45 protein-coding genes, 1 pseudogene and 1 other annotated feature (1 of these 47 running past the window's edge) are annotated in these 57,671 nt (G+C 47.0%); of the genes and pseudogenes, 3 read left to right on the top strand and 43 right to left on the bottom strand.

Annotation, left to right across the window (positions count from 1 at the left end):
• From whiA to J2Z34_RS10835, 23 genes and pseudogenes are all read right to left on the bottom strand, one after another.
• On the bottom strand, window positions 1–153 hold the 5' end (the start) of the coding sequence (whiA, locus tag J2Z34_RS10945) for a DNA-binding protein WhiA (protein WP_209459903.1). It extends 798 nt beyond the left edge of the window; only the first 153 of its 951 coding nucleotides appear in the window; its start codon is at window positions 151–153; its stop codon lies off the left edge, out of view.
• Between the two features lie 125 nt (window positions 154–278).
• Window positions 279–1,679 (bottom strand): gluconeogenesis factor YvcK family protein, encoded by a 1,401-nt coding sequence (locus tag J2Z34_RS10940; RefSeq protein ID WP_209459902.1) that lies wholly within the window; start codon window positions 1,677–1,679, stop codon window positions 279–281.
• A 94-nt stretch (window positions 1,680–1,773) separates the two neighbouring features.
• Window positions 1,774–2,286, bottom strand: a complete 513-nt coding sequence (locus J2Z34_RS10935; protein ID WP_209459901.1) for a tryptophan transporter — start codon at window positions 2,284–2,286, stop codon at window positions 1,774–1,776.
• Between the two features lie 101 nt (window positions 2,287–2,387).
• Window positions 2,388–2,632: a binding site (T-box leader), on the bottom strand.
• 98 nt (window positions 2,633–2,730) lie between these two features.
• Entirely contained in the window at window positions 2,731–3,924 is a 1,194-nt protein-coding gene (locus J2Z34_RS10930; protein WP_209459900.1) for a pyridoxal phosphate-dependent aminotransferase, read from the bottom strand.
• Window positions 3,925–4,072: 148 nt separating this feature from the next.
• A pseudogene (locus J2Z34_RS17960) lies at window positions 4,073–4,225 on the bottom strand (helix-turn-helix domain-containing protein); the annotation flags it as partial.
• 121 nt (window positions 4,226–4,346) lie between these two features.
• On the bottom strand, window positions 4,347–4,775 hold the full coding sequence (locus J2Z34_RS10920) for a GNAT family N-acetyltransferase (RefSeq protein ID WP_209459899.1): 429 nt from the start codon (window positions 4,773–4,775) through the stop codon (window positions 4,347–4,349).
• Between the two features lie 95 nt (window positions 4,776–4,870).
• A complete protein-coding gene (gene murB, locus J2Z34_RS10915) occupies window positions 4,871–5,800 on the bottom strand; it encodes a UDP-N-acetylmuramate dehydrogenase (protein WP_209459898.1) in 930 nt (309 codons plus the stop codon).
• A gap of 112 nt (window positions 5,801–5,912) precedes the next feature.
• Window positions 5,913–6,830, bottom strand: coding sequence for an SH3 domain-containing protein (locus tag J2Z34_RS10910; RefSeq protein ID WP_209459897.1), 918 nt, complete (start codon window positions 6,828–6,830; stop codon window positions 5,913–5,915).
• A gap of 97 nt (window positions 6,831–6,927) precedes the next feature.
• The gene (gene uvrC / locus J2Z34_RS10905) at window positions 6,928–8,829 is read right to left on the bottom strand and encodes an excinuclease ABC subunit UvrC (protein WP_209459896.1); all 1,902 of its coding nucleotides are present in this window, start codon (window positions 8,827–8,829) and stop codon (window positions 6,928–6,930) included.
• Window positions 8,830–8,845: 16 nt separating this feature from the next.
• Window positions 8,846–10,324, bottom strand: a complete 1,479-nt coding sequence (locus J2Z34_RS10900; RefSeq protein ID WP_209459895.1) for a peptidoglycan D,D-transpeptidase FtsI family protein — start codon at window positions 10,322–10,324, stop codon at window positions 8,846–8,848.
• A 1-nt stretch (window position 10,325) separates the two neighbouring features.
• A complete protein-coding gene (locus J2Z34_RS10895; RefSeq protein WP_245250625.1) occupies window positions 10,326–11,516 on the bottom strand; it encodes an FtsW/RodA/SpoVE family cell cycle protein in 1,191 nt (396 codons plus the stop codon).
• Between the two features lie 14 nt (window positions 11,517–11,530).
• Window positions 11,531–11,959 carry an FHA domain-containing protein gene (locus J2Z34_RS10890; RefSeq protein WP_209459894.1) on the bottom strand — a complete coding sequence of 143 codons (429 nt, stop codon included), beginning with the start codon at window positions 11,957–11,959 and terminating at the stop codon, window positions 11,531–11,533.
• A gap of 205 nt (window positions 11,960–12,164) precedes the next feature.
• Entirely contained in the window at window positions 12,165–14,990 is a 2,826-nt protein-coding gene (uvrA, locus tag J2Z34_RS10885; RefSeq protein WP_209459893.1) for an excinuclease ABC subunit UvrA, read from the bottom strand.
• 19 nt (window positions 14,991–15,009) lie between these two features.
• The gene (gene uvrB, locus J2Z34_RS10880) at window positions 15,010–17,004 is read right to left on the bottom strand and encodes an excinuclease ABC subunit UvrB (protein WP_209459926.1); all 1,995 of its coding nucleotides are present in this window, start codon (window positions 17,002–17,004) and stop codon (window positions 15,010–15,012) included.
• A gap of 157 nt (window positions 17,005–17,161) precedes the next feature.
• Window positions 17,162–18,400: a S41 family peptidase gene (locus J2Z34_RS10875; protein ID WP_245250624.1), complete on the bottom strand. Its 1,239-nt coding sequence runs from the start codon at window positions 18,398–18,400 to the stop codon at window positions 17,162–17,164.
• 18 nt (window positions 18,401–18,418) lie between these two features.
• Window positions 18,419–19,303, bottom strand: coding sequence for a permease-like cell division protein FtsX (gene ftsX, locus J2Z34_RS10870; protein WP_245250623.1), 885 nt, complete (start codon window positions 19,301–19,303; stop codon window positions 18,419–18,421).
• The gene (gene ftsE / locus J2Z34_RS10865) at window positions 19,290–19,982 is read right to left on the bottom strand and encodes a cell division ATP-binding protein FtsE (RefSeq protein ID WP_209459892.1); all 693 of its coding nucleotides are present in this window, start codon (window positions 19,980–19,982) and stop codon (window positions 19,290–19,292) included. The genes ftsX and ftsE overlap by 14 nt, the downstream gene beginning before the upstream one ends.
• A gap of 302 nt (window positions 19,983–20,284) precedes the next feature.
• Window positions 20,285–21,133: a YitT family protein gene (locus tag J2Z34_RS10860; protein WP_209459891.1), complete on the bottom strand. Its 849-nt coding sequence runs from the start codon at window positions 21,131–21,133 to the stop codon at window positions 20,285–20,287.
• Entirely contained in the window at window positions 21,130–22,002 is an 873-nt protein-coding gene (locus tag J2Z34_RS10855; RefSeq protein ID WP_209459890.1) for a YitT family protein, read from the bottom strand. Before J2Z34_RS10855 ends, J2Z34_RS10860 begins: the two co-directional genes overlap by 4 nt.
• Window positions 21,999–23,183 carry an alanine racemase gene (gene alr / locus J2Z34_RS10850; RefSeq protein WP_209459889.1) on the bottom strand — a complete coding sequence of 395 codons (1,185 nt, stop codon included), beginning with the start codon at window positions 23,181–23,183 and terminating at the stop codon, window positions 21,999–22,001. Before alr ends, J2Z34_RS10855 begins: the two co-directional genes overlap by 4 nt.
• 77 nt (window positions 23,184–23,260) lie before the next feature.
• Window positions 23,261–24,772, bottom strand: coding sequence for an NAD(P)H-hydrate dehydratase (locus J2Z34_RS10845; RefSeq protein WP_209459888.1), 1,512 nt, complete (start codon window positions 24,770–24,772; stop codon window positions 23,261–23,263).
• 1 nt (window position 24,773) lies between these two features.
• Window positions 24,774–25,136, bottom strand: coding sequence for a holo-ACP synthase (gene acpS, locus J2Z34_RS10840; RefSeq protein WP_209459887.1), 363 nt, complete (start codon window positions 25,134–25,136; stop codon window positions 24,774–24,776).
• Window positions 25,137–25,152: 16 nt separating this feature from the next.
• Window positions 25,153–25,734 carry a GNAT family N-acetyltransferase gene (locus J2Z34_RS10835; RefSeq protein WP_209459886.1) on the bottom strand — a complete coding sequence of 194 codons (582 nt, stop codon included), beginning with the start codon at window positions 25,732–25,734 and terminating at the stop codon, window positions 25,153–25,155.
• Between the two features lie 228 nt (window positions 25,735–25,962).
• Between J2Z34_RS10835 and J2Z34_RS10830 the strand changes: the two genes are divergently transcribed.
• On the top strand, window positions 25,963–27,198 hold the full coding sequence (locus tag J2Z34_RS10830) for an FprA family A-type flavoprotein (protein ID WP_245250621.1): 1,236 nt from the start codon (window positions 25,963–25,965) through the stop codon (window positions 27,196–27,198).
• A gap of 21 nt (window positions 27,199–27,219) precedes the next feature.
• Window positions 27,220–28,629, top strand: coding sequence for an FAD-dependent oxidoreductase (locus J2Z34_RS10825; protein ID WP_209459884.1), 1,410 nt, complete (start codon window positions 27,220–27,222; stop codon window positions 28,627–28,629).
• Between the two features lie 47 nt (window positions 28,630–28,676).
• Here the strand turns inward: J2Z34_RS10825 and J2Z34_RS10820 are convergent, their stop codons facing one another.
• The 16 genes from J2Z34_RS10820 to rfbB form a co-directional block, all read right to left on the bottom strand.
• A complete protein-coding gene (locus J2Z34_RS10820; protein WP_209459883.1) occupies window positions 28,677–29,597 on the bottom strand; it encodes a YihY/virulence factor BrkB family protein in 921 nt (306 codons plus the stop codon).
• 125 nt (window positions 29,598–29,722) lie between these two features.
• Window positions 29,723–29,929 (bottom strand): DUF2922 domain-containing protein, encoded by a 207-nt coding sequence (locus J2Z34_RS10815; RefSeq protein WP_209459882.1) that lies wholly within the window; start codon window positions 29,927–29,929, stop codon window positions 29,723–29,725.
• A 13-nt stretch (window positions 29,930–29,942) separates the two neighbouring features.
• Complete coding sequence (locus J2Z34_RS10810) at window positions 29,943–30,164, bottom strand: DUF1659 domain-containing protein (RefSeq protein ID WP_209459881.1); 222 nt, start codon at window positions 30,162–30,164, stop codon at window positions 29,943–29,945.
• A gap of 96 nt (window positions 30,165–30,260) precedes the next feature.
• Window positions 30,261–31,388, bottom strand: coding sequence for a glycosyltransferase (locus tag J2Z34_RS10805; protein WP_209459880.1), 1,128 nt, complete (start codon window positions 31,386–31,388; stop codon window positions 30,261–30,263).
• Window positions 31,389–31,419: 31 nt separating this feature from the next.
• Window positions 31,420–32,289 (bottom strand): glucose-1-phosphate thymidylyltransferase RfbA, encoded by an 870-nt coding sequence (gene rfbA, locus J2Z34_RS10800; RefSeq protein ID WP_209459879.1) that lies wholly within the window; start codon window positions 32,287–32,289, stop codon window positions 31,420–31,422.
• Window positions 32,290–32,323: 34 nt separating this feature from the next.
• On the bottom strand, window positions 32,324–33,208 hold the full coding sequence (gene rfbD, locus J2Z34_RS10795; RefSeq protein WP_209459878.1) for a dTDP-4-dehydrorhamnose reductase: 885 nt from the start codon (window positions 33,206–33,208) through the stop codon (window positions 32,324–32,326).
• 35 nt (window positions 33,209–33,243) lie between these two features.
• On the bottom strand, window positions 33,244–34,974 hold the full coding sequence (locus tag J2Z34_RS10790; protein ID WP_209459877.1) for a glycosyltransferase family 2 protein: 1,731 nt from the start codon (window positions 34,972–34,974) through the stop codon (window positions 33,244–33,246).
• Entirely contained in the window at window positions 34,971–37,424 is a 2,454-nt protein-coding gene (locus J2Z34_RS10785) for a glycosyltransferase family 2 protein (protein ID WP_209459876.1), read from the bottom strand. Before J2Z34_RS10785 ends, J2Z34_RS10790 begins: the two co-directional genes overlap by 4 nt.
• Complete coding sequence (locus J2Z34_RS10780) at window positions 37,411–39,210, bottom strand: glycosyltransferase family 2 protein (protein ID WP_209459875.1); 1,800 nt, start codon at window positions 39,208–39,210, stop codon at window positions 37,411–37,413. Before J2Z34_RS10780 ends, J2Z34_RS10785 begins: the two co-directional genes overlap by 14 nt.
• Window positions 39,211–39,241: 31 nt before the next feature.
• The gene (locus tag J2Z34_RS10775) at window positions 39,242–40,642 is read right to left on the bottom strand and encodes an undecaprenyl-phosphate glucose phosphotransferase (RefSeq protein ID WP_342453157.1); all 1,401 of its coding nucleotides are present in this window, start codon (window positions 40,640–40,642) and stop codon (window positions 39,242–39,244) included.
• Window positions 40,643–40,649: 7 nt separating this feature from the next.
• A complete protein-coding gene (locus J2Z34_RS10770) occupies window positions 40,650–41,504 on the bottom strand; it encodes a glycosyltransferase family 2 protein (RefSeq protein ID WP_209459874.1) in 855 nt (284 codons plus the stop codon).
• Between the two features lie 13 nt (window positions 41,505–41,517).
• A complete protein-coding gene (locus J2Z34_RS10765) occupies window positions 41,518–42,483 on the bottom strand; it encodes a glycosyltransferase family 2 protein (RefSeq protein WP_209459873.1) in 966 nt (321 codons plus the stop codon).
• Window positions 42,480–43,748, bottom strand: a complete 1,269-nt coding sequence (locus J2Z34_RS10760; protein ID WP_209459872.1) for an ABC transporter ATP-binding protein — start codon at window positions 43,746–43,748, stop codon at window positions 42,480–42,482. The genes J2Z34_RS10765 and J2Z34_RS10760 overlap by 4 nt, the downstream gene beginning before the upstream one ends.
• Window positions 43,749–43,760: 12 nt before the next feature.
• The gene (locus tag J2Z34_RS10755; protein WP_209459871.1) at window positions 43,761–44,537 is read right to left on the bottom strand and encodes an ABC transporter permease; all 777 of its coding nucleotides are present in this window, start codon (window positions 44,535–44,537) and stop codon (window positions 43,761–43,763) included.
• Between the two features lie 111 nt (window positions 44,538–44,648).
• Window positions 44,649–45,206: a dTDP-4-dehydrorhamnose 3,5-epimerase gene (gene rfbC / locus J2Z34_RS10750; protein ID WP_209459870.1), complete on the bottom strand. Its 558-nt coding sequence runs from the start codon at window positions 45,204–45,206 to the stop codon at window positions 44,649–44,651.
• A gap of 3 nt (window positions 45,207–45,209) precedes the next feature.
• Window positions 45,210–46,265 (bottom strand): dTDP-glucose 4,6-dehydratase, encoded by a 1,056-nt coding sequence (rfbB, locus tag J2Z34_RS10745; RefSeq protein ID WP_209459869.1) that lies wholly within the window; start codon window positions 46,263–46,265, stop codon window positions 45,210–45,212.
• 210 nt (window positions 46,266–46,475) lie between these two features.
• On the opposite strand from rfbB, the gene J2Z34_RS10740 reads away from it, so the two are divergent.
• Window positions 46,476–47,483: an LCP family protein gene (locus J2Z34_RS10740; protein WP_209459868.1), complete on the top strand. Its 1,008-nt coding sequence runs from the start codon at window positions 46,476–46,478 to the stop codon at window positions 47,481–47,483.
• An 87-nt stretch (window positions 47,484–47,570) separates the two neighbouring features.
• On the opposite strand, the gene J2Z34_RS10735 is transcribed toward J2Z34_RS10740, so the two are convergent.
• The 4 genes from J2Z34_RS10735 to J2Z34_RS10720 form a co-directional block, all read right to left on the bottom strand.
• Window positions 47,571–50,051, bottom strand: a complete 2,481-nt coding sequence (locus tag J2Z34_RS10735; protein WP_209459867.1) for an SH3 domain-containing protein — start codon at window positions 50,049–50,051, stop codon at window positions 47,571–47,573.
• 34 nt (window positions 50,052–50,085) lie between these two features.
• Window positions 50,086–51,573, bottom strand: a complete 1,488-nt coding sequence (locus tag J2Z34_RS10730; protein ID WP_209459866.1) for an SH3 domain-containing protein — start codon at window positions 51,571–51,573, stop codon at window positions 50,086–50,088.
• A 43-nt stretch (window positions 51,574–51,616) separates the two neighbouring features.
• Window positions 51,617–54,529, bottom strand: coding sequence for an SH3 domain-containing protein (locus J2Z34_RS10725; protein WP_209459865.1), 2,913 nt, complete (start codon window positions 54,527–54,529; stop codon window positions 51,617–51,619).
• A gap of 165 nt (window positions 54,530–54,694) precedes the next feature.
• Window positions 54,695–57,124 carry an ATP-dependent DNA helicase gene (locus J2Z34_RS10720; protein ID WP_209459864.1) on the bottom strand — a complete coding sequence of 810 codons (2,430 nt, stop codon included), beginning with the start codon at window positions 57,122–57,124 and terminating at the stop codon, window positions 54,695–54,697.
• Between the last annotated feature and the right edge of the window lie 547 nt (window positions 57,125–57,671).

Genomic DNA, 57,671 nt, shown 5'->3' with positions numbered 1-57,671 from the left:
ATTTTCAGTTGTTATCTTGAATGACAGCTTGGACGAAGAGAACATTATGGTCCCTGATACCCTCATAATCGCGGATATCAGGGCGCTTGCCTCTTCCTTCGTCACTTCAGCATCCCTTGTTATTTCACTTTTTACCTTTGCAGAAAAGGACATATCTATTCACTCCATTTGCTTGAGGCAGAACCGGCATATATCCTCTATTATATCATAGACAACTCTTCCGGGAGAATCCAAAATGAAGAGTCAGGCAAATCTATCCCGACTCTTCATGTTTCTTCTTAATTGATACGCTCGACTGGTTGATCGCCCTTGCGGTCGACTGGTTGATCAACCTGATGAACACCATGCATTCTTTCCCTATGCTTCAGCTTGTCAGAAAGCAGCACGTACTCGAGTATCCTCTTCTTGTCGTAGATGAGCGATTTTCTGAGTATGGTATCCATTAGAACCCTGGAAAGCTTCTCGGCATCATGCCTTACCGAATCCTCCCTTGCGAGGAGGAAGTCACCAAGAACCAACTCAAAGCTGTATTTGGACAGGTTCTCCCTGTCGACCAGGACCTCGGTCTGTCCCATGCTTCCATACTTTTCTTTCAGGTTCATGTTATCAATGAGTGTGGTATTTGCAATGACATAATCAAGGCCTCCGAAATCCGCATGGGCCATTATTGACCTTACATGGTCCGAAACCCTGAAATCATCTGTCTCCCCAGGCTGTGTCATGACATTCGAAATGTATATCTTGAGCCCCTTCGATTCCTTTATGGCTTCAACAATTCCATTGACCAGCAGATTTGGTATTATCGAGGTGAACAATGATCCTGGTCCAAGGACAACAGCATCGGCATTCCTTATCGCTTCAGCTGCATCAGGAAGGCACTTAGCATCTGAGGGTTCGATATAGAGCCTTTTTATAGGGCTCGCTTCTTTCTTTCCAACTATCGGTATATGGGACTCTCCAATGACTATCTGACCGCTTTCGAGCTCAGCATTGATCCTCAGGTCCTCCAAAGTGACCGGCAGTACCTTTCCGGTTATAGCCAGTACGTTTGCCATCTTCGCCACAGCGTCCTCAAAATTGTCCGAAACACCATCCATTGCAGCAAGAAACAGATTTCCGAAGCTCTGGCCCTTAAGTGAGCCATCCTGGAACCTGTACTGCATCAGCTCCTCCATGAGGGTATCAGTGTTGGCAAGTGCAACCAGGCAGTTCCTTATGTCCCCGGGTGGCAGAATGCCAAGGTCTTCCCTAAGCTGCCCTGATCCTCCACCATCATCAGCTACTGTTACCACTGCCGTGATGTTGTTGGTGTAGTGCTTAAGACCCCTCAGCAGGGTAGAAAGCCCGGTCCCTCCACCGATGACAACTACCTTGGGTCCCTGGACAAGCAGCTTTCTCTCATGGACCAGGCTGCCGATCTCCCTTGAATCAAGGTTCACATTTACCAATCCCTTTTCCACAAGTCCCACGAAATTCGTGACACCTTCGTTCATGGCAAGGTAGATGGTGAACAGCCCGACCGCAATAAGGTAAACATAGAACAGCTTGTAGTAACCATTATAATATCTGTGGAAAATCATCTCGAACACTCCGAACACGATGAACATCATGCCAGAAAATCCAAGAGCCACCCATCTCTTTATTCCAATTCCCAGATTGAACCAGTTCCTGAATCTCAAGCAATCACCACCTGGTCTTTAGCGTTATCGGGTCTTTGCCCCGTCTACTCGATTATACCATAGTGTAACAGATGCTTCACCTGGAACGGACTCTCTATGCGGATACCCTTGCAGAGATCCTTGCCTTAGACATTACCCTGTCTATTACAGCTACCATTACTGTATTGCTGACAGCTGCAGGGAGAACAACTCCTACGAATAATGCAGCGAATGGTGCAGGAAGCTGGAAGAATACCTGTGCGCTCCCAAGGAATACAGTTCCGCTGATTATTGTTCCGATAGAAGCTATTACTATGGTCCTAAGCGAAGGATTCGCATTCCTCAGCATTGTGTAAAGCAGATAGACTGCAGGTGCAGTGACCATCTTGTCTATTATGTTCGGTATCTGTCCCATAGGGAACGTCGTAGTCATTGCTGTCAGTAATCCTGCCGCTGCGCCTATTGCTATTGTTCCCTTAAAGTCATCCACGAAGAATATCGCAAGGAACATCATGGCAAGGAACGGATCAGGCTTCATGCTTCCAAGAGGAAGTCCGGGGATTACCAGGTGGAGGATATAACCCATTGCAAGGAACAGTGCTGCAGTTACCATTTTCTTTGTATTCATTTTATTCTCTCCTATCTTTTCGTTAACAGAGTGCGTTGCATCATGTGTCCTTCAGAGCATCCCTTCCACCTCCTTTACAAAATAAAAAGAGCTCCATCCTTGAATAGGACGAAGCTCATGCTGCGCGGTACCACCTAAATTGAATCCCGAAAGGATTCCACTCATCACGGATACATACATATCCTGTCCCTTTTATCGGCGGGCTCCCGTCAGTTACTACTCTCAAAATGATTTCGGACTGCTTCTTCCTGGTCCATTCCCCTGGTCATCCATCGCCTGCATCTCACCACCGCAGACTCTCTTAAAACGACCCTTCCAGAGTACTCTTCCAGATTAACGAATTTTTATTCACAATTTTCTTTATTATATGCTCCAAAAAAACAAAAATCAAGAACTAATTTTTTCGTTTTTTTGGAGAAGCCATTAACATGCCTTCAGCCCTTTTTATTTCTGATTACCCAATTCATCTATAAGAGCCTTGAATCCAGGAAGCGCATTCTTTATCGTATCGTATGCAACGCAGTATGCGATTCTGAAATACCCCGGGCATGAGAAGTATGAGCCAGGTACAACAAGAATGTTCTTCTCCTTTGCCATTTCGCAAAATCTTGAGTCATCAGCTATAGGAGACTTCACGAACATGTAGAACGCCCCTTCAGGCTTTATGCACTCATATCCATATGACTTCAGGCTGTTGTAGAAAAGCTCCCTGTTTCGGTTATATACCTCAACATCAACCTCAAGATCGACGCACCTTGCTGCAACCCTCTGGAACAGAGATGGTGCATTGACGAAGCCAAGTATCCTTGTAGCTATTCCTGCTCCTGCGAATACATCCTCATAATCTGCGACTTCGTTTGGTATGACGAGATATCCAATCCTTTCGCCCGGAAGCGAAAGTGACTTACTGAAGGAATATACGATGATGGTGTTCTCAAAATACCTGGTCGGATAAGGAACCTCAACATCCTCATAGGCCAGTTCCCTGTAAGGTTCATCAGAAACCAGATATATGTCGGTTCCAAACTCCTTCTGCTTTTCCCTTAATATCTCTGAAAGCTCCATGATTGTCTTCTCGGAATATACTACACCCGTTGGATTGTTCGGAGAGTTTATGATCACAGCCTTTGTCCTTGCTGTTATCTTTTCCCTGAATTCAACCAGATTAGGCTGGAAATCCACAGTATTGGGAGATACAACCACAAGCTTTCCTCCGAAATTTGCAACATAGCCTCTGTATTCACCAAAGAAAGGAGCAAAGGTTATTACCTCGTCGTCAGGATTCAGAAGTGTCTTGAATACGACATTGGCTCCGCCACCGGCTCCAACTGTCATTATTATGTTCCTGCTGGAAAAATCAGTACCGAATTTCCTGTTGATAGACTTCGCAATGTCTTCCCTGACATCCTCATATCCTGAATTCATCATATAGCCATGTACATTCATCGGTTTCTCAGAGGACACTATATCAATGATTGCCTGCTTAATCTCTTCAGGCGGCTCCACATTAGGATTTCCCAGGCTGAAATCAAATACGTTCTCAGCACCGTATATCTTTGCCCTTTTCTTTCCTTCCTCAAACATAGCCCTTATGATCGACCCGTTCTTTATAGAATTCTGCATATCTCTAGCTATCATGACTTACACCATCCTTCAAAACTTCTCTAAAAATTATACCATTAATCATTGCTCCTGTTCAGATTTTAATTCATAATCGCACCTGGATTTATAAAATTGCAGACCAAATCATATATGACACTGATAAATTAGCAACTCAAATGATTTTTCACTTGAACAAAAACTCAACTGTCTTGCCTAATGCTTCAGCAATTTTCTCTACCATATCGACCGACACATTCTGGTTTCCGCTTTCAATCCTTGATACAACGGAAGTTGTAGTATTCAGCTTTGCATAGAGTTCTACCTGTGTTACTTTCTTATCACTTCTTAGAAGATTCTATGCAATCCTGAATCAGAATTCTATATCTGGAGAATCTAATATTTCATTGCAAAATAAACATAAAGCAACATCAAAATAATTACCATGTTATTGGGAACCTCTACTCATTGTCTTCTTTGAGGCTTCTGTTTCTGTATACCAAGTCTTCTCTCTCAAGATAGCCCATTCTCTCCCAGAATCTGTTGCCCGAGATATTCGCCCTGAACACAACAAGTGCTGACTTGTTTATTCCTTCTTTTATCAGCGCATTCTCCGCCGCTTCAACCAGTGCCCTGCCTATACCTTCTCCCCTGTGTTCATCTTCAACAGCCAGATGGTATATGTATCCTCTTCTTCCATCGTGTCCGCACAGGATTGTGCCAGTAAGCTTCTCATGGTCTTCAGAAACGAAACAAGTATCAGGATTCTTTGTAAGGAATCTTCCTATTCCCTCCCTTGAATCATCAAGGCTCCTAAGCCCCATCCCGTTTGTTCCACTCCATAGCCTGAAGGCATCGTCGTAGTCAGCCTCTTCCATTTTCCTTATCATACCAGCAATCACCACCTAAGTGTCTTTCAAATATTCTACCTCTAAACTGTATTTATGCAATCAAAAACCGCCATGAAAATCATGGCGGCTGGATTCTACGAAATATCCCTCAGCTCTTCTCCGACTATAAGTATCTCGGTATTGAGCTCAACTCCGAACTTGGAGTCCACTGTCTTCTTTATGTGGTTTATGAGGTCTATGACATCCTTGGCAGATGCATGGTCCTTATTGATGACAAAGCCTGAATGCTTCTCGGAGACCTGAGCTCCACCTATCTGATAGCCCTTGAGTCCGGCATCCTGGATAAGCTTGCCTGCATAATAGCCAGGCGGTCTCTTGAAGGTGCTTCCTGCTGAAGGGTACTCCAGAGGCTGCCTTTCGTTCCTTCTCTCAGTGAGGTCGTCAATCTTTGCCTTTATGGCTTCCCTGTCTCCGGTCACAAGCTTCAGAACTGCTTCAAGGACAACATATCCGTTCTCCTTCACTGCAGATGTCCTGTATCCCATCTCCAGGTCGCCGTTCTTAAGGGTCACAACCTCAAGATCCCTGGTAAGGACCCTTGCGCTTTCAAGGACAAACGACATTTCTCCGTCGTATGCTCCGGCATTCATGAACACCGCACCGCCAAGGGTTCCTGGTATTCCGCATGCGAATTCGAAGCCGCCAAGAGATGCATCAAGTGCCGCATCAGAAATATCCTTTAGGAGAGCACCGCATTCTGCAGTTAACCTTTCGCCGTCACAGGATATCTTTTTTATGGCTTCTGTCTTGAGTACGCAGCCTCTGATGCCCCCATCCTTTACGAGAAGGTTGGATCCGTTGCCAATCAGAAAAAGAGGTACCTCCTCTTCCTTCATCAGCTTAATAACGCTGATAAGCTTCTCAATGGTATTCGGGATCGCAATGATGTCCGCAGTCCCGCCTATCTCGAAGTAAGTGTGATTCCTCATAGGCTCATCGACCAATATTTCATTCTTATCTAGGATTTCTTCCAGCTTTTTCAAAGCCAAAGGATAATTGTTCATTTGTCAGCTCCTGATTAAAATACTACAACTTAGAATTATACACAAACAATGGTAAATAATAAACAAATATTTCTAAAACCTGTGGATAATTAAGATTTTAGCCCAGAACTTGTCAGTCTGCAATAGTCAGACCTTCAAACAAATCGTATGTATAATACGAAGTGCCTCTGACCTTGTAGTCCTCATCCACTGCAATCCACCCTGTTTCTCCGCTCTTTGTGACGACTGAGCACCACTCCTTGTCATCAGTATCCTTCAACAGGACCTCGTCTCCCTTTTTCAAGGCGATACCAGGCTCCGCTCCGCCACGCTCCTTGTAGAGAGTGAGGTCGCCCAGAAGAACCACATCGGTGTTCATGGTGTAGAGGTCTTTCCCGACCTTCTCAAAGGACAGGTCACCTTTTAGCAGATACTCCTCCTCATGGAACCAGGTCTGGATGAAGTATGTCTTCACAAGTGTCCTGATCTTTCCTGAACCATCTATTTTCAGCTCGCCTTCGCCCCACTCAGTCATTCCGTAGAAGCCCTGTATTTCACCCATGAATTTCAGGTCTTTGCCATCATAATGATAGAATGCGGTATTAAGGTCGCTGCTTGGTCCGTATGAGCTGACTGCAATCTCCATAAACTCATCAGAATCATCTATATCGACGATTGAAAAATCAGGTTCGAAATCCTCGTAATGTGCTTCGATGGACGAGTCCCCCACTCTGATCGTAAAGCTTGTATAAACCGATGGGCTGCCTGTCTTCACCGGATCAAGGACTACCTTCTCATCAAATCCGTCTCCATCTATATCAGCCATCTTGAAGAGGCTTCCTTCCTTCATCAAAGTATCACCGTCAAGGTTCTTTGTCTCAACAGTGGTTTCGGTCACTGAAGGCCTGGTTTCCGTAGGACTTGTCGTTGACTCTGTCTGCGTTGGCTTTATACTGCCTGTCGGATTTACTTCAGGAGTCTTGGCACAGGCACCTGAAATAATTAAAGAAGCAATCATTGCAGAAATCAATGGGATCTGTTTAGTCTTCATCCTATTCGCCTCCATCTTTACCTTATCATAGCACTTTGGATTGACTGATTATTGACAAAATAATTAAGGATTGACACTATTCCATACAACCCGCCTTTTAAATCTCATCCGTCTCTCTGCCGGATTCTTCTTTTCCGTTCCTGCCGTGGAAGTACATATGGATGCTCTCTGCAGCGGCCCTGTCTATTGAAGGGGTCTTCATCAGCTCCTCGATGGATGCCCTCCTGATGTTCTCAATGGATCCGAAGGCCATCATCAGGTTCTTCCTCCTCTTCTCCCCTATCTTGGGGATATCGTCAAGGATGGAATGGAGAGTCCTCTTGTCCCTCAATGTCCTGTGATAGGTTATTGCGAACCTGTGCACCTCGTCCTGTATCCTTGTCAGCATCATGAGTGACTCACGCATGCTGAGCATAGAATATTCGCAGTCGTTATATATTACTCCCCTTGTCCTGTGCCTGTGGTCCTTGACCAGTCCGATTACCGGAAGCTCAATGTCCAATGACTTCAGCACATCAAGTGCAATGTTTACCTGACCCTTACCGCCATCCATGACTACAAGGTCCGGAAAAACCGAAAACTTTCCTCCTGCATACTCGAGCTTCTGCTCCTGGATCTCCCTCACCTCATCAAGGCCTCTCCTGAAGCGCCTTACAAGGATCTCCCGCATGGAATCGTAGTCGTTGGCTCCCTTCACCGTCTTTATCCTGAATCTTCTGTAGTCGCTGCTCTTGGGCTTTCCACCTTCGAACACCACCATGGTTCCTACAGAGTCGACTCCCTGGATGTTTGATATGTCAAAGGCTTCGATCCTCATGGGAACGTCGTCCAATTCTAGCAGGGATGACAGCTGCATAAGGGCAAGGCTGTTCTCCTCCTTCTCCCTCATAAGCTTGTCCCTGAACTGCTCAAAGCTCATCTTCGCATTGCTTGCAGAAAGATTCAGCATCTTCAGCTTCTCTCCCCTCGAAGGGACAATCAGGCTTACCTTGCTTCCACGCCTTAAGTTAAGCCATTGGGACACGATTTCATCGCCCGGGTCTGCCTTAAGGTATATCTTCTTCGGAACGAAGGCGGTACCTCCATAATAGCTCTTTATGAAGCCGGCCAGGATCTCCGAATCATCCACATGGACAGTATCCTCTATCATGTGGTGCTCACGGCCAGTTAGCTTTCCGTCCCTAACGCTGAATACCTGCACTGATACATCGTCACCTTCCCTGTAGATGCCTATATAGTCCTCGTCCTCATCGCTCTTCGAGAATACCTTCTGTTTCTCGATTGTCTTCTCTATAGAGTATATCTTGTCCCGTATGAATGCGGCTCGTTCAAATTCAAGTGCTTCAGCGGCCTTCTCCATTTCTTCCTTCAGTGACCTTTTGATCTTGACATCCCTGCCTTCAAGGAGGTTCATGATGTCCTCCACCATGAGTGAGTACTCTTCCTTCGTGATATAGCCCGCACAGGGCGCCTTGCAGAGTCCGAGATGATAGTTGAGGCAGGGCTTCGTCCTTTCGCCTTCAACAGTTATGACCCTCTTGCAGGTCCTTATGGGGTATATCTTCTTAATGGCCTCCAGCGTCTCATGGACGGCACCTGCATCAGTGTAGGGACCATAGTATTTGTTTCCGTCCTTTGCATACGTCCTTGTTATATAGACCCTTGGAAAGTCCTCGTTTATCGTTATCTTGATGAAGGGATAGTGCTTGTCGTCCTTCAGTCTGACGTTGTACCTCGGGCTGTGCTTCTTGATGAAGTTCATCTCCAGGATCAGAGCTTCCATCTCATTATCCGTGATTATGAACTCGAACTCTTTTATCTTGGATACCATGATCCTTGTCTTGTCATTCTGGTTTTTGGAGTTGATGAAATAAGACCTCACCCTTTTTTTAAGGTTTTTGGCCTTTCCAACATATATTATCTCCCCAAGATAGTTCTTCATGATGTATACTCCCGGATTATCGGGGAGTATGCTCAGCTGATATTCAAGGTCGAACAATCAAGATACCTCCAGTTTATTTTCCAAGGTAAGCGCTTATGACATCCTCTGCCACTTCCGCAGCAGCACCTGCACCTGAGCCTCCACCCCTTACTATTACTGCAATAGCAATCTTCGGGTCCTCGTAAGGTGCAAAGCCTATGAACCAGGAGTGCACTCCAGTAACAATCTCCTCGTATACCAGCTCTGAGTATTGCGCAGAGCCTGTCTTCCCTGCTGCTGAGAGCTTTTCAAGGTTCTTGAGGTTAGCTGAGGACGACTGGTCCACCACTTCCTTCATGAATGCGGCTATGGTGTCTGAATCTTCTTTGGATATCGGCGTCTTTAGGGCCTTTGCATCGAATGCACCCCTGATGCTGCCGTCGTGAGAGGTTACTGCTGATACAAGCCTTGGCTGCATCATTACCCCGTCGTTTGCTATGGCTGAAGTAATCATAGCCATAAGAAGCGGCGACGCGAGAACCTCACCCTGGCCAATTCCCGTCTGTGCTATTTCTCCCCCCTGGCTCTTGGAAAGCTCAGGGAACTTTGATGCTTCAAGATTGATGTCGTGGAAGGAAAACCTCTCGTTGAATCCGAATGACTCCGCAGTCTTCCTGAGTGCAGCGTTCCCTATCTCCATGGCTACAGTTCCGAAAACAACGTTGGAAGATACAACCAGAGCTTCCTCAAGTCCTATTGTTCCATATGCCCTGTTGTTCAGGTTCGGAAGAACCGTCCCGTCTGCAAATTCTATCTTTCCCTTGTCCTCGAAGGTCCTGCCCAGGGCATTCCCCATATTCTGAAGCGCTGATGCTAATGTCACCACCTTGAAGGAGGAGCCTGGAGGGTAAAGTCCGACATTTGCAAAATTAACCATAACCCCGTCGGTGTCGTTCCTGTATGATTCGTAGTCAGTGTCAATCTTCGACGGATTGTAGGTAGGGGTCGATACCATTGCGAGTATCTCCCCAGTGGACGGGTCCATTGCTACAACCACCCCGTATTGGGAGCCCAGGCTGTCGAATGCCGCACGCTGGAGCTTGCTGTCCAGGGTAGTCACCACATTGTCCCCGTACTTCTCCTCTCCAACATAAGAATCCGGATTCTTGAGCATCCCAAGGAAATCCTTGGCTGAAAGCGTCAGGTCGAAGCTGTAGTTCGTGAGGTGCTCCTGCATCCTCTTCTCAAGCTCAGCGACACCATATTGAGCGCTTGCGTAGCCGAGAGGATGGCTGAATGGTGTTCCTCCGGAATAGACCCTTTTCTGTGTTCCATCCTCCTGCCTTTCGCTGAAGGACAGGACATTCCCATCCCTGTCATATATGTTGCCCCTGAGGACCTTGTTGGTCTTTGCCAGATATCTTACATTTCCCTGCTTTGCCTCGATCTCCTCAGCCATGAATACCTGGAAGTATATCATGTATGACATCACTCCAAGGAACAGCGCAAGAAGTGTATATGAGAGAAGCCTTATGTTCCTGTTGAGGACCCTTATCCTCGTATCATCTCCCATTTCAAACCTCCTCGGATATCTTCTGGACGATGCCCAGACAGAAGAATACAGTCAGCATGGACGTTCCGCCATAGCTTACAAGCGGCAGGGTTATCCCTGTAAGCGGGATCATATTGTACACGCCTCCGATGATTACGATCACCTGCATGGCGATCATCACGGAAAAGCCTACTGCAAGAAGAGTCGTGAACGGTGAAGTCGCCGAAAGGGCAGCCCTTATGCTCCTGAAGAACAGGATGAAATAAAGGACCATTATCCCAAGGGCGAACACTACCCCAAGCTCCTCGACAATAACCGCGAATATATAGTCGGATTTGTTTACAGGTATGTATCCAGGGAATCCCTGGTAAAGTCCTGATCCAAAAAGACCTCCTGATGATATTGCGTAAAGTCCCTGCACGATCTGGTAGCTCTCATTGGCGGCATAGGACCATGGGTCCCTCCATATCATCACCCTTTTCTGGATGTGCGAAAAGATCGCCCAGCTTGCCACAGCCCCCAGTGCACCCGCACCCAGAGCGCCAAACAGATACTTGAGCCTTGAGGTTGCCACATAGAGCATGGAAATCGCGATGAACGAAAAGATCATGGCTGATCCCAGGTCCTTCTGCAGTATCATGAAGCCAAGAGACACCACGACTACCACACCCGGCTCAACAAGAGACTTCAGGTCAGTGTAGTTCTTCAGGCTTGAAGCCAGATAGAAGACAAAGAATATCTTACCGAATTCAGAGGGCTGGAAAGAAACGAATCCCAGGTCAACCCAGTTTTTCGCCCCGTACAGCTCCTTTCCGATGAATGTCGCCATGGCCATGAACACAAGAGTGAGCACCATATACACATATTTCAGGCTTGCGAACCTCTTCAGGTCCGGCAGGATGATAACAAGGGCCATATAGGCGCTTATCCCGATTATGAACCACAGGACCTGCCTGATTGCGGTTGACGGGTCCAGCCTGTAGATTACTGCAATACCGATAACCGGCAATATCGATGCTATTGACACAATGAACTTGTCGCCATGTGAAAAGAACTTATTGACCACTATATGGGCATAGCCTATTAGCACGCACATAACACCGCCCATTATAAGGGCTCCCACATCAAACGGGTCTCCCAGAAAGGCGATGTTGGCGAAAAGCGCCATCGTAAGGGCAAATGTCGGAAGCAGCAGCTTCACTTTTGTATTCAAACTGATACCTCCCTTCAAAGGCTTGTCTTCAGTGAGAGTCCGCCGATGCTTATGACATCGCCGTCCTTGAGATAGGTCTTCATCTTGAGCTTTTCCCCATTGAGAAGCGTCCCGTTGGTCGAACCCATGTCCTCCACGACGTATCTCCCCTCATTCCTGAAGAATCTCATGTGGTGGCTGGAAACATACGGATCGCTGAGAACAACTGTGTTGTCATTCTTCCGGCCGAAGGTCACTTCCCCTCTGAGAGGTATCTCCGCCCCTTTCCTCAGGTTCCTGTTCTCGCCGCTATCCACGACTACGAGCACTGAATACTCTTCTTCTCCGGTCGTCCTCTTCTTCATGTCCTTTCCCATCAGAATAAGGGCCTTGAATATGATGTAGTATATTATTGCAATGAATATAAGAGTGAAGATCCTGCTGAGCAGAGCTTCGAAGTCCATGAGGCACCCCCTTGATATGTATTTTCTATATAGAATGATATTTCAAAATAATTAAGCAGTGATGAAGATTGCGGATGAATTCCTTAATATTCAATTAACTTGATTATACCAGTAACCAGGCACTACCCGCACCATGAAGTAAATGTTGAAATATTACAATCTATTGCAATGCCCGGTCTTCCTTGGAAGTACCGGGCATCCTTTGTCAAAGTTTAAGATAAGGTCTGAGATATTTACCAGTGTAGGAGCCATCAAATGCGGCAATCTCCTCCGGAGTACCCTGGAACACAATTGTCCCTCCATTGTCTCCGCCTTCAGGTCCCAGGTCGATTATGTGGTCCGCGCACTTGATCACGTCAAGGTTATGCTCTATGACTATGACGGTATTGCCGACATCCACCAGCCTCTGGAGAATCTCGTTAAGTCTCTTGACATCATCTGTATGCAGTCCGGTAGTCGGCTCATCCAGTATGTAAAGCGTCCTTCCGGTGCTCTTCCTCGAAAGCTCGTAGGCCAGCTTTATCCTCTGCGCTTCTCCTCCTGAGAGCTGCGTAGACGGCTGCCCCAGCTTCACGTAGCCCATTCCCACATCCATGAGGGTCTGGACCTTGCTGTGTATCCTTGGCAGGTTCTCGAAGAACCTGTAGGCCTCCTCCACCGTCATATCAAGTATATCAGCTATGCTCTTCCCCTTGTATTTGACTTCAAGGGTCTCCCTGTTGTACCTCTTGCTCTTGCAGATCTCGCAGGGTACGTAGACATCCGACAGGAACTGCATCTCGATCTTGATTATCCCGTCGCCCGAGCAGGCTTCGCATCTTCCGCCCTTGACGTTGAATGAGAACCTTCCGGGCTTGTAGCCCCTGGCCTTCGATTCTGAGGTCTGGGAGAAAAGGTCCCTTATAAGGTCGAACATGCCCGTATAGGTTGCAGGATTGGACCTTGGTGTCCTTCCTATGGGACTCTGGTCTATGTCGATGATCTTGTCTATGTTCTCGTAGCCCTCGATTGACCTGTACTTTCCTGGTACTGCCCTTGCCCTCGTTACGATCTTGTATAGTGCCTTGAACAGTATTTCGTTGACCAGGGTGGACTTACCAGAGCCTGATACTCCAGTGACTGCTATGAATTTCCCCAGCGGGAAATCCACATCGATATCCTTCAGGTTGTTTTCTGAAGCTCCTATTACCCTTATGAATGTTCCATCTCCACTGCGCCTGACCTCCGGAACGTCGATCTTCAGTTCACCAGTGAGATATTTGGCGGTAATGCTCCTTTTGGACTTCATGATCTGGTTAAGGGTTCCCTTGGCAACAACCTCGCCACCATGCTCTCCTGCAAGTGGGCCGATATCCACTATGTAGTCGGCATTCCTTATGGTATCCTCGTCATGCTCGACCACTATCAGGGAATTCCCGATGTCCCTCAGTCTCTTGAGTGCATCAATAAGCTTGTCGTTGTCCCTCTGGTGGAGACCGATGCTCGGCTCGTCCAGTATATATAGGACTCCTGTCAGACTTGCGCCGATCTGGGTAGCAAGCCTTATCCTCTGCGATTCTCCACCAGAAAGGGTTCCGGCGCTCCTTGCAAGGTCCAGGTAGTCCAGGCCAACATTGACTAGAAAGCTGAGCCTCGACCTGATTTCACTCATTATCTGCTGTCCGATTATCGCTTCCTTTTCAGAAAGCTTCAGGCTGTCAAGGAACTTAAGCTCATCCACAACGCTGAGCCTCGTGAAGTCATATATGTTCTTCCCTCCTACCGTTACAGCCAGAACCTCCTTCTTGAGCCTTGCCCCTAGACAGGTCGGACATGGATTGCTGGACATGTATTGTTCTACTTCGCCCTTCATGTAGTCGGAGGATGTCTCCATATACCTTCTCTTGAGATTATTGACTTCACCCTCATAAATATGGGAGTATTCGCCTTTTGCATACTGCTTGTTGTACAGCACCTTCAGCTTCTCGCCCCTGGTTCCATATAGGATAATGTCCACAATGTCATCCGGGAGGTCCTTAATGGGAGTATCAAGGCTGAATTTGTATTTCTTTGTCAGGGCCTGCAGTATCCCGTAGGTCCAGGAGTCTTCCTTAAGCCTTGTGCTGCCCCAGGAAGCTATTGCACCGTCCATGATGCTCTTTGTCCTGTCAGGGATTACCAGGTCAGGATCGATCTCAAGCAGTGTCCCCAGGCCGTCGCAGTGTCCGCACTTTCCGAAGGGTGCATTGAAGGAGAACATCCTTGGCTCAAGCTCCTCAATTCCGATATTATGTTCAGGGCAAGCGAACTTTTCTGAGAAGATCATCTCCTCACCGCCTATGACCTCCACAACCACGGTCCCTTCTGCAAGCTTAAGCGCCTGCTCGATGGACTCGCTGAGCCTTGACCTGATGTCCTCCCTTATTACGAGCCTGTCGACGATTGCAGATATGTCATGCTTGTAGGTCTTCTTAAGGTCCACGTCCTCTTCGGACAGGTCGATGGTTGCACCGTCGATCTTAGCTCTGACGAAGCCTGCTTTCTTGATGGTCTCGATGACCTTCTCATGCTCGCCCTTCCTGCCCCGGACAAGAGGCGCAAGGACCTGTATCCTGGTCTTCTCAGGAAGCTCCATGACCTTGTCAACCATCTGGTCAAGTGACTGGGATGCAATCTCACGGCCGCACTCCGGGCAGTGTGGTACTCCAATCCTCGCATAAAGCAGCCTCAGATAGTCGTATACCTCTGTTACGGTACCCACGGTCGACCTTGGATTCTTCGATGTTGTCTTCTGGTCTATCGAAATTGCCGGAGACAATCCGTCAATGGATTCCACATCAGGCTTGTTCATCTGTCCCAGAAAAAGCCTTGCATAGGATGACAGGGATTCGACATACCTTCTCTGTCCCTCTGCGTAAAGAGTGTCGAATGCCAGGGATGATTTACCTGAACCTGAAAGCCCGGTGAATACAACCAGCTTGTCCCTTGGGATCTCAAGTGAAATGTTCTTGAGGTTATTTACTTTTGCACCTTTTATGGTGATATTCTTCATAATTTTAATTCTCCTGCAATCAGTTCTTGTTCCTTATAAGCTCCTTCTTGAGCTTGCCTATCTCATCTCTGATGTAAGCTGCCTTCTCGAACTCGAGCTCCTTTGAGGCCTTGTACATGTCCAGCTCCAGCTTCTTTATGGTCTTCTCGAGATTTTCCTTATTGAACTTCACGGCATCCTCAAGTGACTTGAATTCCTCTATCTCGTCAGCCATCCTGGTTATCTCGATGACGTCCCTTATGTCCTTCACAACAGTCGTAGGTGTTATTCCGTTCTTCTCATTGAACTCCATCTGGATCTTTCGCCTTCTGTAGGTCTCCCCGATCGCCCTGTCCATTGATCCGGTCCTCACATCGGCATACATTATGACCCTGGATTCGGAGTTCCTCGCAGCCCTTCCTATGGTCTGTATGAGGCTTGTCTCAGACCTCAGGAATCCTTCCTTGTCGGCGTCAAGTATTGCGACAAGCGCAACCTCAGGCAGGTCAAGACCCTCCCTCAAAAGGTTTATACCTACCAGCACATCAGTCTCACCAAGCCTCAGGTCCCTGATTATCCTCATCCTCTCCATCGTTTCAACATCGGAGTGCATGTAGGTTATCTTTACTCCCAGGTTCTTGAAGTATTTAGTCAGGTCTTCTGCCATCCTTTTGGTTAGGGTTGTAACCAGAACCCTGAAGCCATTTTTCACAGTCTCACGGATCTCTGCATACAAATCATCTATCTGGCCCTTTGTTGGCTTGATTATGATTTCAGGGTCTATCAGCCCCGTAGGCCTTATGATCTGTTCAGCAACAACAGTGGAGTGCTCCTTCTCATACTTTGACGGCGTTGCCGACACAAAGACAACCTGACCTATCCTCTCCTCGAATTCCTCGAATCGTAGCGGTCTGTTGTCATAGGCTGAAGGAAGCCTGAATCCGTAGTCCACGAGGGACCGTTTCCTCGACCTGTCTCCGGCGTACATGGCACGCAGCTGAGGAAGAGTAACGTGGCTTTCGTCGATGAACATGAGAAAATCCTTCGGGAAGTAGTCAATAAGGGTCTTCGGCGGTGTTCCCGGATCCCTTCCGTCAAGGATCCTCGAATAGTTTTCGATTCCAGAACAATACCCCATTTCCCTTATCATCTCAAGGTCAAAGTTGGTCCTCTGCCTGAGCCTCTGGGCCTCAAGCAGCTTATCCTCCCTGGTAAGTTCCTCAAGCCGTTCCTCCAGCTCCGCCTCAATCCTGGCGATAGCCTTTTCAACCTTGGCATAGGATGTGGCGAAATGGGATGCCGGGAAAATTATGGTATGGGAAAGGTCAGCCATGATTTCGCCTGTCAGGACGTCGAATTCCCTGATCCTCTCGATCTCGTCACCGAAAAACTCAACCCTTATGCCCTTTGCAGTCTCAGATGCCGGGACCACATCCAGTATATCCCCTCTTACCCTGAAGGTACCTCTGGAAAAGTCGATGTCATTCCGCTCATACTGTATCTCAATGAGCTTCCTCACAATGTCGTCCCTGTCCCGGTTCATACCGGGGCGAAGTGATATTGACAGGTCCCTGTATTCCTCAGGATTTCCGAGTCCGTATATGCAGGACACGGATGCCACAATAATGACATCCCTTCTCTCGAAGAGCGCCGATGTCGCTGAATGCCTGAGTTTGTCTATCTCGTCATTTATGGATGAATCCTTCTCAATGAAGGTATCTGTCTGCGGCACGTATGCCTCCGGCTGGTAGTAGTCGTAGTAGGAGACGAAATACTCGACTGCACTGTCCGGGAAGAATTCCCGAAACTCCGAGCAAAGCTGAGCTGCAAGGGTCTTGTTATGTGCAAGCACAAGAGCCGGCCTCTGGGTCCTCTCGATGACGTTCGCCATTGTGAAGGTCTTTCCCGAGCCGGTTACTCCAAGAAGTGTCTGGGCCATATTGCCGCTGTTAATTGATTCCACCAGGGCATTTATGGCATCAGGCTGGTCGCCTGTAGGCTTGTACTTCGATTTTATCCTGAAGGTCCCTTCCATCATCTTATGTCTCCTTTCCTTATATCCTCACCCTTGATTATACTCCAATCGGAAGGTCCATGTAAACATATGTTCACATATTGACACATGCTTCGAGTAATTGGCAGAAAATGGCAAACCAGGGGATGGCTAAGCCATCCCCTGATGAATTCCTTATTCAGTTGCCAAGCTTTCCCTTCAGGATCTCCAGTGCTTTCTGCAGCTGAGTATCCTTCAGCCTGTCGTACTCGCCTTCAGAGAAGCCTTCAGGAAGGTCCACCACCACATCCGGCATTATTCCCGTTCCGTGTATGTTGGTACCCTTTGGAGAATAGTATGATGACACGGTGACCTTGAGGCCTTCAGCCTCGCCCACGTTGTATACCATCTGGACTATTCCCTTTCCGAAGCTGTTATGTCCTACAAAGGTTGCTGCGCTGTAATCCTTAAGGGCTCCTGCTACTACCTCTGAAGCTGATGCCGATCCCTCATCTATCAGGACAACCAGCGGAACTCCCAGGTAGTCTCCGCCATAGGATTTATAGGTCTTCTTCTGGCCGAACTTGTCTAATGTGTAGACCACATCCTCATCCTTCTTGATGAAATTAGATGCTATCTTTATTGACTCATCAAGGTATCCTCCGGGATTTCCTCTCAGGTCAACGATGAAGCCCTTCGCACCCTGAGCCTTGAGGCTGTCAAGTGCGCCCTTGAATTCAGCTGATGTGTTTTCAGAGAACTGAAGGAGTGTCACAAGTCCTACGCCGCTTTCAAGCATCTCTGCCTCTACGTTCACGAGCTTGATGTGGTCCCTGACCACGGAAAGGTCCATCTGTGTGCCTTCCCTTTCTATAGTGAGGTTCACAGCCTGACCTGCTTCACCTCTTATTATCGAAACTGCCTGGTCCATCTGTGATCCCTTGTATTCGACGCCCTCAACCTTTACAATGACATCTCCTGACCGGATTCCTGCTTCGTATGCCGGTGTGCCGTCGAAGGTGGTTATGACGACTATCTTGTCATCTTTCGCGCCGACCATGATTCCGATTCCCACATAGTTGCCAGTACCCTCCTCGTTGAATGCGGAGTACTCCTCAGCATTGAAGAAGACAGTATAAGGGTCTCCAAGCGAATCCACCATGCCCTTTATTGCGCCTTCGATGAGCAAAGCATCATCTATATCCTTGTAATAGGTCTGGTAAAGCGTCTCCCTGACCTCGAAAAGCTTATCGAAATCCTGTATATCAGTGATACCCGGGAACTGCGCCTCGAGTCCTGAAGTCTCTTCTTCCTTGAGAGGTCCCATAAGAGTTCCTGCCAGGAATGATATTCCGGCTATAACTATAGCAGCGAAAAGCAGAGCAAGGAACTTTACGCCCCTTCCGCCCTGACCTCTGTCATCTTGATTGTAGTACATGCCAGCCACCCCTTTGTTTTATACGTCCAGGAACCTTCTAAGGGAAATATAGCTTCCCGCGGCTCCAATTCCCATCCCTGCAAGGATGAACTGCCAGCTCATGTTGCTGAGGACATAGCCCGGAGCAGTGAGACCTGCATAGAAGAATGCCTTGGTTATTTGAGTGTAGGCTCCCTTGTATGAGAAATATAGTACAGCTACTGCAAATATCGCACCAACGGTCCCCATGATTATGCCTTCGATGATGAATGGCCACCTTATGAACCAGTCAGTGGCACCAACAAACTTCATTATCCCGATTTCACGCCTTCTGCTGAATACCGTCAGCTTGATGGTGTTTCCTATAAGGAACAGCGATACGATTATAAGTATGCCGAAGATCACCACTCCAACAGTCCTGATGGTCCTTGCGACAGCAATGATCATCTCGACAGTATCCCTCTCGTTTCCTACCTGCTGGACTCCCGGAAGATCCTTGACAGCATCCTCAACAGGTCCTGCCGCCTCCGGAGTATCCAGGCTTACCACGAAGGAATTTGGCAGAGGATTGTTAGCCTCTGAGTAGCCCGCAAGAATCGCATTGTTCTCGCCGAGTGATTCCTTGAATTTAGTGAAGGCCTCTTCCTTTGTCTCGTACTTGATTTCCTTTATTCCAGTGACTGACCCGATTGCAGTCTGTATAGCCTGCTTCTCTTCTTCAGTTGCCTCATCCAGAAGGTACGCCTTGATCTCAACCTTGGATTCCACTGTTGCGACGCTCGAGTTTATCGTCATTGCGACGAGTATGAAGACACCGAATATGAACAGGGTTGCTGCAACAGTCGCCATACTGGCTGCAGATATTGTCCTGTTCCTTTTAAGGCTCTTCAGCGCATCTCCAAGGAACATCTTAATTTTCGTCATGAATATTGTACCTTCCTTTTTGCTCGTCTCTGTTTATCCTGCCTTTCTCAAGAGAAATAACTCTCTTCTTGCTCACGTCGACTATCTCCCTGGCATGGGTTGCCATGATGACCGTTGTTCCTGCCTTGTTAATGTCCATCAGCAGCGACATGATTTCCTTCGCTGTATCAGGGTCAAGGTTTCCTGTCGGCTCGTCTGCTATGAGTATGGAAGGATTGTTTGCTATTGCCCTTGCAAGGGATACCCTCTGCTGCTCTCCACCTGAAAGCTCAGTCGGGAAGTTCCTTGCCTTGTCTGAAAGTCCTACAAGAGCAAGCACCATGGGAACCCTTCGCCTGATCTCCTTCGGAGTGGCATCGGTGACTCTCATCGCGAAGGCCACATTCTCGAATACATTCAAAGTGCTTATGAGCCTGAAGTCCTGGAACACCATGCCTATCTTTCTTCTGTAGTATGGAATGTCCTTCTTTGTTATGGCCGCAAGGTCTTTGTTTCCAACCTTGACAATTCCAGTAGTCGGTTCGACCTCCTTAAGCAGCATCTTGATGAAGGTTGACTTGCCTGCACCCGAAGCTCCTACAAGGAAGACAAATTCTCCGGATTCTATCTTTACGCTGATGTCGTCCAAAGCAGTGACCTTATTGTCATACTTCTTCGTAACGTTTTTGAATTCAATCATATCTGCAACTCCTATGAATAAATCTGTGTAGCATGCAGTTACCGGCTTTAGCAGCCCATTGAATGGCTTTGTGAGCCATTAATATGGCTTTATGAGCCATAATATGGCTTTGTGAGCCATTAATATGGCTTTGTGAGCCATAAAAGGGAACCGGCAATGCTGTTTTTGTTCCGACATTTTCTCTTTGACGCTACAAGTTTAAGCTTCATTGCTTTAGTTTACCTTAAGCGAAAAACCCCTAAACCTCCACGATTTCTAAGTATGGCATAAGCTTATGAAGATAATATAAAGAAAATGCATGGTTATCTAAGGTCCTTGAACCCCTCTCCCAGTACTTCGTGGACGTCGTTGACCGATATGAATGCACGGGGATCCATTTCCTTTATGTATTCCCTTAGCTTGATGTATTCCCTCCAGTTAAGGACGACATACAGGACCGAGGTCCCTTCTCCGGTATATCCGCCGTAGCCGGTAAGCACAGTGCAGGACCTGTCGAGTTCCTTTATTATGAACCTTATTATTTCCTCCTCATGTCTGCTGATCACCATCAGCTCCTTGGAGGTATTGAGACCATCGATCAGCCTGTCAATTAATGTACCGTTTATGATGATGCAGAGCATGGCGTAAAGTCCTATCCTTATTCCGAAGGTCATGATACCGCCCAGTCCTACAATGAAGTCTACGATAAGGAGTGACTTGCCTATGTCAAGATGGAAGTACCTGTTAAGAATCTTCGCAAGTATGTCCGTTCCTCCTGTTGAGGCTCCGCTGTTGAACACCATGGCCATGCCTATGGCAACAATTATCGTACCGACAGCGGCGTTTATGAACAGGTCGTCTGTAAGAGCCTGAGGCCTTAAACCTGCTTCCATGGCCCACATGGTCAGAGAGAGGCCAAAGGACGCGTATAGAGTCTTGGCACCAAATCCTCCTCCGATTGTCAGAAATGCAGTGGCAAAGAGGATAAGGTTAAGCACAAGGATTATAGCCCCTACAGGAAAGGCAGGTATGAAGCTGTTGAGTATAATTGCTATTCCCGTAACTCCTCCTGCAGCTATCTTCGCCGGTATGTAGAAATACTCAAGGCTGAATGCGACAAGGAATATACCTATGGTTATCAGAATGAAATCCCTAAGCTTGAAATCCTTCACGCCGTTCCCTCCCCGCTATTTCCCATTACCTTAGGCGATGAGAAGCCCTTTCCAAGGACCTCTGCAGCCGTTCCTACAGTTACAAATGCATCCGGGACCTGGTCTCTCAGGAATTGCTTGAGGACCACGAACTCCCTTGTCGACAGAACACAGTAGATCATGTGGCTCTCAGCACCAGTGTAGGCACCTTCACCAGAGAATATTGTGGCACCCCTGTCGAGCTTCCCCACGATGAATCCCCTGACCTTCTCCTTGTCCCTTGTTATTACGAAAACCTGCTTTGCTGAGTTGAACCCATCTACAATCCTGTTGATCACAACTCCGTTCAGTATTGCTCCGAGTATTCCATATAGTCCTCTCTCAAGTCCGAAGTTAAGCGCAATCATCACCACTACCGTCAGGTCAATGAGGACAAGTGCGCTCCCAGGAGTCATCCCGGTGAACTTTGATATTATCTTAGCTATAATGTCAGTGCCTCCGGTGGATGCATCCTGGTTGAAAACTATCCCGATCCCGGTTCCAAGGAGAAGTATTCCCATTGCTGTCGAGAGCATCAGGTCGCCCGTAGGCTGGCCAATGGAAAGAAATGTCTCTATGACCCACATGGCTGCTGATACAAGTGTGCTGGCATAAAGGGTCTTCATTCCGAAGCCTCCGCCAAGGACAAGGAATCCAAGTCCGAAGAAAACCGCATTCAGTGCCATGACCAGAACGCTTACAGAAATGCCCGGGACAATCAGATTTAGCACCAGAGCCATTCCGGACACGCCGCCCGGTGCTATTCCATTGGGCAGGAAGAAGACCTGCACCGAAAAGGCCACAAGTATTGATCCAATGGTTATCAGGAGATACTCTTTCGTCCTCTTCACAGCGCTCCCTTTGGCAGGCATTCAAGATGCTCGGTCCTGAATGCTTCCCTTCCGTCTTTCAGATACACTCTCGGAACTCTCTTCGCAACAGCACAGATTATCTCATATGAGATCGTACCGGCTTTTGGGGCGATTTCATCAGCCCAGACCGATTCTTTGCCCTGGGATCCCATAATGACCGCTTCGTCGCCTTCCCTTACATGTTCGCATTCAGTCGCATCCACCATTATATGGTCCATGCAGACCCTTCCAAGCACTTTGCACCTCTTGCCTCCTATCAGTACCTCTCCCTTGTTGGAGAGACTCCTGAAATAGCCGTCAGCGTATCCAATAGGGATCGTAGCGACCTTCGTGTCTTTTTCAGCAGTGAATGTGCTTCCATAGCCTATGGATGTTCCGGCAGGGACTGTCTTCAGCAGAACAACCATGGATTTTAGACTCATGACAGGTCTCACGTCTATGACTGTCCTGTCCACCTCGTCGGAAGGGTAATAGCCATACTGCATTATACCCGGCCTCACACAGTTGAACCTTGCCTCCGGAATATCTATGACTCCGGCGCTGTTTGACATTGCTGTGTACTTGAAGGCAACTCCCATGTCATCCATTGACTTCATGAAAGATTTGAACCTGTCAAGCTGCATATTGGCATAGGTCTTGTCACCTGAATCAGATGAAGCGAAATGGGACTGGAGACTGTACATTTCGATATTCTCAAGCTTCGCAATCCTTGCGACCTCATCAGCGCTTTCAGGGCTTACGGGGAATCCAAGCCTTCCCATTCCTGTATCGGAAATTATATTGAGCCTGGCCTTCATACCAAGCCTTCCTGCTATCTTGTCCATCTCCACCGCATAGCTTAAGCTATAGCAGGCAAGGGCAAAGCCCTCTCTGATCGAGACCTCAGCAAAATCGAGCGGAGTGAAGCTAAGTATCGTAATAGGAGCGGTTATCCCGCAGGCCCTTAGCTGCATGGCTTCAGTCACAACTGCCACAGCTATCTCGTCAGCTCCTGCCTCCAGCATGCAGCGTGCTATTTCAGGAGCACCATGGCCGTATCCATCCGCCTTGATCACGGTTACGATCCTGACGTCACCCACCAGTTTCCTTATATTCCTCATGTTCTCCATGAGTATGTCCAGGTCTATTTCAGCCCACAAAGGCCTTATCATGTCATACATAAAATCACCAATTCCTCAATTATATCCTTCAGTTCCACGTTACATATTACCACAAACCCATCGCCTAGTGGAAATCATCATCGTTTCGAATCCTGAAGCCTCTTCATGCAGCCGGGAATCGCCTCTATAATCTCCGAAGCCTTCACAATGTAATTTTCCCCTGCAAGCTCGTCACCTATGTAGCCATGGAGATAGGTGCCGAGGATGGCTGCCTCAAGTGGCTCAAGGCCCTGTCCGCAAAGGGACCCTATTATTCCGGCAAGTGCGTCGCCCATGCCTCCCTGGGCCATCGCTGATGAACCTGTAGGATTAACATATGCCGTTTTCCCGTCGGTAATCACCGTATTGTAGCCCTTAAGGACCACAATGCACTTGTGCTCTTGCGCGAAGCTCCTTGCGGTGTCAATCCGATTCTTCTGTATCACCTCAGAGCTCAGGCCGCATAGTCTGGACATTTCACCCACATGCGGAGTCAGTATGACATTGAAGTCCAGATGAGTTAGAATCTCCGTCCTGTCCTTCAATACGTTCAGTCCGTCAGCATCCAAAAGAAGTGTTTTCGAGCGGCCTCCATTCTCCTGCATGGACTTTATAACTCTCAGAAGCATATCGAAGGTCACATCGCCTGCTCCAAGTCCTGGGCCGAACACCACAACATCTGCCCTTCCGGTTCCATCCTCCAGGTCATCCGGATGAATGCTCATGGCTTCCTTGAGCCTCAAAACGAGGCTTTGGAATACCTCTTCCCTGGAACAAAGGGTTACCAGTCCCGACCCTGTGGATATTGCAGCTTCAGTGCAAATCAGCGCAGCCCCGGTAAAACCGGAAGACCCGGCTACAACAAGGACCTTTCCATAATTGCTCTTGAAACCTGTCTTATCCCTTAAAGGCACCAGTGAACGTGCTAAGGCATGGTCTGTCAGGAATTCGCCTTTTTCAGCCTTGGCCTCGACAGGGCCTGGAATACCGATGTTCTCCACGATCACCCTGCCAAGCTTCGACATGGCATCATAGTTCAGAAATCCCCTCTTCATGCACTGGAAGGTCACTGTCATGTCGGCATCAATCACTTGTCCCATGGTTTCACCATTATCCGCATTCATTCCAGACGGAACATCGACTGAAAGCACATACTTTGAATTTATGTTGATCTCCTGAATGACTTGCCTGAGGAAGTCCCTTAACGGCTTGGCTACACCAGTCCCAACCAGAGAATCTATTACAACATCTGCATCCTTCAAAGCTTCCCTGAACGACCACATGGTTTCAGAGGAAAGCGGGATCATGGGTACGCCAAGCCTCTTGAGTATCCTGAAGTTGGTCCTGGTCTCAGTCTTATAGTCACTTCCTTCACTGATGTAGAAGACATCGACCTCCTTGTCCATGCAATACAGGTGTCTGGCTATGGCGAAGCCATCACCTCCGTTGTTTCCCCTTCCGCAGACAACCACGAAATAGCCTTTTGTAAGGTCCAGGTTCCTTATGCATGCAAGTGCGGCGTTTTCCATCAGAACCGGTGCCGGTATCCCGATTTCCTCAACCGCTATCCTGTCAATTTCCCTCATCATTTCGACCCCAGCGATCCTCATTTCAATCACCTTCTATAATTACTACTGACATTGCATCTTTCCTGCTGTGTGAAATCGTCACATTTATCCTCACAGGTTTCCCGAATACCCTGTCCAGGACCTGCTTAAGCCTTTCTTCATTGATGAATGGCTTTCCAGAAATATCCCTCAAGACCTCAATGTCCTTCAAAGGAACTCCTGCCTTGCCTGACCCAAGGGCCTTAAGGAAAGCCTCCTTTGCGGCAAACCTTCCTGCAAGGGTACTGCTTGTATTTGCAAGCTCGATCTCAGAGTCCGTGAATATCCTGTTAAGCTTTCTTTCTGTAGTGAATACACCAGCTATCCTGTCAATTTCAACTATGTCGCAGCCCATTCCAAGTATCATTTGAACACCTCACTGATTACAATATTATCCCTGCTCTCTCCAGAAGGTCTTTCTGAAGTTCTTCGAAGTCCCCTCTTGTAATCCTGTATGCAAGAAGGTCGACTTCCCTACCGTCCAGCCGGTCAAGTGTCTTCCTTACAGTCTCTACGTATCTGAAACCCGTCTTCAGAACCACAGACCTCGACCTTTCGTTGAAGCTGTAATGGCCGCACCATAGCTCATCGACCGCCATATCCTTAAAAGCGTGGACAATTAGCCTCGCGCAGGCCTCAGGTACCAATCCCTTTCCCCACAGCTTCTTTGTAAGCACATAGCCAATCTCCCTCGATCTCCCAGATGGCACCACTTCTGACGGCGACCTTTCATGGAGCCCTATGCTGCCGATGACCCTTCCATCCTCACGAAGGACCATAGCATATATCTCATCCCTGCTCTCCCTGAACATTTCGATTACCCTGCAGCTTTCCTCTATGTCTTTGTGAGGTGCCCAGCCTGCATTCGGACCGATCTCGGGATCCCTTGCGTATTCAAACATGTCCACTGCATCAGAGGGCTTCCATTCCCTGAGTATAAGTCGATTAGTATATAGTTCCTGCATAGCTTTCCCCCTGATGTCCTTTCCTTCCATTATAACCCATGGAGGCTTGCTTTGGGCACCACATGAGCTGCAAAGGACTCTTGTTTGTAAAAGTTCTGAAAACAACTGCTCATTTCAAGTCTCCCTGCATAAAAAGTTCACTTTGTTGATGTATAATAATTGTGTGAAATTTGATTAAGAATAGCCTGATTGGCTCAATAAGAAAGGGATGAAACAATGCTTAGATCCTTGGAAGTAAAAAAGGGAATTCACTGGGTAGGTGCCCTCGACCCGAACCTTCGCATATTCGACATAATAATGTATACACCATACGGCACAAGCTACAACTCCTTCCTGGTGCAGGGAACAGAAAAGACAGCAGTATTCGAGACCGTCAAGCTTCAGTTTATTGACGAATATCTTGAGAGGCTGAGGGAGCTCGGAACCGACCCTGCCAAAATAGACTACATAATAGTAAGCCATACTGAGCCTGACCATTCAGGGTCAGTTTCCAAGATGCTTGAGCTGTCCCCGAACGCAGAGGTTCTCGGATCTCAGGCAGCAATAGGATTCCTCAAGGAAATGGTCAACAAGCCGTTCAGGCACAGGATAGTGAAGGAGAACGAGACTCTGGAGCTTGGCGGGAAGACCCTTAAGTTCATAATGGCGCCTTTCCTGCACTGGCCGGATTCCATGTATACCTACATTGAGGAGGACAAATCGCTCGTAACCTGTGATTCTTTCGGACTGCACTACTGCTTCGAGCCAATGTTCGATGATCTTATAACTCCTGAAGAGGAGCCAAAATACCAGGAGTCACTCAAGTATTATTTCGAAACCATATTTGGACCTTACAAGCAGCATATACTTAAGGCCTATGAAAAGATCAAGGGACTTGATATAGATACAGTGCTTACAGGACACGGCCCCATACTCAGGAGAGACCCCTGGGCTGTGATAAACCAGTATGTAAAATGGGCGACTCCACAGGACAGGACAGGCAGAAAAAAGAAGGTAACGATCAGCTACGTTTCCGCCTACGGATATACTAAAGAAATCGGAGACAAGGTAGTTGAAGGGCTCAGGTCATCAGGAGACTTCGATGTCGCCTCCTATGACATCATCCACCATGACATGAAGGACATCCTTGCAGACATCGGGGATTCCGATGGCTTGCTTTTCGGTTCACCCACAATAGTAGGAGAGCTTTTGGAGCCCGTAAGGATCCTTTTGGCACACCTTAACCCAACCGTCCACGGCGGCAAGATAGCCGGAGCCTTTGGCTCATTCGGGTGGAGCGGAGAAGCAGTGCCAAGGATTGAATCAAGGCTCAAGGAACTGAGGATGAAGATTCACGGACCTGGACTCTGCATGAAGTTCAAGGCAAGTGAAAAAGAGCTTGAGGATGCCTTTGTCTGGGGAAGAGAGTTTGGAGAGAAGCTGCTGGGCAAGATTCCTGTTAACCAGGAACATGTCAAGGCCTGAAGGCTGATAGGAGAATTGGATATGGAAAAGAAGAAGCTATACAAGTGTGCGGTTTGCGGACATGTGGTAGAAGGCTCGATACCTGACAAATGCGAGGTTTGCGGAGCAGATGGCGATGCCTTCGTAGAGATTGTTGAAATGGAAGCTCCTGGCCCCATAGGCGGTCTTGACAGGTTCCTGATACTGGGAAACGGTTCGGCAGGCTTCAACGCAGCGAAGGAAATCAGAAAGCTCCTGCCTGAAGCGTCCATCACCATGGTCTCTAAGGAGACCATGAAGTCCTATATCAGGACCAACATCGGAGAATATCTGGACGGTTCGGAGCCGCCAGAGAAGTTCTTCCTTGCGAAGGATACCTGGTATGAGGAAAACAAGATTGAGCTATTGCTTGGGAAGACAGCAGTCAGGCTCCTTCCTGAGGACAAGAAGGTTGTATTTGACGACGGGACTGAAAAATCCTATGACAAGCTTATCCTTGCCAATGGAAGCCACAATTTCATACCACCGGTACAGGTGGAATTCGACCATACTGAGAAAACGCCAGGATTCGTCCTGAATGATTCAAACCTCAAGGATGTGGGCGGTATCCATACTCTCAGGGAGTTTGCTGATACAAAGGAGCTTTCAGGTGAAATCGCACCAGGTAAAAAGGCAGTTGTTATCGGCGGTGGCCTGCTTGGCCTTGAGGCAGCATGGGAGCTGAAGCTGCTTGGAGTTGATGTTACAGTCGTCGAGTTCGTCAAGAGGCTCCTTCCGAGACAGCTTGACAACGAAGGCGCTGCAATATTCAGCGGTATAGCGAACAGGTCAGGGCTGAACCTCATACTCGGAGATTCAGCGCAATACATAAAGATAAAGAAGGATCCAGCCCTCACGAACAAGCTGGGAGCAAAAGTAGCCGGAGTCTCACTTAAGAGCGGCGGCTTCGTTGAAGCTGATTTCGTCCTCTTCTCTGTTGGAATCAGGTCAAATCTTGAGCTTGCGAAGGAAGCGGGGCTTGCTGTTGAAAGAGGAGTTATAGTCAACAGGAAGATGGAGACATCCGTGCCTGACATATGGGCATGCGGAGATGTCTGCCAGCTTGACGGTTTCGTTTATGGAACCTGGCCTGCAGCCCTTGGCATGGGCAAAACCGCAGGACAGAATGCTGCCGGCATCAGAGAGGACTTCAAGAAGTTCACTAACTCAACGATCTTCAATTCACTCAACGCAAAGGTCTTTTCAGCCGGCTCCGTCGATTTTGACGATCCCCTCCTTGACCAGGTAGGGACCAGGAACGACATCGAGGGAACCTACAGGAAGGTTTTCTTCAGGGATGGAAAGCTTGTAGCCGGTATACTAATCGGCGACACGACAAAGCAGATCAAGGTCCTGAAGGCCATCGAGAATGGTCTGGACTACGCTGGTGCAAAGGAAGCAGGACTGGTATAAAAAACAATGGAGACTGAGGATTTTCCTCAAGTCTCCATTGTTTTTCCCTACTCTTTCTCGACAATAGATTCGCTTTCAGCTGCCTTTCCGTTCCGTCTTGCAGCTACCCTGTCCTTCACATTCTGTACAACGTGTATGTAAGGGTCCCGTATCCCCCTGACCTCAATAAGAAGGGCGTTGATCTGTGCTGAAAACAGCATGATCATGGATACTACCAGCAGCCATAGCATTAAGGCCACCACTGCTCCAAGGGTTCCATAGAACCTTGAATAGTTGGCGAGGTTATTCACATAATACTGGAATGCAAGTGTAGAGAGAATGAACATCAGTGTAGCGAAAAGTGCACCCGGAAATGCATATCTGAACTTCACCTTCTTAGTTGGCACGAACATATAGAACATCGTGAACATCAGGAACATGAAGACCACCGGCGTGATGATCCTCGCTGTCTGGATGAATTCCTTCTGTGGCAGGGCAGGAAAATAATGCAGGATCACCAAAAGTATCTGCTCACCAAATACTATCCCGATAAGAGAAAGCATTATTGATACCGCAAACAGCACCACCCAGAATATGGAGAGCGCATATAGGTGCAATATGTTTCTTTTCTCCTTGATCCTCATTGCCTTGTTGATGCCCTTCATGAAGGCTCTTATACCTCCTGATGAAGTATATATCGCAAGGAATATTGAAAGGCTCATAAGCCCGCCTCTCTGGTTATCAAGGACGTCAGTGACAATCCCGGCAGTCAGGTCATAGACCTCCATCGGGAGAGCCTCCTGCATCCTCTGGAGGATTATTGCAGAATCGATTTTCATGTATCCCAGCAGGGTGAAAAGGAATATTAGGAAAGGGAATATTGCCAAAAGAAGGCTGTACGTAAGCTGATAGGCGAAAGCGAAGCTATCGTCCCAGTCTGCCTTCTTCAGCAGCGTCTTCATGAATTTCAAGATACCCTTCTTTTCCATATGCATCCCTCGACTTTCTTAACACCATACTATCACAAACTATTAGTTATATTGTTAAACAAATGGAACCAAGCTATTAATATTGAAAAAGCCAAAGGCCCATCCTGAAAGGATGAGCCAAGGGTTTAAACCGCCATGGTTTCCTGTCTTGTTATTACAGCCGAATCGATTGATTCGAGCTCCTGGTCCCCTTCAAAGAGGACATTCTTTGTGATAAGGAGATTCATCAGCTCCTGTATCTCAAGTTCAGTAACATCTGTCCTAACCTTTGGAATCCTAAAGGTAGAATTCCTGCCGGCCTTGTTCACGAATACCATTGAAAGACTATTCATTTTCCGTTACCTCCTATACTGCTGCCAGTGCACTGACATCTTCAAGCTTGTAGCTGTAGGTCGCCTGTTCTCCAAGCGCTGAGATCTTTGCCGCTATCTCGTGGATATCCTCCGGGAGAGCCGCAGTCTTGAAGTTTCTGAACCTCCTTGCCTCATAGGTAGTCTTTCCGTTGACCACCTCTTTGATGTAGGTGATGAGTAGGGCCGTTGTTTCCTTGTTTACCGATACTGCCATGTTTATCAGCTCCTTTCACATGCTAAATATGCACATTTCAGGAGAATGGCAAAAAATTTGTTTAAAAATCGAAAAAAAGGGCACACATGGCCCTTTTCATCTTTCATAAACCTTCAGCGTTTCATCAAGCATACGCTTAAGGGAATATCTTTCACTTATTGTCTCATATGAATATCTGGAAGCGATCCTTGCTGATACGGTATTTTCAGTCATCCATTCCATTGCCTCACACAAGGCTTCCGAACTTCCTGGCTCGACAATCCTGCAGGATTTTAAATCTCCTTCGCCTAGCATCCTCTTTACGTCTCCGACATCAGTGGCAACTATTGGCAGCATGTGTTTCATCGCTTCAAGAATTACGAAAGGAAATCCCTCCTTGACCGAAGGGAGTACAAGACAGTCGAAGGCATCCATCAGCTTTTCCGCATTTTCCACGTATCCGGTGAATATGACACCTTCTCCCGATAAGGACCTTATCTCATCAAGGAGCAGTCCCTGTCCGACCAGGACAAGCTTAAGGTTTTCTGCCCTGCTGCTGTTCCTAAGCTTCTCAAATGCCTGAACAAGATATCTGTGACCCTTTGTCTCATAGAAATTGGCTATGGTTCCAAATGCGAATTCCCCATCTCCTATCCCCAGCTGGTTCCGCAGGTAGGCCCGTTCCTCTTGTCCTTCAATTTTCGCTTCCTGTTCGAAATCAATTCCATTTGGAATACAGGCAGTCTGATTGTCAGACTTAATACCTAGTGATTCTGCAGTTTCAAGGTCACGATATGAAACAACAATAAGGTCCGTGGCAATGGATGCAGCAAATTTCTCTATAAATCTGTAGAATGCTTTTGCAAGGCCAGCCATAGGTTCATTGAACACAAATCCATGTGCTGTATAAATGTTCTTGGGTACCTTAGCGTTTTTTGCAGCAAGCCTTGCCAGAATCCCTGCCTTGGAGCTATGGCTGTGAACAATAGAATAACCGCTTTCTTTGAACTCCCTGGCCAGGTATCTGAATGTCTTCAGGTCATCCTTCAGGGAGATCTCTCTTTTGAGAGAAGGTACTTCCACGACCCTGATTTTTGATTTTCGAAGCTCCTCAACAAGGAGTCCGCCTGGACCGCAGTACACGGTAATATCAAACTTGTCAGAAAGGCCCTTCGAAAGCAGAAGTATATTTTTCTGTGCTCCACCCATTTCAGATTGGGTTACCACATAGGCAATCTTTTTCAAGTGCCTTCACCTCTTTTTTGGTGTACCAGTGTTATCTTGGCTCGTTTGCAACATGTACAAGATACTGGCCATACTCTGTCTTGAGCAAAGGCTGAGCAAGTTCCAGGAGTCTCTCCCTGGTTATGAACTTCTTCCTGAATGCAATCTCTTCAATGCATGCAACATATAGTCCCTGTCTGGTCTGTACCGCCTCTACGAAGTTGGCTGCATCAAGCAGTCCCCTGTGTGTTCCAGTGTCGAGCCATGCCATTCCACGGCCAAACAGTTCAACCTTGAGCTTTCCTCTTCTCAGATATTCGTTGTTGACTGCGGTTATCTCAAGCTCGCCTCTCTTTGATGGCTTTATGGTCTTAGCTATCTCTACAACATCATTTCCGTAGAAATACAGTCCCGGTACCGCATAGTTTGATTTCGGCTCTTCAGGCTTTTCCTCGATGGAGAGCACATTCATGTCGTCATCGAACTCAACGACTCCAAATTCAGTCGGATTGCTGACGTGATAGCCGAAAATCGTTGCCTCTTCCCTTTCAACAGCTGCTTTCAGTCTCTCAGAGAATCCATATCCATAGAATACGTTGTCTCCAAGAACAAGGGCAACCTTGTCGCTGCCAATGAACTCCTCACCGATGATAAATGCTTCTGCAAGGCCATTTGGAGCATGCTGGACAGCATATGATATGGATAGCCCATAATCACTTCCGTCTCCCAGAAGCTCCTCGAACGACCCAATGTCCCTTGGAGTCGATATTATAAGGATCTCCCTGATTCCAGCAAGCATGAGCACCGAAAGCGGATAGTAGATCATCGGCTTGTCATAAATCGGAAGAATCTGCTTTGAAACTGATTTGGTTACTGGATAGAGCCTTGTGCCGGATCCTCCGGCGAGTATAATACCTTTCATTCTCACTTCTCCTCGTATACAAATATAGTCTGATTTACATCTTTTCGAATGCAGTCATAAATGACCGTAACGCATCCTGCCATGGCCTCATGTGGTCTCCTACTGTAACCCGGAGCATCATATTGTCCAGTGACGAATAGGAGGGTCTTCTTGCAGGTCTCGGAAACTGGTCAGTAGTAACCGGGGCTACAGTTGCATCAATCCCCGCATATTCGATTATAAGCTTGGCAAAATCATACCATGAACATTCACCGGATCCTGTGCAATGGTAGACTCCATATTCCTCGGTATCTGCAAGCCTTAGTATATGGTAGCAAAGGTCTTCCACATTTGTAGGATTGCCCTTCTGGTCATTTACCACCTGAAGAGCTCCTCTTTCCTTTCCTGCCTTCATGATTGTCTTTACAAAGTTCCCTCCATAGAGACCATAAAGCCATGATGTCCTGACAATGAAATGCCTTGAACAGAAGGTCTTCACATTCTCCTCACCTGCAAGCTTCGATTTGCCATATATGCTTTGCGGGTCTGTAAGGTCGTATTCAGCGAATGGCTCGCTTCCCGTTCCCGAAAAGACATAGTCAGTAGATATGTGGACAAGCCTTGCATCAGTCTCCTCAGCAGCAATAGCCAGGTTTCGTGCTCCCAGTGCATTCACCCTGAAGGCTCTGTCCCTGTCGGTTTCGCAGCCATCTACATTCGTATAGGCCGCAGAGTTTATTATGAGGTCAGGCTTTATGCCTGCAACTACAGCCCTTACTGCTGAAAGGTCTGACACATCAAGGTCCTTGCTTGAATATCCGAACACATCGGCATATATAAAGCTTTCGGGTATGGCCCCAAGCTCTGTCGTACCTGCCTTCAGTATTTCCGTCAGCTGCGTTCCAAGCTGGCCTTTGGCTCCGGTAATAAGTATTTTCATGGATTACCTCCTCCTTGGTATAATTGACATGTTCTTTAGTCCTTTATGGAAAAATCCGGCCTGACCAGAGTAAGATTCGGGTTATAGTAGGGATCGCCATCTTTCAAAATCTCAGGCCATCTTTTCGCAAACCTTTCAACCTCGCTGTTGAACCTTCTGGCCTTTTCCGGAGTGTCGTCCTGTCCCCTTGACTTCGATTCGTAGTGGAAGAGCTCGGCATATGGGGTATAGACCACAAGCTTGCCCTTTTTTCTGACCTTCATGCAATAATCAATGTCATTGAAGGCTACCTGCATCTCTTCTGTCAACCCTCCGACACTTTCATAGATGCTCTTCTTAGTCATCATGCACGCTGCTGTCACAGCACTGTAATTTTGAGTGCAATTCTCCCTGTTTAAATATCCTGAATCACCCTTCTTCAGGCTTACAAAGGCGTGTCCTGCTATTCCACCAAGACCGATTATCACTCCGGCATGCTGAACTGACCCGTCGCCGTAATAAAGCTTCGCTCCTACTATGCCTACCTCATCTCTCATGCAATGACCAAGCATCTCTTCAATGCAGTCTGCATTGATGATTTCAGTATCATTGTTCAGCAGCAGAATGTATTCACCTTTGGAGAAACCTGCTCCATAGTTGTTAATCGCTGAATAATTGAAATCACCCTTGTATTCCATAACACTTATATTCTTATGCGTTCTGGACATCCTGTCGTAATATTCAAATGTGCTTTTATCCGTGCTGTTGTTTTCAATTATTATGATTTCCATGTTTTTATATGAAGACCTGTTCAATAAGGAATTCAGACATTTATCCAGGTCATCTATATGGTCCTTGTTAGGGATCAAAACTGATACAAGCGGATTTCCATCTGTACTGAACCTGGTTCTAAGTATACCATCCAGATTGCTTCCAGATACGGTAGCGTCAATGCCCATCCTCGAATAGTGGTCTCTGAGTACCTTCATGTGGTCAATCTGAGCAATTTCATTTTTCGCTGATGTTTGCTTTGAATGATAAAGAACCTTTGGAATATGGCCTATTGCTGCACTGCTCTCAAAAATCCTGAAATACAGGTCCAGGATACAGCCTTCTCCATATTCTTTTTTAAACCCTCCGATATCCCTTAGCACTCTTCTGCTTATCACCATAGAATTTGAAATATAATTGGTGCTTCTCAAAAGATCCAGATTGAAATCGGGCTTAAAAATCGGATCAATATGTCTGATCCCACTTGCCTCTATCTTGTCTTCATCTGTGTAAACTGCAGAGTATCCACCTTTTTCGATTTCGCTCGCTATTTCAAACAGTGCATTTGGTGCAAGCTGGTCGCCTGGCTGCATGAAAAGAATGTAGTCACCGCTGCATTTTTCAGCTGCCCTGTTCAAAATTTCAGCTATCTGTGAATTCTTGTCATATTCAACGAAAACCACACCCGAATCACTCAGCTTCTGGTCCTCGCGACCGATCGAAAGAAGCTCCCAGTTAGCGTAGGTCTGTTCAGTGAGTGATAGAAATGTTCCTTTAAGCCTTTGCTGAGAATCACTGCCCGCCATTACTATAACACTGAACTTTGCTTTGAATGACAGCTTGATTTCCGCTTGGGCATTAAGTGCCGATTTATCAGGAGCATGTCTTAAAAACCACTTATTGTAGTCTGACTCCACTCCAAGTGTCTTCTGTATCAGATGCACCATGAAATTCCTTAATCCGTGACGTTTATAGAACCTTGCGGCCCTGAACAATTTATCCTTAATCAATTTCATACCTTCTTCAAATGATAGTCATTCCTGTTCAGCGAAAGATTTCGGTTGTACATGGGGTCACCCTTTGAAAACAGGACCTTCCATCTTTCCTTGAATTTTTCAGATTCATTCTTGATTTTAACCGTGCCTTCTTTCCCTGAATCATTGACCGGTCTGACAGGCACATACCTGTAAGCTTCTGCGAATGGATTGAATACTGTCAGCTTGCCTGTTTTTCCAATCGCAAGACAATAATCCGAGACAGTCAGCCCTGTACTAAATTCCTCTGAAAAGCCACCTGCATTATTGAATACCTCCCTGCTCGTCATGAAGCAGGACGGGTTTGTTATGCTGTAGTCGCACGCGGTAATTGCACGAGCAAAATATCCGTTGTCATATCTGGACTGTCCTTGGAAAGAATTGCCGGTAATCCCGTCCATATTTACAACCGAACCCGCATGGTATATTATATCGTCCTCATAATACAGCTTTGCACCTACGGCACCCACGTCGGTTCTCCTTGCATAGCCAAGAAGTTCCTCAAAGAATTCATCAGTAATTATGGAAATGGTGTCATCCATGAATAGCATATATTCACCGTTAGAGTTTTCAGCCCCGAAGTTTCTTGACTTGGAGTAGCTCTTCTCTCCCCTGTAGAATACCACTTTCACTTTCGGGAACTTTGCCTGGAGTTCATCATAGAATGAAAATGTACTCCCTTTCTTGCTTCCGGTGTCCACTATCAGAATCTCATAGTTGTCATACAGGCTCTTGAACTCAATTGCACTGATGCACCTCTTGATGTCCTTGATGCTGTCATTGCTGGATATGATGATGGAGACCAACGGCTCAGCCGTAATATGAAAGAAGGTCTTATATACCCCATAGATTTTCGTGAATTCCACATGGGCATCAATTCCCATCCTGCTGTAATGCGCATCAAGCGCCTTTTTCGCTGAATCATATGCGTAAAGCTTGCTTTCTGGATTCTCAGCAACGGAGTCCTTATGCGATCTCCAGTGGTACAAGATCCTTGGGATATGGTGTACCTTTTTGGCTTGTTCTGTGCATCTCAGGATCATGTCATAGTCCTGGGACCCGTCGAATTCATTCCTGAAAAGTCCGACGCTATGCATGAGCTCCCTTTTTGCGACAAAAAGATGTGTAATATAGTTCATGCTTCTTAGAAGGTCAATGTTGAAGTCAGGTTTGAAGTGCGGCATGAAGTATGCTGAGCCGTCCATCGTGAGCTTATCCTCGTCCGAGTATATTACGTCAACTTCAGCATCATCCTGTATTGCCAATGCGCATTCAAACAGCGCATCAGGAGTAAGCAGGTCATCATGGTCCACCAGAACTATGAAGTCACCTGTTGCAAGTTTAATCGCTTCATTGGTGTTGTCAGAAATGCCCAGCTGCCTAGATGATACTGTGAATTTAATCCTTTCATCCCTTCGTGAATAATCACGAAGTATCTCAATTACCTGTGTTTCAGTTCCGCTGCCCTCGCACATGCAAAGCTCCCAATTGGAATAGGTCTGGGAAGTAACAGAGTCTACCATCTCTCTCAGGAAATTTTCCGGGGTCTTGTAAAGAGGCACGACTATACTGAACTTCGGCCTGACTGTAAAACCATATTTCCTCTGAGCATCAAGCTCCACTTCGGACCTCAAATGGTAGTTCAGCCACTTCTCATATTCTGCGGCTGATTCTGCTTTTCCCCAGACAACCTGCATGGCTTTCAGTGCTGTCCACTTGATTCCATGCTTCTTAAGGTATTTGAGTCCCTTTATGAGTTTATTTTCCTTTTGTGAATACGCACCTTTAAGGGCCTTTGCCATATCAACCTCATATTGGGCTGACAGGTCGCCTGATTTGAAGCTGAAAAGCAGCTTCTTTCCGGTTGGATTGTTGACTTCGGCTTTAAATCCGCAATATTCATGGAGCGCAGCCTCTTTGAATGTGGCTGAAACGTCCTTTCTCTGGAAAAATTCGATATCAATATCCATGTCACGTCCATTTTCATCCTGTGCTGAAACACCAAATGGATCAGTGGATGCAACCCAGCCTGAAAGCTTGCAGTCTCCGCCTTCAATCGAAACTGTATCGACACAATATGGAAGCTGATACTTCAGCAATTGTATTTTCTTAGTCGGTGCTTCAAAGGAAGGAATCCTTTCATCGCCGTTCACAGTATAAACAGTGAGTTTGCCGTACTTGTCAAAGTCCTTCGGCAGGTTGATATACAAGTAGTATTCTTCGCTTACGTTTGCCTGATGTACCAGATGCCTTTGTCTTACATCATAGCCCCTGTACTTGTCGAAACTCATTTCCAGTCTTGTCTTGTCCAGATATGCTTCAATTCCGTTCTTTTCAGGGTTGTTTTCAGCGAACCATCCGCCTATGACAAACTTATCCTTGTCAGTAAGATGAAACCTTGCGTTGGATACCTTGAAGTTATTGCTTATCATTATTATCTCCTAATACTCTTTTCATTCGTGGAGCTACAGGTACAACTGGAAGCCCATCCTTAAGGTTGAGCCTGATATTTGAGTAAGGGTCCGAACCATTCAATTTGCTGAGGTCAAACATATCGATTCCGCATGTCAAAGTACCTGTCTCCTCAAGCTCAGCTCGCACATGAGGATCATAAACATTAAGCAGTCCGGCAGTACAGCTCCTCACACCATAGTCAAAACAGCTTTCCATCATATCAGTTGACACGCTGAAGGAACCAATATGATCATAACTGGATCTCGCAACCGCAATCAGTATTCCATCGGCTCCTAGAATGTTCCTTGTAACAAGAGGTGATACGAAGGGTGTACCGTAATGTACTGAAGGTGACCCTTTAAACAATCTCCTTAAGGTCCCATCCGGAAGGACAGTAACACCGGCACTTAAAATTCCGCCATCATCTGATACTATTCTTGACCCTACAATACCTGTTCCAGTCCTTGAAGCCTTTTCAGAAAGCCTTTCCATGAATCCCATAGACAGGCCAGTGACTCTTGCATCAATAAAAATCAGTATATCACCGTTAGCTTCATTGACACCTTTGTTTGCTCTTTCACCCCAGGTGTTTGACCCTGAGGTGTCAACTACTCTTACAGAAGGATCAATTCCATCACTCTTAGCTCCAACTGCTTCCCATAGGACGATTATTTCATACCTTATGCCTGCTTCGGAATTCCTGATTACCTTTATACATCTCCTGATATTTTCAATACCGCTTGTCCCGTCGATTATCACCGAGATAAGGAGTTTTTTCTGATCTATCGGATACCTCGCATCATATACATACCACTGGTCGGTCTCATTAGCATACGCACCTTGTCCGAACACCCTCTTCAGATGTCCGTCCAGAGCCTTTAGTCCGGCAATGTGCGCGTAAGGCTTTGAATCTGGGTTCATGGCAGTAGACGATGGCAGCTCCCTCCAGGAATACAGTACCTTAGGTATGTGGCTGATCCTTGAGGTTCTTTCAGACATCCTCAAGGCCAGGTCATAATCCTGCGCCCCATCGAATTCCTTTCGGAAGCCTCCCGTTTCAAGGAAGAATCCCTTCCTGAATGCGAAGATGTGTCCTATATACATCTGGCTGCGCAGAAGGTCAGGAGACCAGTCGGGCTTGTAGAAAGGAGCTTTCCTTATTCCATCCTGATCAGTCTTGTCTTCATCAGAATAGATGAGGTCAGGCTCGGCAGCCAAAATATCTGCGGCAATATGAAGGATAGCGTTCCTGTGGATCAGGTCATCATTGTCCATCATGACTATGTATTCGCCTGAAGCCTCTTCAATACCTCTGTTGCTGGTTCCTGATATCCCGAGGTTCTTCTCATTTCTAGCCACTTTCACCCTTGAATCTGATATAGAGCCAAGGTAATCAATAACTCTTTCGTCTGTGGAGCAGTCATCGACCAGAATCAGCTCAAAATTGTCATAGGTGCTTAAAAGCACCGACTTTACAGCTTCATCAAGCCACCTTGTCTCAACATTGTATACAGGCATGACTACAGAAATGAGGGGCTTCCTTGCCAATCCATCAAGCACTTCACCGGTATCGAGGTATTCCTCTTCATCATATGAGTAACCTCTTGATAATGACTCGGCAAACAGCCTGGCCTTGGACTTGTCGAGAGCCCATTTTAAGCCATGCCTCCGGACTCCCTTTATAAGCCTCACAGCGTACACGGGATCCTTTATGGCAATCCTCATCGCCTTATTAATTTTTCCTATCCCATGAATCAGTGCCATGATGACCACATCCGTTCAGTTCATTCAATTTCTAGTAGGCGTTTTCCTTGGCCTTTCTCTTGAAGAAAGTCATGAGGAATATCCTTGCATCGAAAATCAGGCTCCAGTTCTCGATGTAGTAAATGTCACATTCGATCCTTCTTACGATTGAGGTATCTCCTCTCCATCCCTGCACCTGCGCCCATCCGGTTATTCCGGGCCTTACCTGATGCTTTATCATGTATCTTGGAACCTCTTCCTTGAACTTCTCGACGAAGTAGGGCCTCTCAGGTCTCGGACCCACCAGTGACATGTCGCCCTTCAGCACATTGAAAAGCTGAGGCAGTTCATCAATGCTGGTCCTTCTTATGAAGTTACCTACCTTGGTCTTTCTCGGGTCATCCTTTGTGGTCCACTTGTCATGCTCCTCTTCATCAGTCTGAAGCTTCATGGACCTGAACTTATACATGTTGAATGACTTCCTGTTAAGTCCCACCCTTTCCTGCACGAAAATTACAGGACCGGGAGAATCGAGCCTTACAAGCAATGCGACTATGATAAGCACGGGACTTATTGCAATAAGACCCAGTCCCGAAATCAATATGTCCAGGGCCCTCTTCACAAATGCATACAAAGGGTTGTCCAGAGGTATGTACCTGATGTTTATTATCGGCAGCCCGTCAACATCCTCAACAAATGGCCTTGCAGGAAGATACCTGTAGTAGTCCGGTACTATGTAGGTCTTGACTCCCGCCTTTTCGCACACCCTTATAATCTTGTCAACTACCTTGTACTCATTCAGTTCAAGTGTTATGAACACCTCGTCGGCATTTTCCCTGCTTATCACTTCCTCAAGGTCAGAGAGTATCCCAAGATGCTTTGCCGGGAAATCAGAATCCACAAGTCCGGTACTGATTACTCCTACTATGTTGTATCCCCAGTGCCTGTTTGAAGCCATGGAATGGATTATCCTTCTTGATGCATCACTGTCTCCGACAAGTATGATGTGCTTGAGGTTATACCCCTTCGCTCTCATTCTTCTGAGCATCAGCCTTATTGATCCCCTCTCAGCTAACATGAACAGATTGACTAGAACCACATGAAGCGCCAGCATCACCCTTGAATAGTGCATCTGCTTTGACAGGAACAGGAACAGGACAAATATGAATATCCCAGTGCTGTTCGCCTTAACTATTGCATAGATCTCCTCTGAGAACGTGTTCTTCCTCTGAGGGTCATACAGTTTGAACAGGTACAGGCAAAGCGCGAAGAATGGCAGGAACATTACGACCGGATTGAAATAATCCCAGAATGAAAGTACTCCGGGAAACCATATAGGCACTATCCCCGAGTGGAACCTCAGGTACCATGATGCTGCTATCGATAATAGAATAGCCGCCATGTCCAGCACGAACTGCAGCATGTTTAGTATCTTCTGGTTTTTCTTTATCACGGCCAAATCACCTCTTCAGCGAATTTATTGCAAGGTCCAGGGCCATTTTTCCCTTTATGCCGGCATACATTGCCAAAGAGACACCCTTCCCGTATTTTTCCTTGTAGTGCTTTTCGAAGAATATCCACATAGAGTCGTAGAACTCCCTGATGGACTCCTTTCTCCTCTTGTTGAAGCTTGCTTTCTTATAATGAGTGATCACTGCCTCAGGATAGTATATTATGCCGTACCCGGCTTCACCCATCCTGTAGCACCAATCGATGTCTTCACCATACATGAAGAAATCCTCGTCAAGGAGACCCACGCTGTCAATGACTTCACGGTCCACCATCATATATGCCCCCATGATGCACTCCACCCTGCCTATCTCATCTTCGTCAAGATAAGTCAGGTTGTAGGCACCAAAGGTCTTGCTTCCCTTGAACAGCCTGTCGAGGTACATGTAGTGCCAGACAGAATTTGCAGGCGTTGGAAATGACCTCTTGCACGCCTTGTCCAATCTTCCATCCGGAAGAACCACCTTGGCGCCAAGAACCTTCATGCCTGTGGAATCCATATACTCAACGGATCTGTCTATTGCACCTGATCTTGCAATCGTGTCGGAATTGAGGAGCAGTATCCTCTCTCCTTTTGAAGCCCTGATGCCGATGTTGTTCGCCTTGGAAAAGCCAAGGTTTTCTCCAGTCTCGATGAAGATGATGTCCTTCCTTTTCCTGAAAGCCTCTATGCTTCCGTCTAAAGAACCATTATCCACCAGAATTATCTCATATGAATGGTTTTTCACTGTATTAACAACGGAATCTATGGCCTTTCCCGTAAGTTCCATCGTATTGTAGTTGACAATTATTATTGAAACGTCCATAGATCCTCCGTTCTCATTTCCTGATCAGGTGCCAGACTCCAGCAATCAGTTCCAGCTGGATTCCGATATGCCTTCCTGTATCCTTCAGTCTGAATGGGCCTCTACTGACTTCTCCAAGGGTCTTTAACCCTTTGAGTACAGAACCCCAGTATTCTCTTCCAAAGCCCATCAGAGCGAATGCAGCGCCCTTTATGACTATCCCTGCTGCGATGAAGGGGAGATTCATCACGAGAAACACAAGAGGCATATTCTTCCATATGAGCCATATGTTGTTCCTCGGCACCAGCTTCATCTTGAAGGATGACCTTCTGCCGCCGGTGGATGAGCTTCCAACGTGGTATACCACGGAATCCGGACAGAAGTGGCTGGTGTAGCCTGCAATCTTAGCTCTCCACGATATGTCCATGTCTTCGAGATAGGCGAAGAACGATTCATCGAACAATCCTATCTCATCGAATACACTCTTTCTGTATGCTGCAGCTCCTGCGCAGGAGCTGAATATCTCCCTTTCATTCAGGTAGTTTTCAGCTTTCTTTCCGTCTCCGGTCTTGTAACCCCAGCCCAGTATGGTATATCCGTCCCCTGCATCGTCCAGCTTATCCCTGTCATCAAAGCGCATCATCCTTGACTGGACCGAGAAGGCGCCGGGCTTTGACTCCATGCACTTCTTAAGCTCTCTTACAAATGACGGGTCAGCCTCTATGTCATTGTTGAGGAGAATCACGAGTTCAGCTCCGGAAATCCTTATACCTGCATTTACAGCTGCAGGAAATCCAAGGTTGGCTCCATTTCTTAAAACCAAGTGGTCAAGCCCCAGCTCAGTAGAAAGCTTCTCGAAGAGCTCGGGGCTGCCATCCTCTGAACCATTGTCCACGAGAATTACCCTGAAGCCCCTGTCATCCTGCGCAGCAAGCGACCTTGCCAGAAGCTCAATATGCCTGTAGCCATTGTAATTTGGAACTACAATGTCAGTACTCATCTGAGGCTGCTCTCTTCCGGTATATCCCATGCAACCGGGATCTTTACCAGGCCATTTCCATCAACAGTTTCCTGGTCGACCATGAACTCATATTGCCTGTCAAGTATGTCATACTGGTCAATCTGGTCGGAGCTGTGGATTTCAGCTGTGAACTGGTATCTGCCTTCAAGCAGCACATTGCTGATTATAAGCCTGAACCGGGCAGTATCTGATTGGTTCTTCAATATGATGCGATGGTTGCGGGAATTGCTTCCAGTAACAAGGACATCGCCCTCGGAGTGGACCGCATACCCGAACACTATTTCATGAACATCAGAATTTCGTTTTAGCTCCACATTGACAGCTATATCCTCGCCGGTATCGAACCTGTTCTTTATGTTGCCATCGACATCAGAGAAGTAGATCCTTGATATCTCCACCTTCCTGTTTCCGTACCTGTTGTTCATGGGGTGAGAATGGGATTCATGAAGCATCAGCTTTACCTTGCCGTTCTCGCCGACCGGCTGAGCCTCAGGCTCATCGACAATGTTATACACAAGCCTCCTGTAGAGGTTGATCATATCATCTGTCGAGCCTTCCACAATGTGTCCGCCCTTCTTGATGAAGATTACCCTGTCACAGATCCTGTCCACCATCCCCATGTCATGTGACACGAAAACAATGGTCTTGCCCTGCCGCTTGAACGAAAGTATCTTTTCTATGCACTTCTTCTGGAAGGCTTCATCGCCAACCGCCAGGACCTCATCGATGATCAGTATATCCGGGTCAACATTGATCGCAACGGCGAAAGCCAGCCTCATGTACATACCTGATGAGTAGTTCTTTACTGGAGAGTTCATGAACTCCTCCATCTCTGCAAATGCGACTATCTCATCATATTTTTTTGTGATCGTAGCCTTTGAAAGCCCCAGTATCGAACCATACAGGAACACGTTCTCCCTGCCTGTGAGGTCCGGCTGAAAGCCAGCACCTACCTCAAGGAGAGCCGATACCTTACCATTCACCAGTACATCTCCGCTATCAGCATAGAGTATCTTTGAGATCAGCTTAAGTGTGGTACTTTTCCCCGTACCGTTTTCTCCAATTATTCCTACTGTCTCGCCCTTCTCAATCCTGAAGGAGACATCGGTCAGGACCGGATGGTATGCAACCTGCAGTCTCCATCTCCTCAGCATCGTATTGATGAAGATTTCCTTTATGGAATAGCTGAGGTTCTGGTACAGCTTGAATCTCTTGTTTACATTCTTGAATTCTATCACTGCCATATTTCCACCCCTCTAAATCCGCTCTGCGATGTCGCGTTCGAGCTTTGTAAACACTCTCTGTCCGACAGCTAGAGTAATGGAAGCCACAACAAGCAGTGCAACAAGGAATTTCAAATCCGGAAATACATTCCTGATTGTAGTGTCCCTTATAAGCTCTACTACCAGTGTCATAGGATTAAGCATGAGGAATACCCTGTACTTTTCCGGTATCATCGAGAATGAGTAAATTACCGGAGTAAGGTAAATCCACGCCATGAACAGGATCTCAACAAAATGTGATATATCTCTGTAATATACATTAAGTACTGAAAGCATGAGGCTTAAGCCTGTGGTGAACATGACAAGGAGGATCAGCACTACAGGAAGCATGAGTATGTTTATGCCAAGCGGCACTCCAAATAGCATCATTGCAGCGAAAAGCACTATCATTGTCATGAGGAAGTTGACGAAATTGCTCATGATTAAAGACAGGGGTATTATCTCCCTTGGAAAATAGACCTTCTTGATAAGCTGTGAATTGCTCACCAAAGACATCGTGCTTCCCTGCACGGATGCGTTGAAGAAGTTCCAGGGCAGGAGTCCTGCCAGAAGTACCAGGCTGTAGTTCTCGATCTGCACCTTCATGATGAACTTGAAAGCAAACGTATATACTGTAAGCATCAGAAGGGGATTCAGGAACGACCAGAAGAATCCCAAAGCAGAATTCTTGTATTTCAGCTTCAGCTCCTTGCTGGTAAGGTTGAACAGGAGCTCCTTATAAACAGTTATTTCTTTGATCTTCTTTAACATACGACCACCTAACAAAATTTCCGCGAAAGCCCTTAGGGCTCAGTAAGCAGCATCAATATTTAAATAATCAGATGACCATATTTTTAATAGATAAAAATATGGTCAGGATTCCTATAGCTCTATTCTTTTTTCCGCGAGAGTTCCTGCATTCCTGTCCTTTTCTGACAGCAGCACTTCATCGATGCCTTCAAGCGGCCACTCGATTCCAATTCCCGGATCGTTCCAGAGTATGCCGCCCTCAAACTGAGGGGCATAGAGGTTCGTGCACTTGTACACGAATTCTGCAGTCTCTGAAAGGACGATGAAACCGTGGGCAAAGCCTTCGGGTACGTAGAACTGTTTTTTGTTTTCAGCAGACAGCCTTACGCCCTGCCATTTGCCATAAGTTTCTGAGCCCTTCCTGAGGTCAACAGCCACATCAAAAACTTCACCGCTGATTACCCTTACGAGCTTTCCCTGCTGCATCTCTGACTGGAAATGGAGTCCTCTGAGGACGCCTTTTCTGGATTTGCTCTGGTTGTCCTGCACAAACTGCATCGGGAGTCCGTTCTCGCTAAACTCCTGATAGTTGTAGGTTTCCATGAAATAGCCCCTGTCATCTCCGAATACTGTAGGCTCTATAACAAATACACCCTTTATCTCCGCTTCAGTGAACTTGAATTTACCCATTGCCTACCTCCCGGAATACATCCTGTCATAATATTCCTGATATGAACCGCTTGTTATGTGCTCCATCCAGTCCTTGTTGTCCAGGTACCACTGTATGGTCAGCTTTATGCCGTCCTCGTACATTGTCTCAGGCTCCCAACCAAGCTCTTCCCTGATCTTTGTCGGGTCGATTCCGTATCTCCTGTCATGACCCTTCCTGTCCTCAACGTACTTGATGAGGTCCTCAGTAATGGTTTCATCCACATTCTCATTGAGGTATGCGATTATCGTCTTTACTATGTGGATGTTGGTCCTCTCGTTGTGTCCGCCTACGTTGTAGACTTCTCCGAGCCTTCCGTTCCTTGCAACCATATCTATCGCCTTGCAGTGGTCCACAACATAAAGCCAGTCCCTGACGTTGAGTCCGTCGCCGTATACAGGCAGCGGCCTCTTGTTAAGGCAGTTGTTGATTATGAGAGGTATCAGTTTCTCAGGGAACTGATATGGTCCATAGTTGTTCGAACACCTTGTTATATTGACAGGCATCTTGAAGGTATCTGCATAGGCCTTGACCATCATGTCTGCTCCAGCCTTCGATGAGGAATATGGGCTGTGCGGATCGATTGGAGTAGTCTCCATGAAGAATCCGGTATCTCCAAGAGATCCATAGACCTCGTCAGTCGATACCTGAAGGAACTTCGCTCCTTCCTTCCAGACTCCATCCTTTTCCCATGCGCTCTTGGCTGCATTGAGAAGCGTCACCGTTCCGAGAACGTTTGTCGAGGCGAAAACCTCAGGCTCCTTTATGCTCCTGTCCACGTGGGATTCTGCAGCAAAATTAATGACATAGTCAAAATCATATTCGCCAAAAAGCCTGCCTACAAGCTCCTTGTCACAGATGTCACCCTGCACGAAGACATGGTTTTTGTTGCTTTCAACACTTTTTAGATTCTCAAGATTCCCTGCGTATGTCAGCTTATCGAGATTTACGATCTTCACATCATCGTATGTACTCAGCATATGGATCACAAAATTTGAGCCTATGAAACCGGCTCCTCCGGTCACAAGGTAAGTCTTCATATATACCTCCGCGTATTGCATGATTTTCCAAAAATAATAAATTACCACAATCATTATAATATAAACTTAAGACATTGTCACAGAGGCGTCAATCTTTAATGAGCAGTTAAGAATTGTGTAATTGAATTTTAACCTTTCTTTACAAAATGGTGGTAACATAATCGGTAGATGGAAATTTACGGTCCATCACCGGCAAAGGATGTGCATAACATGAACAAAGGAATTAAAGCAGCACTTATAGTTGTCCTCCTCGCCCTGTTTTCAGCGGGAGCGTATGGTGCGTGGTACGTCAACAACATCTACAAGAGTCTTGACGTGCAGACGATAAGTACTGAGAAGGAAGACCTTGGAATCACAGAAGAAGCTGAAGTGAAGATCAACATGTTCGAGAACTCGAAGGAAGTAATCAACATACTCCTCCTGGGCACAGACAAGAGGGAGCCTGATGAAAATTCACGTTCCGACTCCATGATGATTCTTTCAATAGATCCCGTGAATAACAATCTAAAGCTTTCATCACTCATGAGGGATACTTACGTAAAGATCAAGGGGTATGGCTCTGACAAGCTTGCCCATGCTTATGCATACGGCGGAGCTCCTCTTGCACTGAATACAGTTAACACCAACTTCGGAATGAACATTGAATATTATGCTGTCATAAACTATGGAGGCCTTATTAATGTAATTGATGCACTTGGCGGAGTGGAGATCGACATCAAGGACTATGAGATCGACATGGTCAACTCATACATAGGCGATGTCGCAAAGGTAGAGGACGTTCCATACAAGGAAATCGAGACAACCGGCCCTCAGACCCTCACTGGAGTACAGGCAGTAGGATATGCCAGAGTCAGATACGTAGGAGACGGGGACTTCGAAAGGACTGAAAGACAGCGTTCCGTCCTCACATCCATTTTCAACAAGTTCAAGGAAATAAACACCCAGGATATCCCCGGTGTCGCAGCTAAGCTTGCTCCTAACGTCGAAACCAACTTGTCCCTTTACAACATGGTAAGGATAGGGACAAGCGTCATAAACGCAGGCATGAAGAATGTCCTTCAGGCCAGGTTCCCCACCGACGACCATGGTTACGGGAAGCTGACCACCAAGTGGTTCTATTTCTATGAAAAGGCGGAGACCATCGAAGAGCTCCACGACTTCATATACGAAAATGAAATCCCGGAAAGCCAGAAGCCGGAAATCAAGAACGAAGATTAAAGCTGATAACTAACAAGACCGTGAGAAGCCATCAGGCCTCTCACGGTCTTTCTTTCAGTCAATATTCTTTTCCGGACCAAATAACTGTTACTGCTGAGGCAGCTCTTCCTTGAAGGTCGGAATCTCAAATTCGAACCTGGGCAGGTTAGGAATCTTTGCAAACTCCCTCTGGATTATCCTTGCCTGCTTATAGTGCCATGCAATGTCAGTTGAATACTGGTGCCAGAGTCCGTAGCCTTCAAACCTGTATCTCATGGTATACAGAGTGTTCTGCATGTAAGTAATATTGTTGATGTAGGATTCAGCCAGGAATTTGATACCGCCTGCTATGGCAAGGTCAGGAGTAGTCCATCCCTTGTCAAGGGCACGTTCTGATCCCCACAGGACAGCATTGCCGTCATAGGCTCCTATACCGAACATGTTGTAGACCATGACCGGCGGATCGACAGGTATTACCGGGCTGAAAAGATCATTGAATACAACATGCTTTTCCTTCACCAGGACCCCGTTAGCAAGAACGGATGTGCCGTTTCCGGTTTCCAGCAGAGCATGTGCTATTACATAAATTGGATTGATGTTGTTTTCTTTGCATGCATCCTTGAATACCTGGGCTTTCCCACTGAGGATCCCTTTGCCTGCGAGCATCTGCTCAAGGACGGCATTGTCCACCTCAATGTAGCTCAGCTTCATGAACATGTATTTTCCTATGTAGTCATTCATGAAGTTAGCAGGGTCCATATAGTATCTGATATCCTCAACCGTAGCAGCAATCCACTTTCCATCCACCTGCTTTATTGCCGCGCCCTTGGCAAGCTCAGCCTTGGCATAGTAGGTCAGAGTCTGTGGATACGCCTTTTCGATATAGAACTCGTTGCTTGCAAGTGTTATCGTCTCGCTCTTTAGCGTACCGTCCTTGCCGGTCATTACAAGCTTTATTGAATTATTGCCCTGCACCATGGCCTTCGTATCGAAGGTGAAAATGAAGCCGCTGTTTGAAGGGTCAGCATATGCGGCATAGGTCTCCATGCCGGTTCTTGCAAGTCCGATTACTGCGTTTCCAATTTTCGTCCCGTTCAGCTCCACCGATACCTGTGACACTCCGTCCACATTCAATGCAAACCCTTCGATAGTTGTTTTCTCTGTCCTTACAGCTGCGCCGCTCGTATGGCTGGTAACTGTAACAATCGGGCTTTCCTTGACCATGACAGTCGTATATGTGTTTTCCTTTATCGTATCATCCATACCTGCAGCACGAACTGTAACAGTATGGGTTCCGATGCTTACACCGGATTTTGGTATCGTAAATTCGAAGCCTGAATTGGCTCTGGATTCATAGGTTGTATACGCATTTTCAACATCAGGCCTTGAATACCTCGATGCGGTCCCTATCTGAACCCCGTCAAGAAGGATTCCTACATCCTTTATACCAGAATCATCAAGCGCCCAGCCTTTTATGACTATGTCCTGGTTGGCGTATGATTCATTGGGTGCTGCTTCAATAGTGAGCATCATTGGCAGGTCTGGCTTGACCACAGGAGCCTGCGGCTCTGACAGATAGGCAGCTGAAACGTAGCCTGTCCTTCCGCTATAGGTCACTTTGGCCCATCCTCCTGATACCGATGAAACAGGTATGCTTGTGCCTTTTGGTATGGTCACAAGGATAGAATATCCGGTTCCAGGTCCTGACCTCATGTTGAGGTTATATAGGGTTGTCCTGTTGTCCTCAGCAGGAGTAACAGGTTCAGGTGCAGGTGCAGGTGCTGTAGTCACGGGCTGTGTGAGATATGAGGTTGAGACATATCCTGTCCTTCCGCCATAGGTCACCTTAGCCCATCCGCCTGATACCGATGACACTGTCACACTTGAACCATTCGGAATGGTCATAAGTATTGAGTATCCAGTTCCGGGTCCTGACCTCATGTTGAGATTCGCTGTGGTCTTCCTTACATCGCCTGACGGTGATTCAGGAGCTGGTGTCGGCGCTGGCGCTGGAGCCGGCGCGGTTGCAGGTGCGGACAGATAGCTGGTCGAAACATATCCTGTCCTTCCACCATATGTTACCTTCGCCCATCCGCCTGATACTGATGCCACGCTGACACTCGCACCCTTCGGTATGGTAGTTAGTATCGAATAACCTGTTCCCGGTCCAGACCTCATATTCAGGTTTGCCGTGGTGACTCTTGTATCTCCCGCCTGCTCCGCAGGTGCAGGCGACGGTGCTGGGGCAGGTAAACTAGCCGTATCCGGTGAAAATGTCACATACAGGGTATTTGCTGAGATGTACAGCCCGTTTTCAAGCTTGTACATGTATCTTCCATCCACCTCATGCTTCTCGACAACCTTCATTGTTGTTCCCGCTGGGTACGTCCTTGATTTTGCACTCCAATTTGGAGAGCTGTATGCCCAAAGTGAAGCTGCCTTCACTGTAAGTGTGCCGGACTGTGTGTTTATGACGGCAGCCAAAGCCAATTCCCCGCCAGAGAGGCTGCCTACCCCGATGCTGGTCATTGTCACTGTCAGTGCAACTCCCGCCTTGACGAGTGCCATCCTTGTCTTTTTGCTTAACATCCTGTTCCTCCTCTCATGACTTGATATCCATACATTAAGGATTCAAAAGCCTTCTTGCGCCCATATATGTCGCAGTATAGTACTGAAGGTTTGAAATTACAACCATTTTGTTGGTGCTCGATGCATGTATGACCTGATTGTCTCCGGCATAGATGCCTACATGGTCTACATAGCCGTTAGATCCGAAGTATAAAAGGTCTCCAGGCTTCCTTTGTTCCTGAGTTACCGCAGTACCAGTCCTTGCCTGGTCCCTGGATATCCTTGGAAGTGATATCCCGAAATTCGCAAATACATATCGGGTGAATCCTGAGCAGTCAAAACCTGACTCAGGTGTATTTCCTGCCCAGACATAAGGAACTCCCAGGAATTTCTTTGCATACTCTACAATATCTTCGCCTGTTGCTGGCGCTTCACTTACAACAAGGTAAGCGGTGGCAACATATCCTGTGCTTCCACTGTAAGTAACCTTGGCCCATGTCCCTGAAATCGCTTCAACATTCAGCAATGTTCCAGAAGGTATGACTTTGATTATGGGGAATGACGTGCCTTCACCTGACCTCAGGTTAAGATTGGCAGTCGTAGACCTCCAGTCATCGCTTGCAGGAGCTTCAGGAACTTCTGTGACTGGATCAGTGACCGGCTCCGGTTCCGGAGCAGGTGCTGGTTCTGGTACCGGCACAGGGACAGCTGTTATCGGCTGAGTAAGGTATTGCGCTGCAACATACCCGGTTTTCCCCGAATATGTTACCTTCACCCATCCATTCGATTCAGCTTCAGCGGTTACGCTCGCATCCTTAGGAATTGTGACTATGATACCATATGCAGTCCCTGGTCCCGACCTCAAGTTCAGGTTGACTGTCGTCTTCCTCTCAAACGTTGAAATCTCTGGCGCAGGAACAGGTGCTGGCTCTGGTACGGGTTCCGGCTGCGGTGTCGGTACCGGAACTGGAGCCGGTGCTGGTGCTGCCTCGGTTTTAATCAGATATGCTGTCGAAACATAGCCTGACTTGCCGCTGTATGATACCTTGGCCCATCCTTCAGACTCTGACTCCACCTTAACGCTTGAGTCCTTTGGAATAGTAGTTATGATTGCGAATGTAGTACCGGGACCTGTCCTCATGTTCAGGTTCGCAGTTGTCTTCCTTGTATCTGCAGCAACTGGTGCAGGGGCCTCAGGAACAGGCTGTTCCACAGGCGCAGTCTGCGCCTTGGGCGCGAAAGTGACATAGGCTTCATTCGCGGTAATATAAAGTCCGCTGCTAAGCTTGTACATGTATCTTCCTTCAACGCTATGCTTTTCAGTTACTTCAAATACAGTACCTGATGCATATGTCCTGGTCCTTGCATTCCAGTCAGGAGCGCTGTATGTCCATATGGAAGATGCCTTAACCGTCAGTGTACCTGTATTTGTATTTATGACGTCAGCATATGTCCTGAAGCTGTAAGCTCCAACCGAACCGAACGAAATGGTGAGAGCGACTCCCGCCTTGATTAGTGCCATTCTGGTTTTTCTGCTTAACATTCCCTTCCTCCTCTCTGGTTGCATGAGACAAAATTTAATATTGCTACTGCCTCTCGAAATATGCCTTGATCTGCTGTGCAAGTCCAAAAGCGACAGCCTTCTGAAGCACAGGATCAGATATCTTCAATAAGTCCTCAGTGTTTGACATGTATCCTATCTCAGCAAGAACAGACCTCATCTCAGACTGCCTGAGCACTGCCAGAGTATGTCCTGAAATATCTATGTCGTAGCCGTTCCTTCTGTCCCTGAATCCTGCTGCAAGGAGTGTCTTCTTGAGGTACCCAGACACGTCAATGCTTTCGGCTATTGCTGAGTCTGAAATGGATACGGTCTTCTGTGACGGGTATATCAGGAACGCACCTGATGAAGTCGGTGATGAGTTGTAATCATGATGTATTGAAAAGAACAAGTCACCGTCCGCATCATTGGCTACCTTCGCCCTGACCGCCAGATCTATTAATACATCGTCTGTCCTTGTCAGAAGTGTCCTGTATCCAAGAGCCCTCACTGCTTCATCCAGTGCTTTGGCGAACTGAAGCACATATGTCTTCTCTGATACTCTTACCCCGTTCAGATATCCTGACGCTCCGGGATCGGTTCCACCATGCCCTGCATCGATTATGATCAAGGGAATCTTATCAACCGAAACAGAGTGTGTCAGTGACTTCGTTCTTCCATCGTTGAAGGTTATGTTTACAGTCACAATATTTGAACCTGGGAACAGGTTGTTCCTTCTGATAGTGTACTCAAATCCGCTCTTTGCGGAATTATAGTAGTCCGGATATTGCGATTCTATTTCCGGTCTCGCAATGCCTATTGCAGCTGTTCCTGTTGCCTTACCGTTCAAAAGAACCTTCACTGACTTTACTCCAGTGTCATCAAGAGCATAGCCCTTAACAAGGATGTCCTCATTGCCCATTTCTGATGCGATTGGAGATTCAAGTGCAGCAACAGCCTCAACAAACGGTTTGCTGAAATTTATACTGACCGAAGCCTGAGCCGATGTTCCATCATTGCCAATGGTTTTGACGGTAACCGTATTCTGACCTCTTGCAAACCTTGCCTTTGAAAGGGTAAGGCTGTAGCCACTCGTCTGAGCATTCAGATAGAACGGATACCTTGATGCGACATCCCCTCTGTCGAGACCTGTTTGTGCCATCCCGATTGATACTCCATTTACAAATATCTCCGCTGATTTTACTCCAGCGTTGTTAAGGACATATCCGGAAACCTCGACATCACCGTATGCTACAGTGCCAACCGGCTTTTCTATGACCGCCATCGGCATTGCATCGACCTCTGTGAACTGGAATGACTTCTCAATGCTTGTTCCGTCAGCAGACAATGCCTTGATGGCAATCGTGTGGGAACCTGCGCTGATGCTGTCCTTTCCAAGAGTGAATGTGTATCCCGGTTCCGTGGTAGCTGTATATGTCGGATATGCTGCGAGCACGTCAGGTCTTGCTTCTTTGACTGCTGCTCCCACATCTGTTCCATCGAGAATTATCCTTACCTCTGTAATTCCCTTGTCCGACAAAGCCCATCCTCGGATTGCAATGTCCTCATTGCTATATACTTCCCTGAAAGAAGTATCCACTGCAATTTTCGAGGGAAGAACCTCAGGTATTGGAGCTGCAGTCTGTACAAGATAGGCTGTTGAAACATAGCCTGTCTTGCTGCTGTAGCTTACTTTTGCCCAGGTACCTGAAATCTCCTCTACCCTCAGTTTAGTACCTGAAGGGACAGTGAGAATTATCGCGTAATTGGTTCCGGCTCCTGACCTCATATTCAGGTTTGCCGTTGTAGCTCTCCAGTCCTCTGCAACCGGAGCAGGCTCTGGTGTCGGTTCAGGTACAGGTGTTGGCGTTGGCTCCGGAACCGGAACTGGTGCTGGGGCTGCTGGAGCTGATGCGGACACCAGGTAGGCGGTTGAGACATAGCCTGTCTTGCCGCTGTAGCTTACCTTTGCCCATGTACCTGAAACAGCCTCCACCTTCAGCACTGAACTCTTTGGTATGGTCATAAGGATTGAATAGCTCGTCCCGGCTCCTGACCTCATGTTCAGGTTTGCTGTGGTCGACCTCCAGTCCTCTGTAACCGGCGCTGGTTCAGGTGTGGGAGTAGGCTCCGGAACTGGTGCTGGCGCTGGTGCCGGTGCCGGTGCTGGCGCAGCTGCGGACACCAGGTAAGCGGTTGAGACATAGCCTGTCCTTCCGCTGTAGCTTACCTTTGCCCATGTACCTGAGATTGATTCAATCCTAAGAGAAGTACCTTTGGGGATGGTAAGCAGAATGGAATAGCCTGTTCCGGCTCCTGACCTCATATTCAGGTTTACCGTCGTTGCTCTCCAGTCTTCTGCAGATGGCGCTGGGGTCACTGGCGCAGGTGCCGGCGCTGGCGCTGATGAAGACACAAGATATGCTGTTGAGACATAGCCTGTCCTTCCGCTGTAGCTTACCTTAGCCCATGTTCCTGATATTGATTCGATCCTGAGTGAAGTCCCTTTGGGAATGGTCGCAAGGATTGAGTATCCCGTACCTGGTCCCGACCTCATGTTGAGGTTTGCGGTTGTTGCCCTATAGTCACCTGTTTCAGGCACAGTTGCTACAGGGGCACTCTGAGCCTGATTCGGTGCGAACGACACATAGCTGGTGTTTGCGGTAATGAAAAGTCCGTTATCCAGCTTGTACATGTATCTTCCATCGACAATATGCTTTTCAGTGACACTCAGCACAGTCCCCTGGCTGTATGTCCTTGACCTTGCCGTCCAGCTTGCGCTTGAATACGCCCATACTGACGACGCCTTTACTGTAAGCTTCCCTGTGACCGTATCCACTACGGCAGCCTGTACTGTATATGTATCTATAATTTCAAGTGGTAGTCCGGCTGGCAAGAATGTGAGTGACAACGCCACTCCAGTCTTAATCAGCAGGTTCCTTGTTTTTTTACTTAGCATTCAATACCCTCACTAATTCCGCATGATGTAATAATTGTATAATACTATGGTATTATTTAATGTTATGTAAAGTCAATGAATTTTAACAAAATACCAACAATTCACAATTTAATCATTGAATTACCAATGTAATCAGTTTCTTTTGTGCATCAGTTTTAATTTTACTCAAAGAAGATCCTGGCGCTTCCATTCCGAAAGAGGAAGCCAATGTTCTGGCAGGAGCGATTTGAATGAATTCCAGGAATATCTCAGATCCATCAGCAATATAGTACCTTTATCCTCTTCGGTCCTTATTACCCTGCCACCAGCTTGAAGCACCCGGTTCATACCAGGATATATGTAAGCATATTCGTAGCCGAGCCCTTCCTTTTCAAAATAGTCCCTGATGAGGTCCCTCTCAAAGGAAACCTGAGGGTATCCTACCCCTACCACTGAGGCACCAATAAGTGCTTCTCCCTTCAGGTCAATTCCTTCGGCAAATACGCCGCCAAGCACCATGAAGGCTGTGTAGGATTTCTCCCTGCTGCTTCTGAAGCTTGCCATGACTATTTCCCTTTCGGCATCCTCCATCGATGGGGTCTGAAGAAAAGTATCGATTTTAGTCCCATACTTCTCACAGAATACCTCATAGACATTGTTCATGTATTTATATGAAGGAAAGAATGCCATATAGTTCCCCTTCTTCATCATTGCCATGGCATGGATATTGTCTGCTATGCTTTCAAAGCTGTTCTCCCTGGCGCTGAATCTTGTGTCTATCCGCCTGTCCAGGAATACCTGGAGATTTTCCTTCGGAAAAGGAGACTTAAGTGCCATCCTGTAATCTCCCTCTTCACCTCCAAGAACATCCATGTAATATTTCATGGGTGTTAAGGTAGCGGAAAATATTACTGAGGCCCTGGCCCGTTTAAAGATTTCAACGAGGATTTCGCCAGGATCCATGCAGAATATCCTGAACCTGACATCTCTCGGATCAGATTCAGTATAGGCAATATAGCCTTCCCTAAACATTGCACCGGCTGCCACAAAATTGTGTGCCTTGAAAAATAGGTCCAGTATCTTTTCCTTCTCTTCGAATTCCTCCGGATGATCCTTTTGGAATCCTTCGAACGCCGTTATGAACTTCTCAGCATGCTGCAAAAGCTCTTCAGGAACTGCATCTGAGGTTCTCCTCCCGCCAATGATCTCAAGTTCCTTGCGCTCAGCAATAAATATCTTGTTCATGTCATTGATTGACTTTTCAAGCTTCTTCGACTTTCCCTTCGCAGCCTTCTTTGCTTCCATGACTTCTGATTTCAGAATTGTCGAGCTGTACATCTCCCTTGACCTGTCTACCAGGTTGTGTGCTTCATCAACAAGGAACATATACTTTTCCCTGATATCCATGAAGAACCGTCTGAGGTATACCCTGGGGTCGAAGACGTAGTTGTAGTCGCAAATGATGAGATCCGAGAAGAGTGACATGTCAAGCGACATCTCAAATGGGCATACCATATGCTTTATTGCGTATTCTTCGAGCTTCTCCCTTGTAAAGGTCTCCTCATTTTGAAGCATCTCGAGCAGGCAGCTGTTTATCCTGTCCAGGTGACCCTTGGCAAAGGGACATTTTTCAGGTTCGCATTCAACCGTCTCATTGAGGCACGCCTTTTCTTTTCCAGTGAGGGTGAGTGTCCTTATTCGCGTCCCCTTTGTTTTCAGAACCTCCACAGTCTCCTCGGCTACTGTCTTGCCTGTCCCCTTTGAGGTAAGATAGAAAATCCTGTCCAGGTATCCCTCACCAAGTGCCTTAAGTGATGGGAAAAGTGTAGATACAGTCTTTCCTGTTCCAGTAGGTGCCTGGGCGAAAAGCTTCCTGCCTTCCTTTATTGTTCCATAAACAGCGACAGCAAGCTCACGCTGCCCCTCGCGGTAACGCTCGAATGGAAACTCAAGAGCTTTAAGGGATACATCCCTAAGCTCCTGCCATCTGAGCCTTTCCCTGATGAACCTCATATATCCAGTAATTACATCTTCCACAAATGACCTCAGCTCCTCAATTGTGCAGGACCTGTCGAAGGTCTTGTGGCCATTGTCATCCAGATTGCAGTAGGTAAGCTTCAGTTCAATGGCTTCCCCTTGTTTATCCTCGAGATACATGAAGCCATAAAACATGACCTGAGCCCAGTGCATAAGGCTTCCATCCTCTATATCCTCAAGGGGAACATATGTGGATTTTATCTCTTCTATATACTTGTCGTGTATCAGACCATCTGCCCTTCCATCAACTGTAAAAAGGCATCCGTCGATTTCCCTGGTATGCTTCAGATAATATTCCTTTATATATGAGCCGTCCTCATCAAGCCTCATCTTCTGATGTGCTACATGGGCTCTGGTTCCCTCTTCCAGCCGTGCCGGACTGGAAGCTGCGGATTTGGAGGATATGTCTCCATGCCTCAGGACAAACTCAATCAAATTTCTAACAGATATCTTAACCTCAGTCATGGTGCACCTCGAATACAGTACTTCTCTTATTATAGACGAAAGTGACCTCTTAATGGCAATGATGACAAAAGTTTCAAAAACCTGAATATAGTATATGGACCTCAAATTATCCATAGCTTCAGATATATTCACTGCCATGCTATAATTTTCTTAAAAAGCGGAGGTTATCTTGCAGATAAACATAGATGAGAATACCATCGCAGAAATGAAGAAACGACAAAGAAGTGAACGCAGCGTCTTCAGGATAGAGATGTCTGGATTCGGCTGAGATCTTCCGAGTATCGAAATAGTTCAGGGTGAACTATCAAATAATGACGAGGTCTACGAGCAGGACGGTATTAAAATCGTTACTGACAAGGAATTTGCGTTCCTTTTCCAAAATATCAGGATTAAATTCATCAAGTCATTTTTCGGTTCAAGATTTGCAATTACAAGGTAATGATCTTAAGCCTAATGCCGATGCTGATATTTTGGCCAGGTATTACTGACAAGGAATATAAACACACATACTGTACTTTAGTTATGAAGCTGCTCACTCCTGGGTTACTCATGAAGAATCCTCCCCCTGTCAACGGTCTTTGACTATGTCACCCCAAAAGTGACTTAACTGTGCTGTGATTATGTCAGGGTTATCTTGTAAAAAACAGTGAATTGGTTTTAT

This window comes from Youngiibacter multivorans, assembly GCF_017873395.1.
Lineage (GTDB): Bacteria > Bacillota > Clostridia > Clostridiales > Clostridiaceae > Youngiibacter > Youngiibacter multivorans.
This window is presented reverse-complemented; position numbering and strand designations above follow the sequence as displayed.

Bases quoted from the DNA above. Each gene is read 5' to 3' on its own strand.
- J2Z34_RS10910 (WP_209459897.1), bottom strand. From the start codon at position 6,830: ATGAAGACTAAACAGATCCCATTGATTTCTGCAATGATTGCTTCTTTA.
- J2Z34_RS10760 (WP_209459872.1), bottom strand. From the start codon at position 43,748: ATGGCAGTGATAGAATTCAAGAATGTAAACAAGAGATTCAAGCTGTAC.
- J2Z34_RS10735 (WP_209459867.1), bottom strand. From the start codon at position 50,051: ATGTTAAGCAAAAAGACAAGGATGGCACTCGTCAAGGCGGGAGTTGCA.
- J2Z34_RS10875 (WP_245250624.1), bottom strand. From the start codon at position 18,400: ATGTACTACAATCAAGATGACAGAGGTCAGGGCGGAAGGGGCGTAAAG.
- J2Z34_RS10810 (WP_209459881.1), bottom strand. From the start codon at position 30,164: ATGGCAGTATCGGTAAACAAGGAAACAACGGCCCTACTCATCACCTAC.
- J2Z34_RS10785 (WP_209459876.1), bottom strand. From the start codon at position 37,424: ATGATAAGCAATAACTTCAAGGTATCCAACGCAAGGTTTCATCTTACT.
- rfbA (WP_209459879.1), bottom strand. From the start codon at position 32,289: ATGAAAGGTATTATACTCGCCGGAGGATCCGGCACAAGGCTCTATCCA.
- acpS (WP_209459887.1), bottom strand. From the start codon at position 25,136: ATGATACTTGGAATGGGCTGCGACATAGTTGAAATTGACAGGATAGCT.
- J2Z34_RS10765 (WP_209459873.1), bottom strand. From the start codon at position 42,483: ATGAGTACTGACATTGTAGTTCCAAATTACAATGGCTACAGGCATATT.
- rfbD (WP_209459878.1), bottom strand. From the start codon at position 33,208: ATGAAAATACTTATTACCGGAGCCAAAGGCCAGCTTGGAACGCAGCTG.
- J2Z34_RS10720 (WP_209459864.1), bottom strand. From the start codon at position 57,124: ATGGATAATTTGAGGTCCATATACTATATTCAGGTTTTTGAAACTTTT.
- J2Z34_RS10725 (WP_209459865.1), bottom strand. From the start codon at position 54,529: ATGCTAAGTAAAAAAACAAGGAACCTGCTGATTAAGACTGGAGTGGCG.
- J2Z34_RS10730 (WP_209459866.1), bottom strand. From the start codon at position 51,573: ATGTTAAGCAGAAAAACCAGAATGGCACTAATCAAGGCGGGAGTCGCT.
- rfbB (WP_209459869.1), bottom strand. From the start codon at position 46,265: ATGAAGACTTACCTTGTGACCGGAGGAGCCGGTTTCATAGGCTCAAAT.
- J2Z34_RS10835 (WP_209459886.1), bottom strand. From the start codon at position 25,734: ATGCAGGAACTATATACTAATCGACTTATACTCAGGGAATGGAAGCCC.
- J2Z34_RS10770 (WP_209459874.1), bottom strand. From the start codon at position 41,504: ATGGACGTTTCAATAATAATTGTCAACTACAATACGATGGAACTTACG.
- J2Z34_RS10790 (WP_209459877.1), bottom strand. From the start codon at position 34,974: ATGAAATTGATTAAGGATAAATTGTTCAGGGCCGCAAGGTTCTATAAA.
- J2Z34_RS10845 (WP_209459888.1), bottom strand. From the start codon at position 24,772: ATGAGGATCGCTGGGGTCGAAATGATGAGGGAAATTGACAGGATAGCG.
- J2Z34_RS10900 (WP_209459895.1), bottom strand. From the start codon at position 10,324: ATGGGAGATGATACGAGGATAAGGGTCCTCAACAGGAACATAAGGCTT.
- ftsE (WP_209459892.1), bottom strand. From the start codon at position 19,982: ATGATTGAATTCAAAAACGTTACGAAGAAGTATGACAATAAGGTCACT.
- J2Z34_RS10825 (WP_209459884.1), top strand. From the start codon at position 27,220: ATGGAAAAGAAGAAGCTATACAAGTGTGCGGTTTGCGGACATGTGGTA.
- J2Z34_RS10820 (WP_209459883.1), bottom strand. From the start codon at position 29,597: ATGGAAAAGAAGGGTATCTTGAAATTCATGAAGACGCTGCTGAAGAAG.
- J2Z34_RS10930 (WP_209459900.1), bottom strand. From the start codon at position 3,924: ATGATAGCTAGAGATATGCAGAATTCTATAAAGAACGGGTCGATCATA.
- murB (WP_209459898.1), bottom strand. From the start codon at position 5,800: ATGAACAATTATCCTTTGGCTTTGAAAAAGCTGGAAGAAATCCTAGAT.
- J2Z34_RS10815 (WP_209459882.1), bottom strand. From the start codon at position 29,929: ATGAATAGTCTTTCAATGGTATTCGTGAACAAGGCCGGCAGGAATTCT.
- J2Z34_RS10935 (WP_209459901.1), bottom strand. From the start codon at position 2,286: ATGAATACAAAGAAAATGGTAACTGCAGCACTGTTCCTTGCAATGGGT.
- uvrA (WP_209459893.1), bottom strand. From the start codon at position 14,990: ATGAAGAATATCACCATAAAAGGTGCAAAAGTAAATAACCTCAAGAAC.
- J2Z34_RS10890 (WP_209459894.1), bottom strand. From the start codon at position 11,959: ATGGACTTCGAAGCTCTGCTCAGCAGGATCTTCACTCTTATATTCATT.
- J2Z34_RS10755 (WP_209459871.1), bottom strand. From the start codon at position 44,537: ATGTTAAAGAAGATCAAAGAAATAACTGTTTATAAGGAGCTCCTGTTC.
- J2Z34_RS10920 (WP_209459899.1), bottom strand. From the start codon at position 4,775: ATGATAAGGAAAATGGAAGAGGCTGACTACGACGATGCCTTCAGGCTA.
- J2Z34_RS10740 (WP_209459868.1), top strand. From the start codon at position 46,476: ATGAACAAAGGAATTAAAGCAGCACTTATAGTTGTCCTCCTCGCCCTG.
- uvrB (WP_209459926.1), bottom strand. From the start codon at position 17,004: ATGGAAGGGACCTTCAGGATAAAATCGAAGTACAAGCCTACAGGCGAC.
- J2Z34_RS10780 (WP_209459875.1), bottom strand. From the start codon at position 39,210: ATGGCACTGATTCATGGGATAGGAAAAATTAATAAGGCGATGAGGATT.
- rfbC (WP_209459870.1), bottom strand. From the start codon at position 45,206: ATGGGTAAATTCAAGTTCACTGAAGCGGAGATAAAGGGTGTATTTGTT.
- alr (WP_209459889.1), bottom strand. From the start codon at position 23,183: ATGTATGACATGATAAGGCCTTTGTGGGCTGAAATAGACCTGGACATA.
- ftsX (WP_245250623.1), bottom strand. From the start codon at position 19,303: ATGACGAAAATTAAGATGTTCCTTGGAGATGCGCTGAAGAGCCTTAAA.